Below are 57,671 nucleotides of genomic sequence, written 5' to 3' on the forward strand. Positions count from 1 at the left end.
AATAAAACAAGCACCTGAGTAGGTGCTTGTTTTATTATTTTATTCAACTTAATACTACTTCTGTAATCCATTAATAATGGTATCTGTATTCCACTTCATCATTTTCAAGTAAGTATCTCCATCTTCACCTGATTTACCAAGTGAATCTGTAAAGATTGTACCAGCAATCGGTACATTCGTTTCTTTTGAAACAGTTTCCATACTACGTCGATCTACACTTGTTTCTACAAATAAAGCTGGAACTTTATTCGTTTGAATTAAACTTACAACGTCTCGAATTTGATCTGGAGTACCTTGATTTTCTGAGTTAATTTCCCAAATGTATCCCGTCTTAATTCCATATGCTTTTCCAAAGTATTTAAAAGCACCTTCACTAGAGATTAGGAAACGTTTTTCTTCAGGGATTTGATGAATTCTATTTACTGTCTCATCATGTAATTTTTGAAGTTCTGCTACATATTTTTTCGCATTTTCAGTATAGAACTCTTTATTTTTAGGGTCTTCTTTAATTAATGCTTTTTTCACATTTTCAGCGTATAAAATACCATTTTTAATATTCATCCATGCATGTGGGTCTGGTTCTTTTTCTAATCCTTTTGTCTCTAAATAAATCGGCTCTACACCTTCACTTACCTTATAAACAGGTGCATCTTCTCCTGATTTATTTGCAGTTTTTAATAGTTTTTTAAACCATGCTCCACCTTCTTCTAAGTTTAAACCATTGTAAAACACTATATCTGCATCTGTCATTTTCATAACATCTTTTGGCAGCGGATCATATTCATGGGGATTAGCACCAATTGGAACAAGACTATGAATTTCAACTTTATCTCCACCAATTTGCTTCACCATATCATAAATAATGGAATATGTTGTTACAACTTTTAATTTCCCACTTTTTTCTTCTTTTCCATTTGTATTACTAGAACATGCTGTTAGTGCAAAAACAAAAATACAAAGTATCGAAAATAACACATTTTTTAATTTCATCTTTATCCTCCAATCAATTATGACAACTCTGCTCTATTTTTTCTAATTTTTATAGCTCTCCAAAATAAACCTTGTGACGGTGAGAAAAAGAATGCCAATCCGAACAAGCATGTTGCGACAAGAACAATTGTTGCACCTGAAGCAAGATTATAAGAGAAACTAAAATATAGTCCTACTACAGATGAAAGCGCACCAATACCTGCTGCTAAATAAATCATGACCCATAAACGGTTTGTTAATAGATACGCTGTAGCTGCTGGTGTGATAAGCATAGCGACAACTAGAATAATCCCTACAGTTTGAAGTGAAGCAACTGTAACCATTGTAAGAAGAATCATTAAGCCATAATGAATCAATTTGTTCGGCAATCCATAACTTTGTGCCATTGTTGGATCAAAAGTAGACACCAGTAATTCTTTGTAGAATAGAAATACAAGACCAATAATTACAATTCCTATAATAAGTGTCATCCACATATCAGAAGAACGAACCGATAAGACATTCCCAAATAAAATATGGTACAAATCAGAACTACTCTTCATAAAGGTAATTAAAATAATCCCTACAGCAAATACAGAGGTAAACATAATCCCAATCGCCATATCATGTTTAATACGACTGTTTTGACTTACAAATCCAATTCCTACTGCAGTAATAATCCCTGTTAAAACCGCACCAATAAAATAATTCATTCCAATCATATAAGAAAGCGCTACTCCTGGAAGAACGGCATGTGAAATAGCATCACCCATTAATGCCATGCCTCGTAAAATAATAAAACATCCAATTACACCACATATAATTCCTACCATAACGGAAGTTAATAACGCCTTCTGTAGAAAACCGTACTGCATTAATGCATCTATAAATTCTACAATCTTCATGATGAATGTACCTCCGCTGAATTATTAAAGAATATTCCCTGATTCACATACGCTTTTGACATAACAGTTGGTTCCAATACTTGTTGTACTTCTCCATATTGAATTAAGCTTTTATTCAATAATAGTAATTTATCAAAATAGGACTCTGCTTTACTTAAATCGTGATGTACAACAACAATCGTTTTTCCTTCTTTACGTAATTCTCTAAGAATTTTAATAATTGTCTCTTCACTTGTTACATCTATTCCAACAAATGGTTCATCTAAGAAGAAAATCTCTGCCTTTTGCGCTAAAGCTCTTGCTAAAAAGACACGTTGCTGTTGTCCGCCTGAAAGCTCACCAATTTGACGATTTTTAAACTCTTCCATTCCAACTTTTTTTAGACATTCGAATGCCCAATCCCTATGTTCTTTCTTTGGTCTTTTCATCACACCTAAAGATGGATATGTTCCGATTAGCACGACATCTAAAACTGTAATCGGGAAATCCCAATCTATATCACTTCTTTGTGGTACATACGCAATACGCTTTCTAGCACTTCGAATATCCTCTCCCAGAATTCGAACATATCCCTTATCATTTGGAATTAAATCTAAAACAGCTTTCATCAAAGTAGATTTTCCCGCTCCATTTGGACCAATAATTCCAACAAGTTTTCCTTTTTCAATATCAAAGGAAACGTTTTGAACCACTTGATTCCCTTGATATGATACAAACAAATCTTTGACAACTATAGCCTCAGCCATTTTTCATGCATTCCCCTTTCTTTTTTTCGTCAGTATAAGTATTTTGCACAAAGGCAACTTTAAGCCAAAAAAATATAAGATACATTATATTATACATATGATGTAGATCAAACCTTATGTTTCCTTAAGGAAACTTTTTTATATGAGTCAAATTATATAAGCCGAACTCAAATTTGTAAACTGTTTTTTTATTAGTTTATGAATACCCTTTCAAAATTCATCTAAAATATATTACTTTCACCTCAATACGTACACCTTTTATTATAAGCACCACTATTCCAGATACCCCCTCTAAAAAATGTAATCTAAATTTACCGTACGACATAATTTATACACTTGTTTTTTCAACAACATTATTTTGTATACTAACTTTATACGGAGTTCTTATACCTTTCATATTTTGAGATGGTATAAACATACCTTAACAAATCCCTATGGAATCACTAGTATTGGTAAATAAAGAATGAAAAAATGGCCAACTTTCCCTAAAAAGTTGGCCCCATCATTATAATTCAAATCAACCTACAAAACTTTCTGGACTTCTATTCTATTTCATGTTCTTTACCTTTTCGAGACCAAATCACAACAGGAATGAGTAATAAAGCTAAAGCTCCTCCAGCTAATGATAATGCTGCATAACTCGAATTCGCTACTACCATACCTGACATCGCTCCACCGGAAGCACCGGCTAATGCAATTAAAACGTCGATTTTCCCTTGTGTTTTTGCACGTGTTAAAGGTTCTGTTGCATCAACAATTTGAGCAGTACCACTGATTAATCCAAGGTTCCATCCTAATCCAAGTAAAACTAAAGCAACGACTAAGAGGATTAGAGAATCACTTGGTGCGATAGCAGCCACCACTCCCGCACTAAGTAATACTACCCCAGAAGCGATACTCATTGTCACCCGGCCAATCTTATCAACTAAAATTCCTGTAACGAGTGATGGTAAATACATTGCCCCTACATGGAAACCAATAACAAGGCCCACTTCATGCAATCCGTGACCATGGTGCTTCATATGTACAGGAGTCATTGTCATAATTGCAACCATTACGATTTGCGTAAGTATCATCACAACTGCACCAACTATAACACCTCTTTTATTTTCTATTGACGTCTTAGTCATCGAATTTCCTTTATTTGTTTGTTTCTGTCTATATGTTTCTATTACACTCGCTACTATTAATGGATCTGGGCGAAGCATAATGAAAAGTATAAGCCCTGCTAGTAAAAATGCAGCTGCTGATAATAAGAACGGTCCCGCAAGTTTCGGAATACCAATGGAAAGAGCGATATTCCCCATTATCCCCACTAGGTTCGGTCCAGCGACCGCTCCAAAAGTCGTCATAACCATTGTCGTACTGATCGCAGTTGCACGCTGCTTCTTATTCGCTAAGTCCGTACCAGCATAACGAGCCTGTAAGTTTGTGGCTGTTCCTGCTCCGTAAATGAGTAAAGAAGCTAGTAAAAGGATAATACTATTTGTTAAAGTTGCCATTACGACACCAATAGCACCAATTCCCCCTGCCATAAAGCCTGTCGCAAGCCCAATTCGGCGCCCATAACGTTGCGAAAGCCTCCCTACTATGAAAGCCGCTCCTGCTGATCCCATCGTAAACATCGCTGTTGGCAATCCCGCGAATGCATCTGTTCCAAGCATTTGCTGTGCAAGAAGTGCTCCGACTGTAATTCCAGCGGCTAAGCCCGCACCTCCAAACATTTGCGAAATGCTTACAATGATTAATGTTCGTTTATACAGCTTTTGTTGTTCTTCTGCTGTATACATATGCCCCCTTATTAGGCCATTTGCTTCATTAAGCAATTCCTCACCTTCTTTTTGAAAAATTCTCCCCTTGTTAAATGTACTATGGTTAACAATTCATATTCAATAACATTTTCATCCGTTCTTTTCGTTCTAAAAGAGACCAACAAAAAAACTGTCTAAATACTTTGATTTAGGACAGTTTTTCTTAGATATAAGCATCTTACTTTATAAAATTAGTTTCCCCCTTGAAAAATGGGTTTCGCAATTAAACTAACAACAGGACGTATTTTAAATACAACATACTGTGTAAATAGAGCTATCAATACTCCATGTACAATTCCTGCAATTACATCAAGTGGATAATGTACGCCTACCCATACTCTCGAAAAAGCTACACCAAGCGCTAACAAAAACCAAGTATATTTAAAACGATATGCAGATAGCAATAGTGTAGCTGCAATGACAATAGCTGATGTTGCATGATCACTTGGAAAAGAAGAATTAGTAGCATGATCTACGAGTTGTGTGATGTTATGGGAAACAAAGGGACGCTCTCTATAAGCCCATATCTCGATGATTCTATTTATAGAATACGCTAAAGTAAATGCAACCATCGATTGAAAAGCCATTACACGAAAATTAGGTTTATTTCTTATCCATAACAGGACGAGCAATAATGCGAAAGCATACTATACTCTGCAAATAGTATCATTACATGATCTATTAATGGATATTGCTGTACTTTATCATTTATAAAGTGGAACCATTCATAATCTAAATCTTTAAAATTCATTACATAATCTCCTTTAATTCTTTCGTTCACGTTACATGTTAATAAAATATACCTCTTGAAGTAATTTAGCAGCAAACTATATTTTCTGTTGCTTTCCAGCCAAAAAGCATAATCTATTCCATTTTAATAAGATTACTCACGATGTACTATCTTATTTCGTGACATAAACATTACATTTTTGTAAGGTTCCTTTCCATTTTGACAGTTCAACTTATCTAAAGTGTTTATATGAAACACTTTAAGGTAAATATAAATAGTACATTCCAGAAAAACAGAATAGTATGTTAACATTAAAACACTAACAAACGAAGTATGTAGTTGGTATGGATATCTTTTGTTTCAATACTTCGCTAGTCTATATCTCTATAATAGTTTGTAAAAAATATGGTAGGTAACGAAACAACCACCATTATACTAAAACTCAAAATACGTTTGGAGTGTTTACAAATGGTATACAAAGATATTATAAAAAAATTCATGATGCACCAACTGATTATGATTTTAGTACATTAACTGATTCCATTATTGAGGAAGAATCCATGCTTAACGGTGTACCCCAAGACTATATTTCCTTCTTAAAGGAAGTCGGCTATGGATCTGTTTCTAATTCCTATTTTATGTTTTACAGAGGACTTATTGAAGCAGATGAAATATATGATGTAGATGACAATCCAGAACTGAAAAATGTTTTACTATTTTGTGATAACTATGCCGGCGATGCTATAGGCTTTCATAAAACAAACAACTGGAAAATTGTTGAGATTTGGCATGAGGACTTATCAATCGTACCAAGGGAGGAAAAGAATTTTAAAGAAGTTGCTCAAAACATATTTTGGAAAAAGCTTTGAGATAGTAACCATTTTATATAAAATAGAAAAAACATTCCACTAATGCATCTGTGGAATGTTTTTCTCTCATTAAACTTACTTTCTAACCTTTACTTATTAAAACTTTTCTTCTCCTACCAACCTAGAACTCCCCTTCATAAAACACCAAGCTAACCAAACCACAAATCAAAATAATCGGTACACTCGCTTTATATAAATCTGTAAAGCGCATTGTCATCTTTTTCTCTGCATAGTGGCTAACATCATTTGAGAATGCAAGAATCTCTCCCCTTACTTTCTCTTCTTTAATTTTTACTAATAACATACATCATGAATTTTATTAGACAAGCATACAAGAAAAACAAACCAAATTTAATACATTAATACTAAGAGATATACCAAATCAAAGAAGAAAGAAGGAAAAACTCTATGGAAAACGATAAAAAACATAAAAGTGATAACCACTATGATAAAAATGAATCAAACGAAAATATCTATTTCGAACTCGATAAAAACAATATTTCAATTCATATTACCATATATAACATCTATAATCTCGCAGACCGAGGCAGTAATGCTGGTAACATTGAGCAAAGGGCAGAAGGCGGCGGACAAATTAATAAAGATGTTGGAACAAACGCAAATCAAGGTGGACAAAATGCTATAAATGGTAGCAAAAGCGTAAATAATAAATCACAGTTCGCAAATGGAAATGGGAGAAGCGGAGTTGCTGGAAAAGGAAACGACGAGCAAGGCGGACAGGAAGCAATAAAAATAAAAAATAAAAAATGTAAAAAAACATCCACAAACGATGAAAGATGAATATATTGTAAAATAACGGGGACAGCTATCAGGTTGTTCAAGAAAAAGCGTCCCCATTCTTTTTATATTTATAGCTAAAAGATGAACTTATATCTAAAAAACAAGAAGTAAATAGTTATATATAGTATATAAACTTAAAAAATGTAACATCACGTTTCTATAACTACTAAACCAAATATTTATGTATAACTTTTTTACCTTTAGAACATGCTAACAAAATCAAAATAATCAGCTATAGCAAATTGGAGAATGGTACATGAAAAGAAAAATATTATTCTTACTTACTTTCATCTGTTTTGCAGTTCCACTTCAAACAAGCGCCTTTACTTTTACAGAACTCCCTGTTACATCAAAATCTAAGCAGTGGCGTATTGAAGTTGATCAGGCTAAAGAGCCGCAAGCATTGCAATCAACAGAAGATATGTATCATACATATAGCTTACTTGTAAAGAATATCGGTAAGGACGTAAGTAACGTATCAATTGAAATTCGTCACAATAACCCAAAATCAAAAGCTGCTTTCAAACCTTTCAATCAGTCTGATATGAGTGTGTCATATAGTCAAACTAGTTTTTCAAAAATGAAATTCCCATTATATAAAGATGCCAATTCATTTGAAGTTATTATTAGCTGGGAAGACAGTCAATTTAGTTATAACGGTCATCCTGAAAAAGAAGCAAAGCAGTATTCACAAATATTTTTCTTTCACGAACAGTAAGCTCTGCCCTTTAGCAGAACTTACTGTTTTTTTGTAAATATACACTAATCAAACTGGCGAATACTCGGAACAAGCAGCGCGATTGCTACTACGACAATTGCCGCAATAGCTAAAATCATAATTGTCACAGTACCACCAATTACACTCGCTAACCACCCAACGACTATATATCCTAGCGGTAATAATGCAAACGACCCTAACATATCAAGACTTACCACTCTTCCAAATGCCTCTTCTGGCACCAGCTCTTGCAAGCTCGTTTCCCAAATTAAACCGAAAATCATGATTCCAAACCCTTCGAGTGCCATTAATCCTATTAATCCCGGAGCCCATGAAACAAAAGGCATGATTAAAAGTGCCACCCCGCTAATAAAGACACCTCCATAAGCAAGCAATCCCCTTCTATGCCACCTCTGTCTTCCGCCAAAATAAGAGCTGCCACAACAGCCCCTACCCCAGAACACGCCATTCCAAGTCCATACACAAACGGTTCAAACTGATGATATATATTAAATAGCCAAGGGATTAATACAACGATAATTCCTGCGTGACAAATATTAATAAATGAAAATGCTAAAATTGTAATCCATAGCCACGGGTGACTTTTTAAAACAACGATCCCTTCTATAAAATCTTTTTTGAAATTCATTTTTTGATTTGTCTGTTCCTGTACTTTTTTAGCTGTTACACCTTTTAAAAATAACAAACAAGTAAAAGATAGCAAGTAAGTCAATGCATCTAAGCCAAATCCGATCCCAGCCGATGTAACCGAAACAATAAGCCCCCCAAGTGCTGGACCTATTAAACGCACACCTTGACTACTCATTTGTGTTAATGCATTAGCTGCATTGCGAATTTCTGGTACAAACACCTTCGCTCGCACTGCTGCATATGCAGGTTGGAATAGCCCTTCCATTAGTCCATATAATGCTATTAATACATATAAAATATGGATTGTTAAAGTGTCTGTAAAAATCAGCGTCGCAATTGTTATCATCACTATGCATCGAACGATATCCGTAAATAACATTAATTTAACCCGATTCATCCGATCAACAATTAACCCAGAAAACGGTAAAATAAGAATATTCGGTAGCATATACATCGCCATCGTCGTTCCCATAACAACTGTTGATCCCGTCAACGTATATACGACTACTGGAAGAATTACCATTGTAATAGAGCTTCCTAGAACGGAAAGAAGTTGCCCGATCCATAAGAAAGTAAAATGACGTGATTTTGTAACAGGTAACAACAAATCACTTACATAACTACCTTTATTTTCCTTTTACACCTCTCCTTGCATATGTATCCCCTTCCCTTAAATATCTTCCTTCTTTTTCCTTTTATTATAACATTTATTTTTCTTTTTTTCTAACAATTAAATGTTTAGATATACTAAAAAGTAATCCAATGACCTCTCTCTTCCATCCGCTCAATCTCATACTCAATCTCTAAAAACCTCACACCAAATATCCACATTTGATGATGGGCTACCAAAGCCTTATTCGCCTTTTCTTTTATCGTAAACGTCTCAGATAATGGTAATCGAAGCGTAAAGAAACGAGTATGTAAGTAAATTCCTTCATCCCCTTTTGCATTTCCCCTTAACCTGCTAGTAATGATAAGATTCTTATTCTCATTACGTAATTTTAAAATGCCTGTCATATTCGAATATGGTAATGGCAAGGCAATATTCATATAAGTTTCTCCGTCATATGTATGCTGCGAGTAAAGGGCTACAAAAATTGTTTCACCTTGTTCGTTTTTTCTGATCCACGCTCTCACATCTTTCCTAACATCTTGTTCCTCTTCTATCGCAATGATATTACTAGACATAGCTTCCCATTTATTCCCCATCCCTAAATGAATTTGTTGCATATGTCTACTCATTTTCTCATAGAGAAAAGCAAAGGGACGAAACCATTGAGACCACATAATATTTGCTTTTAATTGATAATCTTTCGTATGCTCATAAAAATCAATGATAAGTGGAGATACTTCTCTTTCATCAAACTGCACAATATGAAAATCACTCATTTGATTTACAAGACCTGTATATATCTTCTCTTTTACAACATTCGTCCCTTCCACATTCATTTTCCCCCTCAGGTGACTCATCGTTTTTCCGTAATGAATGTACGCTGGCACACTCCTTTCAAGCATCCAAGCAATAAAGGCAGGCAACGCTACCCCAATTCCATTCACAACACCATGAATCCAAATCATTTGAGCAATAGTAAACGTCATAGCTTGTTTCAAATTCCCATATGAGTATACGAGTGAAAATAGAATTGTCATCATAAGTGTACTCGATGAAATGATCAGCAGAATTTTTGCAACTATCGAAGTGAATTTTGTTTTCCATACATAAATACCGTATGCATAAAGTGAGATGAGATAAATGAATACAGCAAAGAACTCGAATATTCTTGAATAAGTAATTCCAACTGCTACTGTCATCGGAGAAATGATAATAATCCATGTAACAATCTCAAATAATTTATTTTTCTTTTGTTGCTTTCTCCCGAGTAATCCTGCAGATAAGGGAAGTAAAAATGCAGAATAGTGAAAGTGAGCTGCTGTAAGTAAAACGATATCAGAACTAAATTGCATAATTGATAGATTTGCTACAGAGGCAAAGAACCAAAACCCACCTAAAAACAAATATATAAACCCACTATCAATTGCCGTCTCCTCTAAAGGTTTCCATCCTCTCTCAAACAATCTACTTACACCAAACAATGCAATCATGCCTGTATATATAAACCAAATCATTGCAAATAAAAAATAATTTGTTACAAACGCAAGCATCGCACTAATTGCAGCAACCGGATAAAACAACGATACTGTTTTATAAAATAAAACCTGTGATCCATCTCTTTTCTCCTTATCAACAATGCAAAATGACATTGGTATGAATAGAAGAATAGATAGTAATATAATTACTTCAACAGGATATAGTACTGGCCATTCCAATATAAGAAAAATCATATAACAAATAAGTCCAACAATTATATTTTTCATCTATTTTGATCCCTTTCTACAAATGTTCCCTTATATGAAAAAAGCGGGCCAAATAATGGATTTCGTACTTGAACATGAATTTTGTAACAGTTTACTGCATCATCATAGCTCTCTTTAATTTTCGCCTCTCCATATAAAAATTTCGGTAAGGGTATTTTCTGCCCAAGTATGTAAAACCATTGTTTCTTTGATGAGATATGCATCGCCCCCTCTTTATCAACATAAAATGTAAGTGTTGATACAAGCAAATGCGGTTCACCAAAGTAATCAATAATTTCATTCTGTTTCGTATCTAAGTACATAACAGCATTGAAGTAACGTTTTTTGTTACCAAACAGAAACATCCGATTCCACCTTACAAAGGTAATTCCTTTCGCATCCTTTTCAGCAGTATTATGTATCGTAAACGGTACTTCTTTTCCTCTTTCTGAAAAGAACATGCGAAATTTCGATGTAACTCTTAAAACCATTTTGACAAAGAATGACCCTTCAGTAATTTCATTCATTTTCCCTTCACCTATAAAACTATTGTTTTCCGTAATTGCATAACGTTTTTGCAATTTTGGATGTAGCTGCTGATAAGATTCTCCTAATAATCGTTCATAGATGCTAGCCACACATTTACCCCTTTCTTTTTCTCATACAATTTTTCGCTCTTGGTAAATCATCACTGTTCATATAACCAATAAATGATAATCCAATTAATATAAAATTTAAGGTAATGGGGTTAAATGGTTGGATAAAACTCAAAATATTTGTGAATCCTGCTGCAATGGTTAAACCAATTAAAATAATAATGTGTAACAGCAATAACTTCTGTTTTTGAAATGGCAACAACCATATGATCCCGAATCCTATTTCTAAAAAACCAATTATTTTAAGAGCAAGAATACAATTTTCGTTTGAACCACTAAGTACAGAAAGCATCCGTACCTCTTCTGGGTGATTAAATAATACTTTTGGCACAAGCCCTTGATATATCCATACAAAAGAGAGTATCAAACAAACAATCCAGTGAATAATGGATTTCTTTATTAGCAACCGAGGGTGAAACCCCTTTTCTAGCCATAACTTTAAAGCACCAAAACTCCACGCTGTAGCCCATCCTAATAACGGCCGAAATACATATGAATCTATAATTCTCCCTACACCGCCAAACCTCGTCTCATAATCATACTGCGTTTCAAAACTAATCTTTTTTTCATTCGGTGTATACTTCCAATATCCCCTTCCTACTTTTATTAACGAAAGCTTACTGTCTGTCCAAAATTTTAGCGAAGATATCCTTTCTCCTGTTTCCTTTTGTAATTCCCCTACCGATTCTCCTTCACCAGCTATTTCGAGCCCAAAACCGATTTTCGTTCTGTATAAAAAACGTTGTGGTTCATCTTCTTTTCTCTCTAAATATGATATTTCAGTAAATCGTACATCCCACTCTGTATGTAACATTGGATCTTGTGTATACTTCCATAGTTCCTCCATTGATGTTTCCATTTCTGCTCGAACATAAATCGATTTCGGCCTCTTCACACTCTCGCCCTCCCATTCCTCTATATTACTAATGTATATACAAAATCCAATTCTATCTATATTTTTCAAATAATTCTTTTTATTTATTAGAAAAGATTAAATTTTCTAAATATTAATAAAGTACTTGATTTCCTAAAATATTTTAATTATTATAAAACAAATGTTACCAAATAACTTCATAAACCAAACACTCTCGCCCAAAACGTGAGATAGAGGTTGCAACGCTTATCAGTATTCTAAAGGAGACACAGAGATGTCTATGAGTTTAGAAAAAAGGAAGTGTTGCCGAAATTGATAAATTTCTCTGCATTTATCAATTGGGGCTGTTTTCGAATAGAAACAGAACTGTCATATATACAGACGTGTATATGTGAAGAGCTATCTACAAAAAAGAGATATCATGTTCTATATGATATTCCTTTTTTGGCGGTTTTTTTATTAGCTCCTTTTTCTGTTTCCCTTTTCCTGTAACAGCACCATCCTCATCTATTTGAGATGGTGTTTTTTGTTTTTCTTTCCGATAACTACAGGAATACTTAGGGACTTGTATATCGCTCTTATATGTTTTTACACCTTTCCTAATTTACGAATAAAAAATGGATGAAAGAAGGAATTTGCAATGGAAACGATTGTTCAAAAATTCGGTGGTACTTCTGTCGGAAGTATCCAGCGCATTCAACATGTAGCAGATTTAATTATTGAAGAATATGAACGAGGGAACGGTGTTGTCACTGTTGTATCTGCAATGGGAAAAAGCACAGATGAGCTTGTTGCACTCGCTACCGCTATTAGTGAAAATCCGAGTAAACGTGAAATGGACATGCTCCTAACAACTGGCGAGCAAGTAACAATTTCCTTATTAACAATGGCATTGCAAGCAAAAGGATATCAAGCTATTTCACTAACGGGCTGGCAAGCTGGTATTACAACTGAATCTGTACACGGAAGCGCAAGAATCACTGATATTAACACAGAACGTATTCAATCCTATTTACAAGAAGGTACGATTGTAATCGTTGCTGGCTTCCAAGGATTAAGTGGAGAGAACGAGATTACTACACTTGGCCGCGGCGGTTCTGATACAACTGCTGTCGCATTAGCAGCTGCGCTGAAAGCGAAAAAATGTGATATTTATACAGACGTCACAGGCGTTTACACAACTGATCCACGCGTTGTAAAAGACGCATATAAATTAGATGAAATTTCTTATGATGAAATGTTAGAACTCGCAAATCTTGGAGCTGGTGTACTGCACCCACGCGCTGTTGAATTTGCAAAAAATTATAACGTCGTTTTAGAAGTTCGTTCAAGCATGGAACAAGAAAATGGAACAATTGTAAGGGGAGAATGTAACATGGAACAACAATCAGTGGTAAAAGGTATTGCATTTGAAGATAACATTACACGTGTAACAATGAAAGGGTTAGAACAAGGATCACTTTCAACTGTTTTCTCTACACTAGCTACAGCTCATATTAATGTTGATATTATTATTCAAAGTATTACAAATGAAGGTACTGTACATCTATCCTTCTCTATTCATTCGAATGATTTAAGAGAAACACTCGAAGTATTAGAACAAAATCAAGAAACGCTTCATTATGAATCTGTAGAATATGAAAATCACCTAGCTAAAGTATCTATCGTAGGGTCGGGCATGGTATCAAATCCTGGTGTTGCGGCTAGCATGTTTTCTACATTAAAAGAAGAAAATATTCATATTAAAATGGTAAGTACATCTGAAATTAAAGTATCTGTTGTCATTGATCGCCTCCATTTAGTAGTTGGTGTAGAAGCACTTCATCAATCATTTATGGCAAAAATTGAACCTATGGTACAAATGAATTAATTTGATGTTGAAAATAACAACAAAGAATCTTTCTTTGTTGTTATTTTTTTATCTAGCAAAATAGTATTATGTTACACTATTACATGTGAAATATTTTCCAAATATCTTTTAATAGATTCAAAAAACATGTAAAGGTGGATCCGTAGTGAGAACAGAAAAAATACTTTTAGTAGATGATGAACAAGGCATACTAGATATGTTAGTACTTACACTAAAAAAAGAAAACTTCTCTCATATAACAACCGCTACCAATGGAGCTGAGACATTAACTCTTATTAAAAATCATCCATTCGATATTATCTTACTCGATGTGATGCTACCGGATATTGATGGATTTGAACTATGCAGACAAATTCGAAACTATACAAATACTCCTATTTTATTTGTAACAGCGCGCTCAAGTGATTTAGATAAATTAACAGGACTAGGAATTGGCGGAGATGATTACATAACAAAACCATTTAACCCTTTAGAAGTTGCTGCCCGGATTAACGTCCAATTGCGTAGACAACATATGATACAAGAACTGCACAATGAAGAAAAATTAAACCTACATTTTAAATCCTTTTCTCTATATCCTAGCGAAGGATTGATAACAGTAAACGCTGAACCTATACATTGCACCGCTAAGGAACTAGAATTACTTACTTTCTTATGTACACACCCAAACCGAATTTTTACTGCTGAACAATTGTACGAACAAGTATGGGGATTCACCTCTATGGGTGATGATAAAACCGTCGTCATGCATATCTCTAAATTACGTAAAAAAATAGAAGAAAACCCTAAATCACCTACATACATTGTCAATTTAAGAGGGATTGGTTATAAATTTATCCCACATACGAAGGAGCAATAATATGAAAATTGGTTTCAGATTAGGCTTCCATTTTATTCGCAGTTTATGTATCGGTACTTTTTTTATGAGTATTTTTATGGCAATCTTTATGGAAGGCATACTCCCTCTTATAGGAATAGGAAAAGATGACAAGGATACAGAAGCTCTTATCGTTTTTTCCCTCTTTATATGTACGCTTCTTATCGGCGCCATTGTATATGGGTGGCATATTAGTAAGCCTCTATTCCGGATGATTTCTTGGATTAACCAACTAGCAGAAGGATCCTACGTGACGTCAGCAAACACAAAACAAATGTATAAGAAAAAAACAAGGAAATTAAAAGGGCCGTACCGCCTATATAAAGACGTCTTTCTAAATATAGAGCAATTAACAAATAGATTACGAGAAATAGAAACTGAACGTGAACAACTTGAGAAAATGAAACGGGAATGGATGGCAGGAATCTCTCATGATCTCAAAACACCACTTACCTATATTACAGGATACAGCGCGCTTATGTTATCACCAGATCATACTTGGAGTCACGAAGAAAAAGAAAAATTTTTGCAAGAAATTCAGCAAAAGGGAGATCATATGAAAGAGTTAATTGAAGACTTAAACCTTTCCTTTCGTCTTCAAGATTCACAAATCCCATTAAGAAAAGAAGAAATAAACATCGTTGAATTTACAAGAAGACTGATAGCTGATATAACAAACGATCCACGCTCTCAGCATTATCATTTTAGTTTTGAATCAATCAATACAAACATAATGATTCCAATTGATACAAAATTATTCCACCGTTCTTTACAAAACTTGTTTATGAACGCTATTTTACACAATCCTCCAGAAACAAAAATCCATACCTCTATTCTATTACAAGAAGATATACATATTATAATAGAAGATACTGGCGCTGGCATGGATGAATTAACCGTTCAAAACTTATTTAAGCAATACTATCGTGGGACAAATACAAATGCTTCAAATGAAGGAACAGGCCTTGGGATGACAATTGCTCATAAAATTATAACAGCACACGGCGGGACGATTCGTGTTACGAGTAAAATCGGTACAGGCTCAAAGATTCATATCATACTCTCAAATCGCTAGTCTTCTTCTGAGATTGTCTACATGAAATGAAACTTTCTTCTTTACATAAAAAAACCAATTTCTCCTTTTATAGAGGAGAAATTGGTTTTTTACTTTTTACAAAACTCTTGTATCAGCACCTTATTTTCAACTTCCGAAAAAGATACCTACTAGAGAATAGATAATAATTGTGGAAAATAAAATCGTCATATGAAACAGAGAAAAAATAAACAATGATTTTGCCCATTTCTCTGAATCCATTTTTCTATAACCATAAATACTTAAAGCAAGCCATAGTATGCTTAAAAGAAGTGATACTAACATAAGACCAATACTTAATGACCCTAAAAGAATACTGATAATAATTAAAATCATTAAATACACGTTCGTTTGTATATATGTTCTTTTAACCCCTTTTACTACTGGAAGCATCGGAACCTTTGCAGCTTTATACTCATCATGTTTACGAATGGCTATCGCATAGAAATGAGGCATTTGCCAAATAATCATGATAATAAAAAGACCGATAATAGCTGGATGCGTGATATCCGGATACATAGCAGCCCACCCGATGAGCGGCGGCATTGCTCCTGAAATACTTCCAATTTCCGTGTTATAAATTGTTCTTCTTTTGCTCCACATTGTATATGGTACGACATACAAAAATAAACCTAAAAATCCTAATAACGCTGCTAAATATGTCGTTAGCGCAAGAAATGCTAAACCAGAAATTGTCATGACTATCCCAAGCCATAATACGGCTTTAAAACTGATTTCTCCCGTTACAGTCGGTCTATTTTTTGTTCGTTCCATAATTGAATCAATATCACGATCATACAGATTGTTAAAAGCTCCTGCTGCTCCTATGATTAAAATCGAACCAATCATCGCAAATATAATTTCTGGAATTTTTTCAAATGGGCTAATTTTATATTTATATAAAGCCAATGTCAATCCAGCAAACATCGGGACCAAATTCGATTTAATAATTCCAGTCTTCACAGTTTGGGCTAAAATGTCCGATAACTGTCGTTTCGAATTTGTTAATTCTTTTTTTCTTCCCATGACACTCTGTACTCCTTTTCATCAGGCATTTCTACCATACATATAGTATTAACATACTCCTCGGTATATTAATACTATATGATATGCATGTCAAGAAAAAGAGAGTATATGTTGCGCCTTTGAAGGTTAATCTATGAGAATTTGAAAATACTTGTATAAATATTCCTAAAAAGGTATATTCAGCGAAAAAATATTCTAAACAAATCTGAAATCACCACTCAGAACATATCGTTTTTCATGCCTCCGTTATTTTTCATGCCTTAATTCAATCTTTCCTGTCATAGAATGCACGGTTAACTTTGTATCATTTTCTTTTCCAGTTCCTATATGACCTTTTACTTTATGATCGTTCCCTTTTTCACCAGTTGAAAGTGAAAATTCATTTTTGATTTTCCCCGCAGGTGTCGACAAATCAACCTCAAGACTTGTCGGCTCTTTTCTCAATTTTATATTTACATTAGATGATTCCGTTTTTATTTTACTTTCATTTTTTAGATTTGAAGCAGCGGATACATTCACTTCTCCTGTATTGTTTTGAATATCGAAGCTTCCCTCCACTCCTTGTAACGTAATCCCTCCTGATTCAGAAACCCCTTTTATACTGTTTCCTTTATAATCTTTTATTGTCATATCACTTGAATCGCTATACAAATTCAATTGCTTTGATGTTATATTCTCTCCTATTACTTCTCCTGATTCTGTTTTAATATCTATTTTTTCATATACTTTTTCGGGGAGGTATATATATATGTACTGTAGCTGTTTTCAAATTCACAATAGACGACGAATTCTCTGTAATAATCTCTAGTTTCTCCCCATCTTCTTTTACTTTTAGATCTTTCATCTCTCCTGTATCCACCTTAATATCTTTTCCTGTTGTAGAGTGAAGTTTAATATTTTGTCCTACTGTTTTTACATAAATCTCATTTATATTTTCTGCAGCGAACTTTTTGGAGACTGGTGCTTCATTCCCTTTCTCATCACAAGCTACTAAACTCAAAATCATTGTACTTATAAATGAAAACAAATATATTTTCTCTTTGATAGTTCTCATTCCGTCACTCCTTCTTGGCTATTTATTTAAATATTAGCCGTAACCTTCCCATTTGCTGCAATTGTCCAACCAATGCGACACATAGTAATAAAATAGATAGCGTAATATACATAATCACATATGATGTTGATATTCCTAAAAAATCTACATATGGAAGATGATTCACTGGCCCTAAATACCATAAAAGCATATACACCACTTCAAACAATTTACGTGTCCTACTCCATACTCCAAATGCTAAGGCTAGCGTTGGAATAAATACTATACCGCTAAGCCAAGAAAGCAAGAACGAAATATCTTCAATTAATATAAATTGAATGATAACACCACTAGAGATAATAAAACCCACTATAATACCTGAAATCCATGTTGCAAAAAACTTATAAAATGGAGAACAACTCGACATAATAATTTGATCCGTACCGTAGTATGTTTCTCTCGTCATCATCTGTGACCAAATTGCAATGGGCCAAATTAGAATGAGAGATATCCACTCTCTTGCTATATGTACTGGGCATATCAAGCCAAATGCTATAAACCCAGCTGCAAGAACGTACCACCAAACTGTAAAGCCTTTTAACATAATAGATAACTCCGCTTTGATTAATAGAAACATGTTTATTCCTCTTGTCTTCTTAATCGTAGTAAATATAAAATTGTTCAAATTTTTCTCATTCACAATGGCAGACTGATATTTCTTCTCAAACTCTTCTTCCTTTTCCTTCACTTTAGAGCATGTACGAAATCTATTAAAAATAAGAGAAGTGATCCAAATGAATAAAAGCGCCACCCCAAGCCAAGTCAAGCTTACGACAAATATTCCAGGATTCCAATCTACTCCATTCCAATCAAATGTTCGTATCGTTCCCTCAACAGGGTTATATCCAAATCCTCCCCCGCCATTTTCTTTTAAAAATCCATACTCGCTAACCGCATCATGTATCATATCTGAACGGATCATTCCTAAACCAAATACATCTAAATAACGATTTGGTACTTCAAAAGACAAAATCGCTAATAACACCCATAAGAAAAAGAATACGATATTACCGATTACACCATTCAAACCAGGAAATACATCAAAAAAGGTTGTTAACGCAGCAAGAAGCAGAAGTGAAGGAAACACAATATAAATAAGGGGGTACAAATAACCACCTAATTGAAATGAAAGATCTTCTCCACGTATAAATTGCATTGCGATAAAAGCAACAATTAATACCATCTCAATCACTACTAATACAATAAAATTAGAAATTGTTTTCCTAAAAATATATCGAAAATTGCTTATCGGTGAAGCAGCAATTAATTCCCCGACACCTAATCGCTGCTCGTCTGAAATTTGGCTCCTTAATACATAAAAGCCGAGTAACCAAATAAATAAAGCAGATGTCATCGCCCCCATACCACCAAGCCAATTTGAATTATAAATCCCCCTCACTCCGCCAAGATAAAATACTTCATATCCCGCTGAGGCTGCCGGTACACAGGCATATCCAAAAAGAATCGTTACACCGATTACAATTAAAAATGAATAACTTCTCATTTGTTTTCTAACATCATTTTTAATAACGTAAAATAGATTATATACATTGTTCAATTCGGGTTCCTCCCTTCGCAGAAACATAATACAAATAAGCATCTTCTAAAGAAGCTGGGATCATACGTGCCGCCTTACTAGGAGCATGAACCGAAATAATCCGAGCATGAATGCCATCAGTCCGATGAACAGCACCACTTACTATATATTTCTTTTGAACATGGTGTAGTTCTGAAGCTGGGATCACCTCTTCCCAAACTTTTCCCTCGACACGTTTTAATAATTGTTCAGGTTCCATATGAGCTAATACATTTCCTTTTGATAGTAAAGCAATATTCGTTGCACTAGATTCAATATCTGTTACAATATGCGTTGATAAAATAACAATTCTATCTGCAGAAAGAGTTGACAATAAATTTCGAAATCTAATTCTTTCTTCAGGATCCAATCCTACTGTTGGCTCATCTACAATTAATAGTTTGGGATCATTTAATAAAGCTTGTGCAATGCCAACTCTTTGTCGCATTCCTCCAGAGTAGTTACCTAATAGTCGTTTTCTATCATTCGTTAAATTCAGTGCTTCAAGTAGTTCATTAATTCGCTTTTTTAAAGAGTTCATGGCTAAACCTTTCATCGCTGCGATATACTCTAAAAACTCAACCGCATTCATATTTGGATATACCCCAAAATCTTGTGGTAAATAACCAAGCTGTGAACGTAACAACCTTGGTTTCTTTTGAATGTTTCCCCCATTCCATATCACACTACCATTCGTCGGTTGTTCAATTGTTGCTAATATACGCATAAGAGTAGATTTCCCTGCCCCATTTGGTCCTAAAAGCCCTAATACACCAGGCTTTACATGTAAACTACAATCATTCAACGCTACTTTCCCGCCGTACCGTTTCGTTACATGATCAATTATTAATTCCATTCCTGTTTCCCCCTCACCTTATGAAATAAGTGCAAGTTTTTTCACTTACGTTTTCTTATTTTCATTGTAGGTGGTGAAAGTAAAATCTAAGTAAAATCTAGAGAAAATCATCTTAAAATATACATTGAAACTTAAATCATTGGGAATATTCTTCATCCCCTACTAATTATCAGCCCGTACTAACCCGGACTTTATTGTCTGGTCACCTCTCACCTCATTTTTTTCACTGAATTACGAGGTAGGAGTTTTACTGTTAGTTTATATGAGATAAAACTTCTAAAACTCAATGTACGTTCTAAAAAAAGATTCCGAAACAGATTATTTTTGACTCTGTTTCGGAATCTTTTTTCACACCTTATTCCTTTCGACAATAATTCTTAAAACCTAAAATATAGAATGTAATAACAAAACTACTAACAACCAAAACATTCCTATTTTTCCCTCTACAAAACTCTTTTCAATTATAGAATAACATGCTGTGATGATACCTATTGAAATATATGCCAAATTAATGATTTAATCTGTTCCTACATACATATTTCCCTTATGTTTTTCATGGTATTTAATCACCTATATAATAAAGTAAATCTTTAATCAATAGGAATTTACCGCCCATTAATGTATAATAAAGTACAAACATCAAACAAATTTATATTTTCTCAAATACAAGCAAACATGTACTATTTGGCAATGCTATTTGTTCACCTTGCTCATCAAATAATGTAACTTTCGATGATAAATGTTCTATATAGCCTTCTAAAAGGTACTGCTTTGCTTCGATTACTTTTACATTCTCTGAACCTACAACATTCTCTACAAAGTCAATATACTCTTGAAGGGTAAATACACCAAATTGTTCCTGTACTTCATGTGGGTATGCTTCCTCCCCCCACGTATACGTATATAAGAATTCCATTGCATCGTTAACCGGCATCCTTACTTGATCCACGTCTAATGTATTAACTTGAATTTGTCTTCCTTTAAAATCACGTTGATAGTTTTTTAAGAAAGGCATTGCGGCTTCATCATGAAACTGCAATTCACACCATCCTTCACCTTCTGTTTTTACTCCATCACGAATAATCCAACGTCCCCCAGGAGTCAATATTTGAAATACACTCTTCACTAAACGTTCCATTGTTGCAATATTAAACTTCTTACCTTCTGTTTCTCCATAAGAAAAGATTTCATGATTCACTGAGCCACAATGAACTGTAGAAATACTTTCCGGATGAAATGTTTCTGCAAGATGTAAAGCATCGCCTAGTTTAACTTCCCAGTCGTAGCCTTTTTCGTATTTATCATTTGTTAACTTTTCAATTACATTTCGTGACAAATCTACACCAATAACCGATTTATCCGGATAAACTTCTTTAAATTTATTCATCATTGCGCCCCCACCGGGACCAATTTCTACTATTATATCTCCTACTACATATGGAAGAACCGCAACTTTATCATCTACACTCCCATTCATATGCGAAAGATATTCGTCCTCATTTTCCAACCGATCAAAAACATCCCGGCGTAAGCCAAATATTTCACATAACATCATGACTGCTTGTTCATAATGAGCATTATTTTCTTTTTTACAAGCTAAACAAAACTCGATGAGTGTTTTTCCAACTTCACTTGTTCCAAAACCAATTGTTAATACATTTTCAGTTTCCTTTAATTCAGGATACATTTCTGATTGAAGAGTTTGAGTCATATTTAACAATTCTACTATTGATACACTTCGCAATACTTTTTCAATTGCTCGTTTCGTATAAATATTTAAGTATTTTTCCCCCTCTCTCTCATAATACAATGCGTCCATAAGAGGCTGAAAACTGATATGATCTACATTCTTCTCAGTAATACGTTGGTAGGCTAATGCAAATACTTTCACGAACTCTTCAAAACTAAAATGAGTTAATGCTGCTTCTACATACCAAAGGTCATAATTAAATACAACTGTAAACATTTCTTCTAACCTATCATTCATAATTGAATCATATTCTTGAACAAAATATGTATGATTAGGTGAAGCATTCGTACGTAACCGCCGAATTCGTTCCTTTACACTATATTCAATCAGTTCTCCAGAAAGTATTTGTTCAATACGTTCATATACCTCTCCTTTTACTCTTGTCCATAACTTATCCGATACCCCAGTAATAATACATTCATTTAAAACACGAAGCACATCACGCAGTTCATCTTTTTGAATCACACCTTGCTTCCATAATCTTACCAATTCGTCATGAGAATTCATGGATACTTCTCCTCGTAATACTTGCCCTATTAATCCATGTGTACGAATAAGTGTAAACGTTACATCATCATATGGAAAATAGCGTCTATAAATATAAGCTGAATCTTCATTATGTGCTAAAAACGATACCCCCAAATCCTTCCACTTCTTGCGCTGCGTTACAGAACCACACTTTGATACTTCACTCCAGCACAATACAGTTTCTACACGAGCACGAATACCATATGAAACATTCATTTTTTCTAAATGCCTTAGCGTCCGTTCCACATACTCTAATACACTCCGGTAATTTCTTTCTATACTTACTGTCCCATATTCTTCTAATAAAAACCCTAACCATATATTTGCTTCTTTCGTATATATGTTTCCGTTTCTTGCTTCTTCTATTGCATGTAAACTATGTAGCATACTCTTCTCCCCTTTTGGTTACTCAATGCACATTCTGTCAGAGACATCTATAAAGCAAATGCGTAATCTGCACCCTAATAGACTCATGATTCCATACATGTTATTTCAAACTTCAGTCTAGCATACAATAGCTGTTATTTCTTTTGATCATGTACGGTATTCCAATTTACGAAACGTAAAAAAACATCCAAAAATATCATGTGTCTCTTTTCTTCTGCTTTATCTTCAACAGAAAAAGATAACCTTTGATATTTCGGATGCTTTTTTGAAGAACTTCACACTTCAAAACCATTAAAAAGGTAAAGCGAATTTAAATCATTCTTTTTGTAGACTTACAAATCGTCATGTTCAAAAAATAATTCAATTCATTTTTCATTAAAATAAATGAATGTTTTCCTTCTTACATGCCTCACGCATTTCATCAGGCCATACAGAAGATTGAACTTCACCGATATGCGCTTTACGTAAGAAGTACATGCACATTCTTGATTGCCCAATACCACCACCAATTGTAAGTGGAAGTATGTCTTCTAAAATACCTTTATGGAAATCGTAATCACGTTTGAAATCTTCACCTTTCTTTGTTAACTGCTCATCAAGTGATTTACTATCAACACGAATCCCCATTGATGATAATTCAAATGAAGATTGTAGTACTGGATGCCAGAATAAGATGTCCCCGTTTAATTTCCAATCATCGTAGTCAGATGCGCGTCCATCATGTTTTTCACCAGAGCGAAGTGCATCACCAATTCCGATAATAAAGACTGCACCGTGCTCCTTCGCAATGGCATGCTCACGATCTTTCGGTGTTAACTCTGGATATTTATCTTCTAATTCTTGAGACGTAACAAATACGATATCTTCTGGTAAATACTTTCCAAGGAACGGGTATTTTTCAAACAAATAATCTTCTAAATCTTTGAATATTCCATAAATTGTTCGTACTGTTTCTTGTAGGTAATCCACTGTACGCCATTCCTTTTGAATGATTTTTTCCCAATCCCATTGGTCAACATAAATCGAATGCGTTGCATCAAGTTCCTCATCACGGCGAATCGCGTTCATGTTTGTATATAACCCTTCACCAACTTCGTAACCATATTCATGCAGTGCAAGTCGTTTCCATTTCGATAGTGAATGAACAATTTCTAATTCTTCTCCCGAATGAAGCATATCAAATTCAATTGGACGTTCTACACCGTTTAGGTGATCGTTTAGACCTGATTCTTTCGTTACGAATAGTGGTGCAGATACGCGGAATAGTCCAAGACGTTTTGCTAATTGATCCTCAAAAAATGTTTTAACTTCCTTAATTGCGATTTGTGTCTCTCTTACTGTCATTAATGATTGATACATGTTAGTTTCCTCCTAAAATGTTTGGATGTAGTGAAAAGAAGCCAACAAAAAAAGCCCTTCTTTCCCAAAAAAACTGGGACGAAAGACTTTGGTTCCGCGGTACCACCCAAATTAGCAACAGAGGTTGCTCACTTATTCAGTACGGAGATTAGAGAAATCTCGATACTGTTCTTCTTGTAACGGCGAAGTTCCCGGCTAAGTCTACTTTCCCCTAAAGGATTTCGGTTAGCGACTCCAGGAGGTTCTTCATAACAGGCTTCGTATCAGGCTCACACCACCCCTGACTCGCTTTGACTACGTCCTACTACTACTCGTCCTTTCACAGTCGTTTTGTTGTCACATCTCTGAAACATTTTATTAATGAATATTCTATACAAAAAAATAAGAAAGTCAACAAAAATTTAAAAATATTTTTCAATTCTTTATTTTATTTCTTTATCGATTCTTTAAAACCTTATGAGAGTTATCGCTTCTTTTGTGGCTTCGCTCCGAAAAACACTTTACCTAAAGTAGCCATCATATACTATGACAAGAAGGGTAAGCGTTCGAAAAATAGAATCCATTGTATTTCTCATCATTTTCAGTTCCTTTGTACTTCTTTTCATATGTATAACGTTCTACAATTTGAATAGATCTATGCAAATTTCGATAATGATTTCATAATACATCAAATTACTGCCGATTTTATGATATACTATATCATTCAGTTGTTTGTTCTGATTCATAACGAATAGGAACAAACATAGTCATAGCTCGAGATTATGTTTCAAAGACATTGACTGCTATCAAAGTAGATTTTTTATAGAATAGTAACGGAGTGATAATATGAGTAAAACAAAAGCAAAGGCTAAGAAAGGTACCGGTCAAGGAACAGGAAGTAAAGGCTGGAACCGTTGGCAATCTAGTGCTAAGAAAAAGAAAAATGCGAAACCTTATAAAAGTAAAGGTACAAAAAAATAACTAAAAACCCTCGTGAAAAGTAAGTGTAAATCATATTTCTGAAATACAGCCTGGGTTTAACTCTACGTATAATTTAATTACAAAAAAGACCATTACTTTAAAATAAAGTTTTTTCAAAAGTACCTATAAATCATATTTATGCAAAAAGCTGCTTCGTATTTAACAAGCAGCTTTTTGCATTTCATCCTTCTTTTTCTGTAACTGGTTTCATATATTTGACGTTCCACATTGAAATCGCTTACGTAATCGTTTTCATCCTATACAATAAAGCTATCAAATCTTAAAGAGGTGGCAAAAATGAGTGCAAAAAAAGCATACGATTTTCTAGCATGTTGTATGGTGGTTAAATCAAACGTCGATAGACGATTATGGAATAGAATTGAAACAAAGAGAGAGGGCGGGATAGTATGAAAAAATCACCTACTAATCCATGGCTTATTGTCCTCGGTACAGTCATTGTACAAATGGGACTTGGAACGATATATACATGGAGCTTATTCAATCAGCCTTTAGTGAGTAAATACGGATGGAGTCTTAACGCTGTTGCTATAACCTTCTCAATCACTAGCCTTTCTTTAGCATTTTCAACCTTATTTGCGAGTAAATTACAAGAAAAATGGGGACTTCGCAAACTCATTATGATATCTGGATTAGCACTAGGAATTGGATTAATACTTAGTTCACAAGCTTCCTCATTACTAATGCTTTATGTACTAGCAGGAGTTGTTGTAGGTTATGCAGATGGTACAGCTTATATTACTTCACTATCCAATTTAATAAAATGGTTTCCAGGGCGTAAAGGTTTAATTGCTGGTATATCTGTCTCTGCATATGGTACGGGTAGCCTAATATTTAAATACATTAACGCAAAGTTGATTGATTCAGTTGGTGTATCGCAAGCGTTTATATACTGGGGTTTAATTGTTACAGCTATGATAGTAATTGGTGCTTGTTTGATCCATCAAGCAGCTGAACAAAATACGGCTCATGAAACAAATAGTCAAGACTATACAAAAAAAGAAATGCTGCGCACAAAAGAAGTGTATCTGTTATTTATTATGCTATTTACATCATGTATGAGTGGCTTATACTTAATTGGCATGGTAAAAGACATCGGTGTTCAACTTGTAGGGCTTAGCGCAACAACAGCTGCCAATGCTGTCGCTATGGTTGCAATCTTTAATACAGCTGGTCGAATCATTCTGGGACCGTTATCAGATAAAATCGGTCGTTTAAAAATTGTTACCGCAACATTTATCGTGATGGCTACATCTGTCTTCGTTCTCAGCTTTGTAGATTTAAATTATGGCATTTATTTCGTCTGTGTAGCAAGTGTTGCGTTTTGCTTCGGTGGAAATATCACTATTTTCCCAGCTATTGTTGGTGATTTCTTCGGTATGAAACACCATAGCAAAAACTACGGAATCGTGTATCAAGGCTTTGGTTTTGGAGCACTCGCAGGTTCCTTTATCGGTGCACTTTTAGGTGGATTCAAACCTACCTTCATGGTAATTGGCGTATTGTGTGTCGTTTCACTTATTATCGCTATTTTCATTCAACCACCTAATCAGCAAAAAGAAACACAAGAAAATTATCGTAGTGCGGCGTAAGCATTCCGAATTTTCATTTCATGATACTTACGTTCATAATAAAAAAGCGATTCTTTCATCAATAAGAAAGAATCGCTTTTTTTACTATGTTAAACCCTAAGAATTCCCCTAATCTCTTCTTCTGTAATAGAGGAGAATTTTTCTTGTCCTGGCTCAATCACTTCTGCAATTAAATGCTTCTTACTCTCTTGTAGCTCATTCATTTTTTCTTCAATTGTACCATGTGCTACTAATTTGATTACTTGTACAGTATTCTTTTGTCCCATTCGATAAGCACGATCTGCCGCTTGCTGTTCGACTGCAGGATTCCACCATAAATCGTATAATATAACAGTATCAGCCCCAGTTAAATTCAGCCCTGTACCGCCTGCCTTTAAAGAGATAAGAAATAAATCGCCTTCCCCCTCATTAAATCGATTGCATAGTTCTACACGCTCAGCTGACGGCGTATTCCCATCTAAATAGAAATATGGTATAGCTTGACGATTCAATTCACGTCCAATAATGGAAAGCATCTTCGTAAATTGCGAAAAGATAAGAATTCTTTTCCCAGTACTTCTGCACTCCTCTACAATTTCGAGTAGTTGTTCAAACTTAGCTGAACTTCCTTTGTAATCGTCTACAAACAAACCTGGGTGACAACAAATTTGTCGAAGTCTCGTCAAACCAGCTAAGATTCTAATTTTATTTTTACGCAATGTATCTTTATCTAAATGCTTTAACGTTTCTTCTCTCAATTTCGCTAAATAAGCTGCATATAATCGTTTCTGTTCTGGAAGTAATTCTGAAGACTGCAAGTGCTCAATTTTCTCTGGCAACTCTTTTAATACATCTTCTTTCAAGCGACGCAATACGAACGGCTTCACCCGCTTTGCGATGCTCTCGCGCCTTAAATCTCCAAACTCTTTTCTTCCTGGAAGCAATTCCGGGAATACTACATTGAAAATAGACCAAAGTTCCTCTAAAGAATTCTCGATAGGCGTTCCGGTCAGTGCAAAACGATACTCTGCTTGAATCGTTTTCACTGCCTTTGCGGTTTGCGTCATATGATTTTTAAACGCTTGTGCCTCATCAAGAAATAACGTATGAAACGGCTGGGCATATAGCCTTACATCCCTTCGTAATAAAGGATATGACGTAATAATGACGTCATACTTTATAGAATCTTTTAAAATCTTTCGGCGCTCCGCCTGATTCCCATCTACAATAACAGCTCGTATATTTGGAGTGAATTTTTTCAACTCACTCAACCAGTTATAAACTAAAGAAGATGGTGATACAACTAGTACAGGTAGTTTCTTCTCTCGAATTTCAGGTAAAACCGAAGCGATAAAAGCAATACTTTGCAGCGTTTTTCCGAGGCCCATATCATCTCCTAAAATACCACCAAAACGGTAATGTGCCAGTGTTTTCATCCACTCGAATCCCTCTTTTTGATACTCTCTAAGCACTGAAACTAAAATGTCTGGTGCAGCGAATTTCATATTTTTAGGGTTTCGAATGTTTTCCATTAATTCTTGAACGGATTGATCTAAATTGAGAACATTTCCTTCTTGAAGTGAGCTCATCCATTTCACACTGCGCACAAGAGGTACTTTCACTTCTTCTCCTTTTAGAAATTCCTTGCGAATACCCGATTCCTTTATAAACTGATTCACTTCATTAAATTCTTTGCTCTCAAGCGATAGTAAAGAACCGTTTGCTAACCGATAATATTTCCGTTTCTCCTCAAGCGCTGCCAATACACTTTTAATTTCAGCTTCTGGAATCCCCTTTATATCAAAACGAAATGCTAACCAATCAATTCGTTCTTTCCGCCTCACTCTTATAAGAGGTCCACTGTTCCCTCGATGAATACGCAATTTAATAGCCGTCGTTGCATAAATATCAAGTAAACTCTTTAACGTTGGGACAACATGGTATAAGAAATGATATTCCGCTTCTTCATTGTGCATAAAATAACCGCCTTCAGTCTTCGCAAAGGCGCTAGCATTCATAATCTCTAAAATTTCTCGTTCTTTTTTCTCATCCCGATTGAAGACAGAAGGTTGTCCATCCTCTTCTAACGGATTGATAACCACATTTCCATATTGAAATTCTAGTCCTGCTAATAAGCGATTTTTAACTCGGTCTAAAAATAGTTTCGCTTTCAAAGGAGGTGTTTCCACACGCTCCGATATAACCTCGTCAACTCGAACATTTCCTAGCTTCATTAAACCTGGTACTACCTTCGCTACAAAATGCTCCATTTTCTCAGCAGAAATATGAAATTGATTACTACGAGAACGATTCATCATTCTTTTTAATTCAATGAGTCGCTTACAATCTTCCATGTTTAAATGATATAGCTTCCCTTCAAAAAGAGCATAACCATATGTATCCATTACTTCAACTTGTTGTAATCCATCAATCTGAAGTGTATACCCTTCATTTGTCCCTTTATTGAACTCAAAATCTAAGGGTAGTAACCCTTTTGAGACATGTACACCATGAAATGATTTCCCATCATAGTGTAGCCTTACAAATGAAGTACTAGAAAGCAGAGAAAGCATTTCCTTCCAAGAAGCTGGTGGAATTAAAATCATACTTTCATTTTGTTCAGAGCTCATTTGCAACGATTCTACATACATTTTTTCATTCCGATAAATTTGAATCAGCAGTTGAATAACAGCATCCGTTTCTTGTTGAAAGCTGTAGACCTCTGGTATATACGTAAAATCATTTGAACATATAAAAGGCTCTCTTTGTTCCACTCTATTAAGAAACTCTCTAATTTTATAAACAGGATATAATTTCTCTAACTTTACCTGAATCCCAAACAACGTTCCCCCACTTTTTGAAGCAACTGGAGTACAAACGAATTCCACATCTAGTATTTTTCGTGTATCAAATCGATGCTGCTTACTTTTTGGTCGTAGCGGCTTTTCATCAAATAAATCCAACATGCCATTCGCTAGTTGAGTATCTCGAGCGTTCGTGGAATTCTTTTTTGAATTAGCTTCTAATGACCCACCACCTTGTTGAAAATTATTTATATATAGTAATGCAGCTGCAATATGTTGACAGTATGTATGAAAAGAAGCTAGTGAAGGGCAAGTGCATTCCCCAACAACATCACCATTACCACCAGTTTCTATCTTGACATAGAAATCTTCGTTTCCTTTCACTATTGCCTCGCAAATATTTCTCTCAGCATTATAATTTGTAATATCAACCTTGTTCGTCTTATAATAGGCCTCACCTTTTTTATATGAGGTTTCTCCACATAACTGTTTAACTATTGTTTTATTTAATGTAAAGCTCATTATTTTGACCCTTCCCTAAATATAAAAATTTATCTTTCTTAACGTTATATAAAAAAAACATTAGAATACAAGCATTTCTAATGTTTTTTATCTACTCTTATACAACATTTTACATGCATACACAGTAATATCAAACAGCAATTCCTTAAAACAATCAGTTTAAACTTCAATTATTATAGGAAGAATCATTGGTTTTCTTTTTGTATGTGAGTATACAAACTTTCCAAGTACTTCTTTTATTTCTTTTTTAAGAACATTCCACCTACTAACGTTTTCTTTTTGTAAGTTATTAATGGTTGTTACAACTAATTGGTTAATGCTCTGCAAAAATTCTTCCGAATCACGAACATATACAAATCCACGAGAAATCGTATCCGGACCAGAAATAATTTTTCCTTCTGTTTTACTAAGAGTAATCACTATCACAAGCATACCATCTTCAGAAAGCTGCTTACGATCGCGTAAAATAGCGTTTCCAACATCACCAATGCCCAATCCATCTACATATACATTCCCTGCAGGTATTCGTCTAGAGTTCCAAGCGACTTGCTTCTTTATGTCAACAACATCACCATTACTAATAACAAAAATATTCTCTTTCTTAACGCCAACGGACTCTGCTAATAGGCTATGATGATGTAACATTCTAAATTCACCATGAATAGGAATGAAATATTTAGGCTTCATTAAAGTAAGCATTAATTTTAATTCTTCTTGATAGGCATGTCCAGAAACATGCATTCCCGTTGAACTCCCCGACCCATAAATCACATTGGCTCCCAATAAAAATAAATTATCTATAATACGTGAAACATTACGTTCATTTCCTGGGATAGGAGTTGCAGATAAAATGACAGTATCTTCTGGCAGAATATCTACCTGTCGATAGTTTCCACTGGCTAAACGGGATAAAGCAGCCATAGGTTCACCTTGACTTCCAGTACAAAGAATAGCCACCCTTTCTGGATCCATTTGATTGATCTCATTTGCATCTATTAACATTCCCTCAGGAATATTCAAATAACCTTGTTCTAGAGCAACAGACACTACATTTACCATGCTTCTCCCAAGCAAAGCAAGCTTTCTATTCGTCTTTATAGCTGCATCTACCACTTGCTGTACACGATTAACATTAGAAGCAAAGGTAGAAATAATGACTTTTCTACGAGCTTTGATGAACACTTCTTCAATGCGCTCACCAACAGATCGTTCTGATGGAGTAAATCCAGAACGTTCTGCATTCGTACTTTCAGAGAGTAAAGCTAAAACGCCATCACTTCCGATTTTAGCCATTTTATGAATATCTGGATATTGATTATTTACAGGAGTCAAATCAAATTTGAAGTCGCCTGTATGTACTACAGTACCTTCTGGTGTATGAAAAGCAATACCAAGGCAGTCAGGAATACTATGATTCGTTTTAAAAAATGTCAAACTAATTGAACCAAACTCAATAACCGATTCAGAATCAATAACAAATAGTTGGGTCGAATTTTGAAGCCCATGTTCTTTTAATTTAATACCAATTAAACCGATTGTTAATTTTGTTGCATAGATTGGTACATTCAATTGTTTTAATAGATACGGGATACCTCCAATATGATCTTCGTGTCCATGAGTAACAACTAAACCTCGAATTTTATCCTTGTTTTCTTGCAAGTATGTAATATCCGGGATAATCAGATCAATTCCTAATAAACTTTCATCTGGAAACTTAGAACCGCAATCAATTACCACAATATCGTTTGAATATTGTACGGCATACATATTTTTCCCTATTTCATTTACTCCGCCTAAAGCAAAAATGGATAGTGTATGTTCTACTGTGCTCAAAATTAACCCCCCTATAGGAAAACATTCAAATATATTCGAATAAATATGGAATTCTTTTTTATGATTAACCCATTTAACTAAAGATTATTCTGATTTATAGCCGAATGAATATTTTTTCATAGGAGTATTACATCAATTTTATGTTTATCATTTCCTGTATTTTTTTTTAAGTATCAACACAACCTAATATAGAGCATGTTGATAAATATTTTATCCTTACTTACAAAGTAAAAAATGGAGGGACACTAATGAAACATATTGTGGCCTTATTAATTAAATATACTGCAGTTAGTGCTGTACTACTTATGATATTAGCGATTTTTCAAGATATCTCAATCCCTAGGGTATTGTTTATTTCTTTAGCAATTACAGGCGCAGCCTATTTAATAGGAGATCTGTTTATTTTACCTCAGTATGGAAATACGGTTGCTACAATTGTAGATTTTGGATTGAGTTTTTTAGGAATCTGGGTATTGATTTATCTTCTTACAAATATAGATCTAACTCGTAATATTACAGCATCCTCCTTTTGGGCGGCTCTTCTCATTGGTATAGTGGAAATATTTTTTCATATTTATATGAAAAGAATGGTTTTGCATGAAGGTGGAGATTTACGCACGTCATCTAACATACATCATCGTGATAAGTATGCTATGGAATTTTCAGATGAATATGTGGATCATTCTAAAATACCAAAAGTGCATTCACCTGAAAAAATGGAAGATAAAAATGCTAAACTAAAATAAAAAAAGGTCTTTTTCCATTCCAAAAAGACCTAATCCAATTATATTTTTTAAAAGGATAGCTAAAAACATAATTATTTCCTACCCTGGCTATCCTCTTCTTATTCTTTACATAATGTGCAACATTTTTATCCCGCATTAACGGGCAGTAATACTCCCACCTCAAAATTCGGCAGGAGCACAGAAGTTAGGTGGGAGATAAACTACCCGTAAAAGCCCGATTGGTGAGGGCTAATAATCAGTGAGGGATGAAGAAAACCCCCACTGATTAAAGTTTCACTTTATAAATGCTCTCTTTTATCAAGTGATTTATAAAATTTAATATAACCTCACAACGCAACCCTCTCTTATATGAGATCCTCAATTTCTTTAATTGCTTCATATCCAAAATACATCCCAACCAAAACTAAAACAACTCCAGCAAAAATAGAAATCCATTTCATTATACGGTTATTTACAAACCTTCTTCTAAAACACATTTACATTCAATTATACCCTTTTACCACCGCAAAACAACGAAAATTCAGGATTTTACCCACAAAAAGAAGATGCTCATTTAGAAGCATCCTCTATTCTATCTCCATTAATCTCTTTGCCTCAAAATACAGCACTTGAATAAACTTTTTCGTATTAATTCTTATATGCCCTGATGTTGTTAGCTCTTCTTTCGTCATTTCTGTCATACGCTTACGAACAATGGTAAAATCAAAAAACTTCGGCGCATAGCCTTCAAACTTCGGATTTGAAAAATCTGTTAAACCAAGGGAAGCTAGATGGTTCAAAGATTGATAAATCGCTCGACGCACTCTTTGTTCTGAAGCCTTTCTTTCTTTATCAATTTCTGCTTCTGAGGCCGTCCCTCCTAATTTTTTGACCGTAATATAATGAAAAATGTCTTTCAGTGCTGGAAAACCATATTCAAATGTTTTTTCTTTTTCTTGGCCTAATAAATATTCCAGCATACTCAGTAAATCTTTACCTCCATTCTCTCCAGCGATTCCGAGTTCCGATAATAAATAACGACCTGAGTCCGCTATTTTTTTCTCTTCTTTCACGGGTTCATTTCGAACTTGTGGTTGTTCCCATTGGAAGACGTTATTCAATGATTTTTGAATATCCTGGATTGATCGTTCTAACCGAATACGTTCCATCACCTTTCGTACAACAGATACAACCTCAATTTTATTCAATGGTTTTGTAATATAATATTCAACTCCAAAAGAATAAGCTTCTCCAATTAATTGTTTCGATTCAACTTGAGAAATCATAATCACTTTTCCTGTAAACGCCGGTAGAATATGACGTACTGTTTCAATTCCATCCCGAATTGGCATTAATAAATCAATAAATAAAATATCTACCTTCTTAAAATTTAGCTGATCCGCTTCAACAAAAGCACCATCTTCCGCTTCTCCTACCACTTCTCCAAGATCCTCATCTTCAATAATTTGTGATAGCATAGAGCGGAAGACTTCATCATCATCTGCGATGTAATAAAACATCCCATCATCCTCCCCTGGTTAAACTAGACACAGGTAAACGTACGACAAACTTACATCCTCTTTCATTTTCTCCGTCTTCAAGGCTCACTTCTCCTCCTAGTTCTGTAACCATCTCTTTTATATAGGACAAACCTATTCCCGTTGACGGTGTCCCTGTTTGATCATACTTCGAAGTAAATCCCGGCTTAAATACTAATTCTTTATATTTTTGTGCAATACCAGGACCATTATCTATTACTTCGAATATTACATTTTCTTCTTGTTTTTTGGCGTGTATTATAATTGCACCAACATCCTCTATTGCCTCTACAGCATTTGCAACTAGATTATTTAAAATTGACAATATAGTGTACACATGATACTCATTATACTCGCCTTCTATACTTTTAGAAAAGGTTATCTCTTTCCCTAATAGCTGAGCATACTTTTCATTTATCCTAACAATCATTTCCGTCAATTCATGACCTTCTATGTATTCAGAAAGATTTTTATCTAATAGAAGCTTTGATAATCCCGCAAAAATTCTTTGATTATCTTTTTTAATTTCGTGTACTTCCCCAGCAATTTTTAATACTTTTTTACTGTGCATTTCTATATCAGTTGTATCATTACTAGCTTGTAAATTTCGATATAATTGATATGCTTCTTGTGTAATTAATTCTGCATTTTGAAGTGTCTTTTTTAAATGAACAGATTCCACGTATAAATTGGAAAGATGCATCAACATCTTTTCATTTTCCTTCCGAACTTGCGCTTCTTTTAATTTCGTCTCATATAAACTCATCATATTTAAGAAACCAAGGGCAAAGAAGCTTCGAAAAACCGCGATAATAATTAATTTATTTATTTCGGAAATCGTAATCGTTGTACCAAGTACTAAAACATGATAAAAAGCTAGTTCTGACATACTGGCTATAATCTCAATTGTAATCCCAAGACATCCAATTACAATTGGTTTTTGATGGAATTTATTTACCCTACATAACGAAAAAAGACTTCCATAAACAAAATAATAAAAAAAGACTGGATAACGCAAATAAAAAGAATCCGTTACATGAAAAGAACCTTGCAACATCCAATCAAGACAAACCCGAAATCCTACTACAGATACTCCAACAAGTAGACCGACTACAGCAGCCGGTATTTTACGTAAAAACAATAGTAAAAAGAAAAAAATTGGTGTTCCAAAACTCACACGAAATGTATCATTAAACGGGTGAAAATTCAGCTCACCAGCAATAGGAACAACAACCATTAAAATAATTAAAATGGACATATCTTTTTTCCATAATTGACTCCAGCTCAAAGATGTCACTTCCCATTTCTGAAATATAGTTTTTCAAAAATTGAAAAAGGAAAGCCCGCTTATGATATAAACGGGCTTTATTTCTATATTGTTACCTTTTCTACTGCTTTTACTTGACGATATTCAGGCTGCCACATTGCTTCTTTCACAGCTTTTCTGATATCGTTATCACTGAGCTCCTCACGAGCAACTCCTTCAGCAACTGCTGCTTTTGCTACTTCAATCGCTACTATCTCTGAGATGTTACGCAGTTCTTCTACTTCTGGAAGAATAGGTGCTCCTGGCTGACTTGTATCTACCATACTTGCCACTGCTTCTGCTGCCGCCGCAAACATACCATCTGTCATTACACTTGCACGAACAACTATTGTTCCAAGCCCAAGACCTGGGAAAATAAGCGCATTATTGGATTGTCCGATCACATACGTTACACCATTATATGTAACTGGTTCAAACGGACTTCCTGTTGCCACTAATGCTCTTCCTTCTGTCCAATGAATTAAATCTACTGGTTTTGCTTCTGCAAGTGGCGTTGGATTAGACATTGGTAAAATAATTGGTCTTTCTACATGAGAAGCCATTTCCTTTACAATTTCCTCTGTAAAGGCACCAGCAACTGTTGATGTACCAATTAAAATTGTTGGTCTTACATGTTTCACAACTTCTGCAAGCCCAATCATGTCCCCTTGCTTCCATTCGTTTACTTCAGGTTCCTTACGTGCGTATGGCACCTGGAAATCAAGAAGATCCTTCATGCTATCTGTAAGTAAACCATTGCGGTCAATACACCAAAATCGCTCGTTTGCTTCTTTCTCTGACAAGCCCGCACGAACCATCGCATCTCGCACCTGATCTGCAATTCCAATTCCGGCTGTTCCAGCACCAAATACAACAACGCGGTGCTCACATAAAGGAACATTAGAAGCTTTCACTGCTGATAATACAGCAGCAAGTGAAACGGCACCCGTTCCTTGAATGTCATCATTAAATGTACATACATCATTACGATATTTATCTAAAATTCTACGTGCATTACGTGAACTAAAGTCTTCCCAATGTAATAGTGCTTTCGGAAACTTATTACACACTGCTTTTACGAATGTATCAATAAACGTATCATAGGCTTCACCTGTTATACGTGGATGGCGATTTCCGATATAAAACGGGTTATTTAATAAATCCTCTCGGTTTGTTCCTACATCTAAAATTACAGGTAATACACGACTAGGATCGATTCCAACTGCTGCCGTATAAACAGCTAACTTTCCAATAGCGATATTAATACCACCAACGCCCCAGTCACCAATTCCTAATATTCCTTCACCATCTGTTACAACGACTAAATCTACATTGTCAGCCGTTGCACCAATGTTAGAAAACGCTTCTTCTATACCAGAAGGATCATTAATGGATAAATAAACTCCACGCGGTTTACGATACTCATGACTATACCTTTGAATCGCTACACCAACAGTTGGCGTATACACAATTGGAAGCATTTCTCGTAAATGATCTGTAAGCAAACGATAAAATAACACTTCGTTACGATCATGTAGCGCTGTTAAGTATACATTCTTTAATAAATCATCCGGCTGCGAACAAAATTGTTCGTATGCACGGCGTGCTTGTTCATCTAATGTTAATACCGCTGGCGGTAATAACCCTTTCAGTCCTAACTCTTCTCTTTCTTCTTTCGTGAAAGCGACACCTTTATTTAAAAGTGGCGTTGCTAATACTTCTACTCCTCTTAATGTTGTTTCTAACGCACCATTAGAAGAAACTGTAAATTTACTCATACCATCCCTACCTTTATTCATATATACCATTTCTATATTGTAAACAAAAAAGAGGGGAATGTCCCCTCTTCTTTTAATTTTTCTTTAGAAGAGTTGCTCCCGCAATCCCCGGATGTGTCATTTCATATGGATCTAAAATTAAATCTAATTCTTCTTGTGATAATACACCATTTTTCACACAAAGTTCTCTAACAGATTGTCCAGTTGCAATTGCTTCTTTTGCAACGCGAGCTGCTGCTTCATAACCAATATGAGGATTCACAGCTGTAATAATTCCTACACTTTTCTCAACATATTCTTTCAAGTGTCCTTCATTCGCTTCAATTCCTTTTAGACAATTATCTGTAAAGGCACGGAAACCGTTATTCATAATGCTAATGGATTGAAGTAAGTTAAAGACAAGTACCGGCTCCATAACATTTAGTTCTAATTGACCAGCTTCTGAAGCAAGACAAATCGTATGATCATTTCCGATTACTTGGAACGCAATCTGGTTAATCACTTCTGGCATAACAGGGTTTACTTTCCCTGGCATAATAGATGAACCTGGTTGACGAGCTGGAAGCATAATTTCTGCTAATCCAACACGCGGACCTGACGCCATTAAACGAAGGTCATTTGCAATTTTAGACATGTTCATCATACATACTTTCAGCGCTGCTGATACTTCCGTATACGCATCCGTATTTTGCGTTGCATCTACTAAATCTTCCGCTCCAACAAGAGGTAACTCACTAATTGAAGCTAAATGTTTCACTACTGCTTCAATGTACTCTGGATCTGCATTTAATCCTGTACCAACTGCTGTCGCCCCCATGTTCACTTCATATAAATGTTGACGAGATTGCTTAATTCGTTTTATATCGCGTTCAAGTACACGAGCGTACGCTTTAAATTCTTGCCCAAGACGAATTGGCACAGCGTCTTGTAAATGTGTACGTCCCATTTTAATCACATGATCAAATTGCTCTGCTTTTAATTCAAATACATCTTGCATATAGCCCATTGTTTGCAATAATACTTCTAGTGCATTTAATGTCGCAATGTGAATTGCTGTTGGAAATGCATCATTTGTTGATTGCGCCATATTTACGTGGCTATTTGGACTAATATAGTGATAGTCTCCCTTTTCCATCTCTAATAATTCAAGAGCACGATTGGCAATGACTTCATTTGCATTCATATTCATAGAAGTTCCTGCGCCGCCTTGAATTGGATCAACGATGAAGTGATCATGCCATTTCCCTTCAAGAATTTCTTGTGCAGCTTCGGCAATAGCACCGCCTTTTTTTAGTTCCAATCTTCCTACATCTACGTTCGCAAGTGCCGCTGCTTTTTTCACAATCGCAAACGCTTTAATTAGACCATCATGAATTTTATAGCCTGTAATTGGGAAGTTTTCTACAGCACGCATTGTTTGAACCCCATAATAAGCATGCATTGGTACTTCTTTTTCACCTAAAAAATCTTTTTCAATTCGTACATTTTTGGTAGTTTCAGTTAATGTTGCCAACATTACCACTCCTTATCTATTTTCTTATGCCGCTTCTGTTTGCTTGACAGTTTCTACATATTGTTTTGCTTTATCATGATCAAATTCGCCTTCCCATTTCGACATAACAATGGCTGCTAATGCATTTCCCAGCACATTAACAGACGAACGAATCATATCTAAAATGCGGTCAATACCAGCTATTAACGCTATACCTTCTAATGGCAATCCCATTGAACCTAATGTTGCTAATACTACAACAAATGAGGCACCGGGAACCCCTGCCATACCTTTTGACGTTAACATTAAAACGAATAATAATGTTACTTGCTCCGTTAACGACATGTGTACACCATACATTTGCGCGACGAATAATGCTGCTAACGCCTGATAAATAGCCGATCCTGTTAAGTTAAACGTATAGCCCGTTGGAATAACGAAAGATGCAACTGCCTTCGGACAACCAAACTCTTCCATTTTTCTCATTATATTAGGTAAAACAGCTTCTGAACTTGCTGTTGTAAACGAAAGGATAAGTTCTTCTTTTAAAATTTTCATTAAGGTGAAAATATTTACACCTACCATACGTGCATTAATCCCTAATACAACAATAACAAATAGTATAACAGTTACATACACAGCTAGCACTAACTTTCCTAAAGGAAGTAGTGTTGCCACACCAAATTTTGCAACCGTGACAGCGATTAGTGCAAATACGCCAAACGGAGCAAATTTCATAACTTGGTTTGTGACCCAAAACATTGCTTCGAGTACACCTTCAAAGAAATTAAAAACTGGCTTTCCTTTCTCACCAATTGCTGCAACTCCTAAACCAAATAACACCGAGAAGAAAATGATTGGTAATAAATCACCTTGTGCCAGTGATTCAAATACGTTTGTCGGTACAATATGAACAATGGTTTCCGCAAAGCCTTTTTTCTCTGTTGCATCAGCTGTTTCCTTATATGATGAAATGTCACTTTGCTGTAAGCTATTCATGTCAACACCTGTTCCCGGTTGGAACAAGTTCGCCGCGATTAATCCCATTAAAATCGCAATTGTCGTGATAATTTCAAAGTAAAGAATTGTTTTACCACCTAGTTTTCCTAGCTTCTTCATATCCCCTACACCAGCTACCGCAACAACCAATGCTGAAATAACAATCGGCACAACAATCATTTTAATTAAATGAATAAATATATCCCCAATTGGTGTGATATAAGAAATCGCTGTTTTATTGCCATAAAAGATTGCCCCTACCACAATCCCTAACACGAGTGCGACAAATATTTGTGTCGCCAATCCGAATTTTTTCATATGTTTTTCATCCCCTTCATGCGAACGCTTTCAATTTATAATAATAAAAGCTCATTCACATGATATAAGCAAACCTACAAAATCAGACGAAAACCTACAACTTCGTCACAAAAAATTCGAATTTTTTTCTTTAATTATTCATTGACATCCTTTGGCGATAAAAAAGTGAAAATAACATCGATAAAATATCTGACTTCTTCGTATAATCTAAAAGATAAGTTTATTCGAACATAAATAAGATGAAAAGGAGTGAATGTTATGAAGAAACTTAAGAAAGATTTCATTATAACTCTTCCTTTTCTATTTCACTTTCTCGTAAAGGAGCAAAGGCATTCGCCTCTGCTCCTTTTTTATTGAACTTAATATGCTACTAGCATGTAGAAATTTTTTACATGAGCAAAGCAATTAGATCAGGAATAAACTGCCTATAAGAACCCTATATGATGAAGACTAATTCTCAGTGATAGTTACGGACTCCACTGAAAAATGCTTTGCTTTAAATAAGGAGTGATGATAATGAGGCCATACAATCGCGTTTTAATTAAACTCAGCGGCGGCGCTCTCGCTGATCAAGATGGAAATAGTTTCGGTTCCAAACGTTTAGAACATATCGCAACTGAGATTTTATCAATTGTCGATTTAGGTATTGAAGTTTCTCTTGTCGTTGGCGGGGGTAACATATTCAGAGGCAATTTAGCTGAGGAATGGGGAATTGACCGCGTAGAAGCAGACAATATAGGCACATTAGGTACAATTATGAATAGCTTAATGCTACGCGGCGTACTCACAAGCAAGACAGATAAAGAAGTGCGCGTTATGACATCTATTCCGTTTACAGCGGTGGCAGAGCCCTATATTCGTTTACGGGCCGTTCACCATTTAGAAAAAGGATATATCGTCATCTTTGGCGGCGGTAACGGGCAACCGTTCGTTACTACGGATTACCCGAGCGTCCAGCGCGCAATTGAAATGAATAGCGATGCGATTTTAGTCGCAAAACAAGGTGTAGATGGCGTCTTCACAAGTGACCCAAAACGAAATAAGTCAGCAAAGATGTATCGTCATTTAAATTATAACGATGTTGTTCGGAACAACATTAAAGTGATGGACCAATCAGCCTTATTACTTGCTCGTGACTATCATTTACCAGCACATGTTTTTAACTTCGATGAACCAGGAGTTATGAAAAAAATATGTTTAGGTGAGCATATTGGCACGTTAATTAATCATGAGTTAACAGAACTCGTAGAAGAAAAGTAATTTTTTCAAGAATAACTCGAATGCAATACTGTGTTATAGGTGTGATATTTCAGCACACCTATACACTTTCTAAAAAGTAGTATCATAACGAATAACGCCCCCATTATCCACAATTCATGAAATACTCTTATGTTAACTACTACCAATACTATTGCTAAAATCACAAATTCTGAAATACAACCCTTGGAGCTTCAATATCATTATTCAGAAAAACTACATCTGCACATTGCTTTGGCGCGTGTTCTTCCCTATACATATGACAAGCCGCATGATATCTTTGTAAAAACATTTCCTCTGCCTTCTCCTTATTCCCAAAGGCTCTCGCTTCTCGACTCGAACCACGTTCTCTCGCGATTTCAAAATCTGTTTCTACAAATATTTTATAATCGAATAAATGTTGAAGCTCTTTTTTTAATAAAAAAGTACCATCTATTATAAATATCATATCTTTTGAAGCGAGCATGGGCTCTGTTTTCATATACATATCCGTTTCTAAATCATGTGATTTCATCACGTACCGCATATCTCCATCAGGCCCTAACGGAATCAATAATCGCTCAGTAAATGATTTATAATCATGAGCATCTTCATAATATCCTTTAGCTGATTCTTTTCCTTGTGAATATCTAATTGTCCTTGGATTGTGAAAATGATCTATACTCGCCCGAACGACTTTTCTTCCTTGCAAATGAATTTCTTTTTGTAACTCATTTGCAAATGTTGTTTTCCCAGATGCTGTTATACCGCTAACACCGACTCTTAATGGATGATCTAGTTTAAACATGAGTATGCGCTCTACAATCTCACGAATAGCAATTTGACGATTCAAATGCCAATCCTCCTTCAAACATCTATATTTATCCTTCAAAGAATATTTTAATGGAAAAATACGGTTCCGAGTGTGAAATATTATAGAATTTATTTTCGCTTTTTAAATGTTATATGGTTTGAACAGTTACAATAAAACTCGAACTAGCATTACTTTCCATAAGCTAATAATAGATATTATATGCCTAAATCGGAGGTTAGATCGAATTATTATTTTTGAATATCAGAAAATAAAAACAGAATATTAAAAACTTTTCGTTAGAATAAATATATTGAGATGATGATGCTTATTCAAAGGAGAAATTTGTTTCAAATTCATCATTTCACAAAAATTGCAGGAGGAGAAAAGGCATGGATTTACATATTACAAAAGAATTAAATACCACTAATAAAAAAAACATTAATAATAAACTTTATGAATATAATGTAAAGCATTTCCCAACAGATTTAAGGGGTAGATATCAGGAGATTCAGTTATTCCTTAAGGATGAAGACGCAAGGTTCGCGGGGGAATATTAGGTGAAATTTGCTGGAATTGGTTAGAGATTCATACTTTTATACTTGATGAAGACATACGCAAACTAGGTTATGGAACTAAACTTTTATTAGAAATCGAGCAAATAGCTTTAGAAAAGAATTGTGATTTCATAAAAGTAGATACTTTAAGTTTTCAAGCATTAGATTTTTATAAAAAGCACGGTTATCAAGTGTTTGGTGTCCTTGATCATGTCGGTAGAGACTTTCAGCATTACTATTTAAAAAAAGACTTATAGATGGTCATTTGAATTGGAAATAAAACGCTCTGAGTTTATTCTCTGAGCGTTTTTGAATGCTAATTCCTTCGTTATTTCTACTAAGAATTACGGTATTATTTCATTTACTATTTTGAATTTCATACTAACAATAAAAAATTTACACATTAATTCCCCATCCATTTTTATTATAAATAGTAATTAAACAGCCCTGCTATTTTTTCTTTACACTTCTCTAAAAATGATAACTTTTCAAAAAAGGATGAAGTGATTTCTTTCGAATCTTGAAAATCCTGCTCTAACGCATGATTCACTTGTTGAACCATTGGACCACCATATATATAGAAATCCATTTCATCATTAATATGAAAACTACGTGAAGTAAAATTCGTTGTTCCTATAACTATTGTTTCATTATCAATAAACATTAATTTCCCATGAAACATTCCTTTTTTATAACCATGTACAACCATCCCATTCTGCAATGACTGACGAATATATGGATACGCTGCTTCTTTTATAAGCGGGATATCCGGTTTATAAGACCAAAGTACCTTTACCGAGACACCACGTTTTCTTGCCTGAATTAAAGCATTCATAAGTTCTTTATCTCTCGGTATAAAATAAGATGTAGCAATTATGATAGAATCCTTCGCTTGTTTTATTAATTCCATATACTTCGCAACAACTTTATGTCCATTATAACTAGACATCGTATGTAGCGTTTTTCCTTTGATGTTAGGTGGAGCTGTTCTCGTAATTTCTTCTGAAGTATCTCGTTTCCAATCTAACGCAAACTGCTTTTCTAAATCATTCACTCCTTCTCCTTCCAAGCGCACATGATAATCTCGCCAATAGCCAAAGCGCTTGTCCTTCCCTAGGTATTCATTACCAATGTTAAATCCACCACTATATCCTATTTTCCCATCTATCGTTGTAATACGGCGGTGATTGCGATGGTGTAGTGAATAGAAAAAGAATGGAAAATCCGGCTTTCTACTATATGTAAAATGGATACCACTCGCTTTCAATTCCTTCGTAAGCTTTCTTTGGAATGATAAATCATTAATCCAATCGACCGATAAATATACCTCAACTCCTTCCTCTGCTTTTTCTTTCAACAAGTTTAAAAATGAATGACTGCTTTCATCATCAGAAATAATATAGAAAAATGTAAAAATAGAATGTTTCGCCTCTTTTATATCAGAAAACAGCTGCTTATATAACGGTTTTCCATCTACATACAACTGAAAATCACTATAATGAGGAGCATACTCTTTCGGTTGATTTTTCTCAGCCTCTATTTTTCTCCCCAGAGTTACATCAATATGCATCCAAGTACAGAGAAAAATTACTATGCTCACGATAATAAAAATAATACGTAATATCTTTTTCACCATTTCGTTTTCCTTCCGCACAAAATAATTGTCTTCAGATAGTATTTCAATAGAAATTATATTTTATGAACAATTACAAAAAAGGATGCAGCATTATACCGCACCCCTTTTATTAAATAAAATTCCTCGCATTATTATTTCTTCCAAACTTATAAATCGCAATTAAGAAGAATGCTATCGCAAAAGAGAATAAAATTAAAATGTTTAAATACAAATCAGAAAACGGTGTCCCTTGCTGCAATTTTGATATCGTATCTAATAACCATCGCTGCGGGAGGAAATCAGCTACTTTTTGTACTGCTTTCGGCATGATGTCATATGGAAAATAGCATCCAGCGAGCAAGCATGTTGGTACTATAACTATATTTTGCATCGCATTTGCAGCAGTTGAACTTTTCGAAAAAGACACAATGACTAATGACAAACCAATTGCGATTAAAGCAAATATCATAAGTACACCAATCATAACTATGAAAGGCATATTTATATTCGTATGAAAAACATTCATCATAAATAATATTGTAATTACAATTTGCATCGTTAATATCATCATATTCACTGAGACATTAGATAATATAAATTTCTTCCCATCTATCGGTGTTGATAGTAATCTAAAATACGTTCTATTCTCTTTTTCTTTCAAAATAAGTTCTGATAAATTTACTGCTGAAAATAACATAAACACAATAAGGAAACCAACTGTTTGATTCGTCATATCTTTATTTTTCGAAGTATCTTGAAGTGTCTCAGCTTTTAGCTTAAATGAACTTTTTTGATAGCCTGCATACAGGTTATCAAACATACTTTGATCATTCTGTGCTACTTTACTAATTGCAGTAATATTATCAATATAATTATACAAATACGATTTCATAAACCCCGTTACTTGATCACCTTTAATTGATGAAATCTCTATATGGCTCGGTTTACCCTTTCGAACACTTTCCGAAAAACCAGACTCTAGTGTAATAACACCATCAAGTTTTTTTGAAGTGAGTTTATCTTCCACTTCAGACTCCTTAATTTTACTTATCTTTACATGATTTAAACCTTCTAAAAATTTTACCGTATCATTTGCTATAGATTGATTTTCTTTATTTATAACCCCGATATTTAATGTACCTTGCCCTACATTTCCATATATCGAAAAGGAGATTAGCGTTCCTATTATCGGCAAACTAATAATAATAAGTAGTCCTTTTTTATTTTTCAAAAGCACAGATAATGTTTTTTGTATGAGCCATAAAATATCTTTCATACTATAGCCCCTCCCGTCTACGTAATGCAATGACCGCAATTAATAAAAAGAGTGCTGACATTCCAAAATTTAAAGAGATTACTGGCAGTGCGGCTCCTATGTCATTCGCATAAATAATTTTCATAATCGCTGTGTTCGCCCATGTTAATGGTGATAAATTGGTAACGACATTTTCTTCAACTACAAAATATGCCCCGCCAAAAATAGAAGCTAATTGCACAACAACCATAATAATCGCTTTAGATGCTTCACCTGTTTTTGTAATATACCCGATTCCTAAACCGAAGCTAATTGCTAGAAAGACCTCTGTTAGTAAAATAAGAAATACGATTCCAAGATGGTCACCCCAATTTGCTTGAAAAACAAATTTACTAAATAAAACAACGAGTAATAGACAAAGCGCATTCGCTACAAGACTACCGAGTATTTTTCCAATGAAAATTTCAGCTTTACTTATAGGTGCCGCAATTAAACGATCTCCTGTTTTACGTAACCGTTCCCCTCTTATTAAATAACTTGCACCCATTGCAGCGTACAGTGCTATCATGGTCGTCATTACAACCGCATAGTAATCCATAGAACCTGGTTTTTTAGCAGCTTGTAAAGACGTTTCTTTAATATAATCATTATGATTTCCGTTTGAAATAACTGCGCTAACCTTACTAGGGTCTACTTTCGCAACTTCAACTGCTACATTATACTTATCAACAAACGTAGTCAGCATTCCTTCAATAATACTTCCCTCGACACTACTTCTGTCACTTCCGTAAAATTTCGCACCATCTTTATTTAATTCCACATAAGCAGCATATTTATTTTGCTTCACTTCTGCTTTTCCATCTATACCTTCGGAAGCTTTCTTAAAGTGAATACCCGATTTACTTACTTCTTTCGCAAACGCTTCAAATGATTGAGAAAATGTACTACTCGCTTCATCTTTGTATAGCACCTGTATATCTTTAATAGAATGAATATCGCTATTAAATGCATTACTTAACGCTGTACCTAACACAAGCATAAGCACAATTGGAAATGCTAACATAATAACTAAAGTTCTTACGTCCCTGAAATCTCTTTTAATGTGCATAATTGCAATATTGAAGATATTCAATCGATGAACCTCCCTTTTCTCTTCTTCATATGACTTTATTTATCTCGTAAATTTCTCCCGGTCAATGTAAGGAACACCGTTTCTAAGTTAGGTGCCTGCTCCTCTAACGAGCGAATTTCAATGTCATGATTAATAAGGTGTTGAATAATTTTATTTAAATTATTCAATCCTGCATCAGAATTTACTTTAATTACGTTCTCCTCAATTTGAACAACTTTCACACCATTTATCTCTTTTAATTTTTCTACGTCTAGATTTTCTACTGACTTCACTTCAATCCAAATATTTTTCGTATCAGTAATAATTGCTTTTAACTGTTCTTTCGTACCTTCTGCAATCACTTTACCGTGATCTACAATCGCAATTTTTGTACAAATCTCCTCTACTTCTTCCATATAGTGACTCGTATAAATAATCGTACTTCCCATCTCATTTAATTTTCGGACAGACTGAAGAATGTAGTTTCTTGACTGCGGATCAATCCCAACTGTCGGCTCATCCATAATAATTAACTTCGGTCTATGCGCAATTGCACAAGCGATATTCAGCCTTCTTTTCATCCCGCCAGAAAAGTTTTTCGGATAACTTTTATATTTATCACTAAGCCCTACAAATTGAAGTGCTTCCTCTACTCTCGCTTTTAGTTCAGCACCTCTTAGTCCGTACAATCCAGCAAAAAATTTCACATTTTCATAGGCAGTTAGCTCCTCGTATATTGCTATATCTTGCGGAACAATGCCGATGTTCATTTTCGCAAATCGATTATGTTTCTTTATATTTTTTCCTAGTATGCTAATTTCACCTTCATTACTTCTTAACAAGCCAGCAATCATATTAATTGTTGTACTCTTACCAGCACCATTCGATCCTAAGAATCCAAATATTTCTCCTTCTTTAATTGATAAAGACATATTATCTACTGCGATGAAGTCACCAAATTTTTTCGTTAAATTTTTAACTTCCAATGTATTCATCATTTCACCCCTATTTCGATTTCTCTGCTGTTATTATAAACAAAAAAAATGAACCTGCTCAGTGCAGAAGTTCATTCTTTTCACATGAGAATATTCACTTTTTTCATATGAGATCATTCATTACAATCTTCATTTAGGAAATTGGTAATAGCGTCGTTACCGAGAAACCACTTGTTCCATCTACTATAACCGTTCCATTCACGGATGCAGTCCTTTCCTCCATCCCAATAATCCCAAGTCCTTTCTTCACACGAGGTGCCCCTTTTCCATTATCCTTCACTTGTACTTTCACCATCTTGTTAAGCACATGAATATCTATTGAAATAACGGTTGCCTCTGCATATTTCATTGCATTTGTTAATGCTTCCGTTACATTTTCTCCAATGACCTTCCATTGAATTGGAGAAATTGTATCTAAATTCCCTTTATACACAAACGGAATTTGTATTTCATGCTTACTCGCAAATTCATCTATGAATAATTTCATACGATGAATTCCAATTTGTTCAGTTGGTGGTTTCATATTTTTAAGGGTAATTCTGATACTTTCAATCCCATCTTTAGAAATATGAATCGCATTTTGCAATAACTCCGCAGCTTTCACTTTATCAATTTCCATTAACCTCTTTGCGGCTTCCATTTGAATCAGTGCGCCTGTCATCGAGTGACCAATTTTATCATGAATTTCTTGTGATAACCTGTTTCTCTCTTCTAACTTAAATGTGTATTCTGATTGCCTTATGTACTCTTTATTTTCATTTAAACTTTTTGTGAGCCGTTGCATATCTTTTCGCATCTTATCATTTTGCATTTCCAATTTAAGTAAGCGACCTATATAACGATCTGCTATCGTTAAAGCGAGAAAACAAAATGCGCTAATGAGCCCATATGTCATTTGAATATCATCACCTATAAAAATGATGGGAAGGATCATTATGAAAAAGATTGGCCACTTCTTTTCTATGTAATAACTTACGACTTCGTATAAGTTCAAAGGTAAAAACAAAATATAAGATGGATGAACCTTCCATGTAAATAGTATGACTACACCTATTGACGCACAGATTAATGCTTTTTTATACGGATCTTCCTTTAATATAGCAATCGTCACGTTTACAGAAAGATATAAAAGTAACGTAAATATAACCCACGGTAAGTTCGTAACATTTGAGTGAATGTAACTAAACACAATATATAAAAAGACAATGAATTTACTTACAGTTAACCAAAATTCCATAATATTAATCTACTTTTCCTGTTAAATAATAAATCGCAATTTGCGTGCGATGTTCAAGTCCAGTTTTCCCTAAAATAGAGGTAATATAATTTGCAATCGTTCCTTCTGATATGAAAAGTTGCTTCGAAATTTCTTTATTAGAGAACCCTTTTGCTATTAATGCGATAATACTAAGTTCCCTTTCTGTAAAAAGGCTCTTATCTATTTTAGACTCTTCTTCTTTACTTTCCATTAAATTACTCTTAATTTTATCAAGAACTACATCTTGCATAACAGTTTGTCCGTTATATACCCCTTTTATTGCATCACGAATACGCTCCGGATCGCTATTTTTTAATAAATAACCTTTCGCTCCGTTTTTTACTGCCTCTAAAATATATTCATCATCATCAAACGTCGTTAAAATAAGCGGTTTCGTTTTCGTCTCTTCACAAATTAACTTCGTCGCCTCTACCCCATTCATGTTCGGCATACGAACATCTAAAAGCGCAATATCAACTTCATATTTTTCACAATACGCTACAGCTTCTTTTCCATCATTTACAGTATCTAATACTTCGAACTCTTCATATGTATTTAAAATAATTTTCATGCCTTCTCTAATAAACGAGTTATCATCGGCTATCAATATTTTTATTTTCATATTTGTTAGTAGATACCTTCCCCTCTACTAACATTCACATCCTTTCTCTATGTAACATTTCTCTATTGCTTATTATATACTGCTCTAAGTTATTTTTTTACATTTTTGAAATGGTTTGTTCACACAAAATATATTATTCTTTTTTTTAATAGGTGCAGGGTAACTAAGTATCCTATACGTCTATTTAATAGAATACGCAAAAAGGAGGGAGAGAACGATTGAAGAAAAACAATTAATAAAAAAGCACAACAAGGAAATGAACAAGCAAACGACATTCCAGATATACAACACAGTATCCCCGATTCCATAAAAAAACTTGTTATTGATACGAATAATACTCCTCTTACAATCGAAAGTAGTAACATAGACAAGGTGCATTTATTCGACACTTACCATATAACAATAAATAAAAACGAAAAACACAAATTAAAACAAGAAGATTTTCTTTCTATGAAAACAGTCGGTGAAACAATGTACATTACGCTAAAACAGCTACCTGTTAATCAGAAATTCTTTGCATCACAATCAAGTATGATAGCAACGCTCGTTCTTCCGTAGAAATTCGAAAATCAGAGAGAGAACCCTCTCTTTATCCAGGACAATTACAAAGCAATTGGTCTGTACAAGAAGGTCAAAACATATCTGTCTACCTTGCGAAAAATAGCGATATAACACTATCAGCATTCACCAGCCAACAAGAATCTGAAGGCACTATAGGATGGGACAGCATAGAAGAATTAACAAAAAAAGAGAATCATTCTTCAGAAGAACATCCTGATACAAACAAGCAAGGACAATGGTATAAAAATACATTAAAGATTGGGAACGGTGCTCATCATTTATATATCAAAAAAGCTTATAATTTAAATGTTAATGTTCTTGAAAATTAAAAATCTATAATCAAAAACCTTTCACATTTGTTATATCATGTAAAAGGTTTTTGATTTGTTTTTTATAATTAATATAACCTATCTTCAGCTTATATCACAGCCTTCAATCCTTCTAACGCCAACCCAATCATAAATCCACAAACAGCACCGTTCACTCGAATCCACTGCAAATCTTTGCCGACGTTATTTTCAATCATTTCGATTAATGTTTGATCATCTAACTTATCAAGATTTTCTTGGACAAGCTTTCCAATCTTAGAATGATTATTTTCAACAAGATTAACAATTTGCTTTTGCAACCAGTCCTCTATTTTTTGAACTGTTACTGGATCTTCTTTCACTTTGTTCATTTGTTTCGTTAAAAATGGGAGAAGATATTGATCTGCAAATTCTTCTTTTTTAATAAAAGCAACTGCCTTTTCTTGTGCTTGTCCTAACAATTCTTTTATTTTTTCAGCAGCATTCCAATCTGTGATCCAGTTTTCTTTCCACTTTTCTAGTTCTCGTAATACTGCTTCATTTTCCTTAACATTCATAAGTTCTTGACGAATTTTCATTAATATAAGCTGTCTTGTACTATTATCAGTATCCTGCAAACTACTTATGTTACTAATAACAAACCTCTGTAAAATCCTCCCAATTTTGTCTTCATCCACAATATTCATGAACGATTTAAGAGTAAACTGCAAAAATCCATCTACCTTTATATTTTCCATCGCTTTCATTCCCAAGCTCCCAAGCTGATAACGCGCCTCCTCTTGGGCTGTCCACTCTTTCGCCTTGACTAACATATAATCAAGTGTTTTTTCATCATATTCTTGTACAACTAATTGATCAATTAGGACTTGCAGTATGTTTCCTGTATTAATCGTATGTAAATACGTTTTCAATTCTTTTTCAATTACAGTAGCTAACTTTTCAGTATTCATTTGAAGAATTGCTTTTTCAGCAATTGTCACAATCCCTTTTTTTACAGTATCCGATTGCATCTCTCTTTCAGCGATTTGTAACACCATTTGCACCAACTGCATTTCTTTCACTTTACCTGTTATGCTTTCTTTCGTCAGCCACTCATTTTCCAGTGTAGAAATAAGCCCTTTTGTAACACGTTTCCGATTTTTAGGAAGCAGTGCTGTATGCGGAATTGGAATACCTATGGGATGGCGAAATAACGCTGTAACTGCAAACCAATCAGCCAGTCCACCTACTAATCCCGCTTCAAATCCACCCTGTACAATTGCTCCTATCATTGAACCTTGGAATGGTATAGTCGCCGCAAACCCTACTCCCATCACCCCAAGTGAAATACCCGCTAAATATTTTGACTGTAATGACATTGTATATACACATCCTCTTATTATGTAAAATGAAGCTTCTTCATTATATTCAATCCATATTCGTAACTCTTTTTATTTTATAAAAGTTTATATCTATACTATAATGAACCTAGTTAAAAATAACAAAGAATTTTAGTATTTATTAGAATGACTCATTAGATATACAGTAAATTGAACTGATTTTCATATAATCTTAGAGGTAATTTTATTTAAATAAAAAAGATGAGGCCATCCAAGCCTCATCTTTTTTTACTTCTTTTCCTCTAACGTTAAATCCGAACCCTTTTGATAATATTGCATCATCACTTCTTCAGGAACCATGCTACCACCAGTTCCCCAAACGATGTGTGTACCTTTTCTTGCTTTTTCTGTTAAATGATGCTTTTGCAAATACTCTTTTTCTTCTTTACATAATTTAACCGGTCCAATCATCCCTGCTAGTGCAGAAGGCTCTAAGTAGATTTTTTCTGTATCAGCAAGCTCTTTTAACAACTTATATAACTCTTCATCGCTAACTGTGTAACTCCCACTTAAAAATGGTTCCATCGTTTTGCCAACAAATCCAGATGGTCTTCCTACCGCAAGACCATCCGCATCTGTTACATTATCGATACCAATATCTTGAACCGCAATTTTATCATGAAGCCCAGTCATTAAACCAAGTAACATACATGGTGAATGAGCAGGCTCTGCAAAGAAACAATGAACATTGTCTTTATACAATAACTTTAAGCCAAATGCTACTCCTCCAGGTCCACCACCTACCCCGCACGGAAGGTAAACGAATAAAGGATGTTCTTCATCTACTACAATTTCTAACTCTTCTAACTGTTTTTGCAATCGAGATGCTGCCACCGCGTACCCTAAAAATAAATCATGCGAATTTTCATCATCAACAAAATAGCAATGAGGGTCTGCCTCTGCTTGCAATCTCCCCTCTTCTACCGCTTTACTATAATCCGCTTCATATTCAATAACCGTTACATTTTTACTTCTTAGTAAATCTTTTTTCCATTGTTTCGCATCAGCTGACATGTGAACAGTTACATTAAAGCCTAACTTAGCACTCATAATGCCGATACTAAGCCCTAAATTCCCAGTTGATCCTACCGCAATAGAATACTCTGCGAAAAAGTCTCTAAATCTATCACTATCTAAAATTGAATAATCATCTTGCTCCGTTAACATTTCGTGCTGAAAAGCTAATTCTTCTGCATGTTTCAACACTTCATAAATGCCACCTCTAGCCTTGATTGAGCCTGATATCGGAAGGTGACTATCACATTTTAATACTATTTCTCCCAATAGAGGTTGCCCGTAATTTTTCTCCAAAGAATGTTTCATAGAAGGTATTCTCACTAAAGGAGATTCTATAATCCCATTCGTTCCTTTCGTTTCTGGGAATACTTTTGCAATATATGGTGCGAAACGCTTTAATCTCTCTTCAGCACCTTTTACATCATCCTCCGCAAGCGGAGAGGCTTGTATCGCTGTTTGGAAATTTCCAACGTTCGGATTCACCCAAAATATTTCTTCTAATGAAATTAGATTGTTTAATAGTGGATATTGTTCTTTCAATTCCTCTATTCCCTTCATTTCTCTTCCTCCTCATGTCCTTGTAGCCAGCTGTATAATAAATTATAATTAAATTAATTTTAATACAGTTTAACATAAAATCGTATTTTCGTTAATTAAAATTTAATTTTTTTAAATATAATTAAATACCCAGTAAGGAGAATTTATCATGGAAAATATAGATATCGGTAAAAAGATCGAAAAACAACGAAAAGCCAAAGGTTTGAGTAGTAAAGAACTAGCAAATATGGCTGAAATTACGCCGTCTATGCTAAGTCAAATTGAACGTGGTTCCGCTAATCCTTCCATTCAAACATTGAAAGTATTAGCTAAAGCTCTTGATGTTCCAACATTTAGTTTTTTACTTGAAGAAACAAATACAGACGATCTAATCGTACGTTCCAATAAACGTAAAAAAATGATTATTGATAATTTATCCTATGAATTGTTATCACCAGATTTCACAGGAAATTTAGCAACAGCAATTATGACTGTGCCTCCGAACACTTCTTCCTCGGAAAATCTTCTAGAGCATAAAGGAGAAGAATTAGCATTTGTTTTAGACGGGAAAATTACGGTGTATTTAGGTGAAGAAGAGTATATATTAGAAACTGGTGATAGTGTCAAAATACCAGCGTATTTAAAACATAAATGGATAAATAATTTTAATCAAAATGCAGTTGTCTTATTTTCAGTTACCCCACCTATCTTCTAATACATTCAGCTCAAAACATAGTAAAAGGGCAATACATAAATAATATGTATTGCCCTTCTTTTTTGAAGCAACGTACTTATGATATAGTCAGAGATTCGACAATCGGTCCAAGCACACGCACTGGCAAAAATGTTAGTACATTGATTATAAATAAGAAAATGCCGGTTCATACAATCCATAAAAACAGCAATAACAAAGAAATTAGGCGGAAGACGGTCGCTCGCAAAAGTCCGATTGGTGAGGGCTAATAATCAGTGGGGAGGATGAAGCCCCCTACTGATTAAAGTTTCACTTTATTTTTTGGAAGTAACACAATCCCTGCACTAATCACAACAAAAATAAGTAACTGCTGCATAGACAGACCAAATAATAACGGAACTTGCTCACTTATAAGCGAAATAAAAATATGGGCAGTTCCTTCTACAATTAGAAAATAACTTATGTACTTTCTAGTTCCTAGCCTCTCTTTTTGTACCCACAACCATCCCGTGATACAGATTGCTATAATGATTTCATACATGTATATAGGATGATAAGAAAACTTTGAATCATAAAGTTTCATTCCCCACGGCATTGTTGTCTGCAAACCAACCTTTTGATGGAATAAAAAATAGAAAATGATGATGCTTCCTATTCCAAATGGAAGTATGTCTAATAAAATAGAAAGCGAGTAATCAACCTTTTTACTGCGCCATACAATATATCCGCTTGCAATGAAACAACCAATTATAATGTGCTGAGTACTCCCTACAGCTAATAACGCTTGCCATGGCGATTGAAAAGCCCACCCTGGATTCAAAATTACTGGTGCGAATTTCCATGTTAAAATAATGATTAAAAATCCATTTGTTATGGCATCCATCATTCTTTCATATAAAAGACCTTGACTTTTCATTTTTAATTTCATGAACATGAGTCCAAACAAACTTCCCACTATGGGAGAAATCGGCTGTATTTTTATCATCCAGTCCATCATCCTGTGAACTCCTTTTACTGCTCAATCAATTGTTTAAATTTCTTTTCCAATTGATCCGGGGGTAATACTCCGCGTGCTTGGTCTACAATAATTCCATCTTTATCAACAAAAAACGTTGTTGGTAATGAAAAAACTTTATAATCAAGCCCAGCCACTCCATCCATGTCTAGTAAAACAGGAAACTTAAATCCGAAACGATCCGCAAACGCCTTTGCCTCTTGTACTGGATCACTAACCGTTGCATTCACCGCAAAAATTTCGATTTCTCCTTTATATTTATCATAAAGATGTACTAAGTCCGGTGCTTCCATTTCACATGGCCCACACCACGATGCCCAAAAGTTAATAATATACGGTTTCCCTTTTGCATCATTTAATGAATACAGCTTTCCATCTAGTCCTTTCAGTGTAATTTTCGGTGCCTTAAATCCTACTTGAGGCAATACTTCTTTCTCTTGCAGTGCCGATTGTTTCGCTTTCCTTTCTTTTTCTTTTTGTTTAGAATTATAAAAGTTAACTCCAGCCCAAATAAATGCTCCAGCCAGTATAATTGCAATTAGTTTTTTCACGTTCTTTCCCCCTATTTTTAAAATCCTGTAAATCCATCAAATAATCTGATAAAGAATGCTGTTATTTTCGTCATTTGGTTCGTATAAAGTAAAATACCTGTCAAAACCATCATGCTACCGCCAATTTTCATCATGACACCCGCATATGTAACGATCCATTTGACCTTACCTATAAAAAATGCCATGACAAAGAACGGAACCGCAAATCCAAGTGTATAAGCTGTAATATAAAGAAGCGCCTCATCTGGGTTAGTTGCACCAAGCATTAATACTGCAGAGAATATTGGTCCCACGCATGGTGTCCATCCAGCTGCATATGTCATGCCAACAAAAATAGAACGAATATATCCAGTTGATTTACTTTTATAATGAAATTTCTTTTCAGACATAAGCCATTTCGGTTGAATGAGCCCTGTCATAAATAAACCCATGATGATAATAAAGATTCCACCGATTTGTTGAATGAGTCTTTGATTGGATGAAAATGTTACACCAATCCAACTTACAGATAAACCTAATGCATAAAATATAACGGAAAAACCTATTATAAAGAACAATGTGTGCATCAGTGCTGTTTTTTGCATCATACCGCGTTTTTCTTTTAAATCTTGAATAGAAACACCTGTAATATACGATAAATAAGATGGATATAGTGGCAGCGAACAGGGTGATACAAACGAAAGAATCCCTGCGCCTACTACAAGCCATATCGTTAAGTCTGCTGCGTTCATTTTACTCCTCCAAAAAAACACTACATAAAGTAGTGTTCAATATAAAAAAAAGAGGCTATATGCACTCTCCGATAATAAGTACAAACGAAATGAGAAATAGCCCCATTGTCACATAAACAGAATTTGTATATAACGGCATCTTGAGCTTTATAGATGACTGGCTAATGATTTGCTCTACACGTAAATTGATTGCTGTCTTCGCAAAAGAAGCTGTTATAAACGGATTAGATGCTGTTTTTATTTTCATTAATTTCAATAACGCGCTACCTAACTCAAACGATGATTTCATTTGATCCATCGCATATTTGTCCGCCAATAGCTCCTGATACGTATGATAGCGCTGTAACATACCTTTCAATACTGGAATATACATCATTCCTTCAGCTAACACCGTAAAAAGAAACAATTTTAACGGATCACGATTTTTTTGGTGATATTCTTCATGCAAAACAATCGCATCAATTTCTTCGTCTGTAAATGATTGAAACACACCTTCCGAAAGAACAATCTGCGGTTGAATCAATCCAATTGTAAATGCCGTAACTTCTAATGACGGCAGCAAGTACATTTGTTTCCCTTTACGAGTAATCTCAACTAAATTTCGCTTTAATTTTTTGCTATAGAAAAACTGCCTCCATACTCTTTTACACACAACAAATAAGGTGAATACTAGCAAACCTCCCATTACAATGCGAATAATTGATAACTCCCTCATATGTTTTTGCAATTCAAAGAGACAAAACTGTGATAGAAAAAATACCTTATTTCCGAAGAAAAATGGATATGTAACGTAGTACACTAACATACCGAAAAAGAGAATACTAATGATGCTTGCAAACAATACTAATTTTCGTATTTGCCACTTCATCACACTAGTCCTCTTTTTTCAGTTGATTGAGTTTTGCTTCTAACTTCTTTATTAAAACTGGATCAGCTTGGTCTAGTTCATCTAACATGTGATTCACAACGAGATCACCAAATTCCCCCATCAGTTCCTGTGTCATTTTCTTTGTTTGATTTGATAAAAAAGACTCTTTTGTTTGTGCAGCACGAT

The 57,671-nt window shown here is 34.7% G+C and carries 44 protein-coding genes, 5 pseudogenes, 1 riboswitch and 1 other annotated feature (1 of these 51 running past the window's edge); of the genes and pseudogenes, 12 read left to right on the plus strand and 37 right to left on the minus strand.

Annotated elements, in window-relative coordinates:
- Positions 1-54 precede the first annotated feature (54 nt).
- The 5 genes and pseudogenes from mntA to HRG09_RS17885 all read right to left on the minus strand — a co-directional run bounded on the left by mntA (position 55) and on the right by HRG09_RS17885 (position 5,182).
- Positions 55-990 (minus strand): manganese ABC transporter substrate-binding protein/adhesin MntA, encoded by a 936-nt coding sequence (gene mntA / locus HRG09_RS17865; protein WP_174102237.1) that lies wholly within the window; start codon positions 988-990, stop codon positions 55-57.
- A 17-nt stretch (positions 991-1,007) separates the two neighbouring features.
- The gene (locus HRG09_RS17870; RefSeq protein ID WP_174102238.1) at positions 1,008-1,874 is read right to left on the minus strand and encodes a metal ABC transporter permease; all 867 of its coding nucleotides are present in this window, start codon (positions 1,872-1,874) and stop codon (positions 1,008-1,010) included.
- The gene (locus HRG09_RS17875; protein WP_174102239.1) at positions 1,871-2,620 is read right to left on the minus strand and encodes a metal ABC transporter ATP-binding protein; all 750 of its coding nucleotides are present in this window, start codon (positions 2,618-2,620) and stop codon (positions 1,871-1,873) included. Before HRG09_RS17875 ends, HRG09_RS17870 begins: the two co-directional genes overlap by 4 nt.
- 542 nt (positions 2,621-3,162) lie before the next feature.
- Entirely contained in the window at positions 3,163-4,446 is a 1,284-nt protein-coding gene (locus tag HRG09_RS17880) for an MFS transporter (protein WP_174102240.1), read from the minus strand.
- A gap of 176 nt (positions 4,447-4,622) precedes the next feature.
- Positions 4,623-5,182, minus strand: a pseudogene (locus tag HRG09_RS17885) (undecaprenyl-diphosphatase).
- A gap of 437 nt (positions 5,183-5,619) precedes the next feature.
- Between HRG09_RS17885 and HRG09_RS17890 the strand changes: the two are divergent.
- The gene (locus tag HRG09_RS17890) at positions 5,620-6,030 is read left to right on the plus strand and encodes an SMI1/KNR4 family protein (protein WP_254610118.1); all 411 of its coding nucleotides are present in this window, start codon (positions 5,620-5,622) and stop codon (positions 6,028-6,030) included.
- 121 nt (positions 6,031-6,151) lie between these two features.
- Here the strand turns inward: HRG09_RS17890 and HRG09_RS17895 are convergent.
- Positions 6,152-6,325, minus strand: a pseudogene (locus tag HRG09_RS17895) (MFS transporter); the annotation flags it as partial.
- 113 nt (positions 6,326-6,438) lie between these two features.
- Here HRG09_RS17895 and HRG09_RS17900 point away from each other — a divergent pair.
- Complete coding sequence (locus tag HRG09_RS17900) at positions 6,439-6,831, plus strand: hypothetical protein (protein ID WP_174102241.1); 393 nt, start codon at positions 6,439-6,441, stop codon at positions 6,829-6,831.
- A 256-nt stretch (positions 6,832-7,087) separates the two neighbouring features.
- Entirely contained in the window at positions 7,088-7,549 is a 462-nt protein-coding gene (locus HRG09_RS17905; RefSeq protein WP_174102242.1) for a hypothetical protein, read from the plus strand.
- A 44-nt stretch (positions 7,550-7,593) separates the two neighbouring features.
- Here the strand turns inward: HRG09_RS17905 and HRG09_RS17910 are convergent.
- The 4 genes and pseudogenes from HRG09_RS17910 to HRG09_RS17925 form a co-directional block, all read right to left on the minus strand.
- A pseudogene (locus HRG09_RS17910) lies at positions 7,594-8,807 on the minus strand (MFS transporter).
- Positions 8,808-8,947: 140 nt separating this feature from the next.
- Entirely contained in the window at positions 8,948-10,576 is a 1,629-nt protein-coding gene (locus tag HRG09_RS17915; RefSeq protein WP_174102243.1) for a YndJ family protein, read from the minus strand.
- The gene (locus tag HRG09_RS17920; RefSeq protein ID WP_174102244.1) at positions 10,573-11,193 is read right to left on the minus strand and encodes a DUF4166 domain-containing protein; all 621 of its coding nucleotides are present in this window, start codon (positions 11,191-11,193) and stop codon (positions 10,573-10,575) included. The genes HRG09_RS17915 and HRG09_RS17920 overlap by 4 nt, the downstream gene beginning before the upstream one ends.
- A gap of 4 nt (positions 11,194-11,197) precedes the next feature.
- The gene (locus HRG09_RS17925; RefSeq protein ID WP_174102245.1) at positions 11,198-12,106 is read right to left on the minus strand and encodes a DoxX-like family protein; all 909 of its coding nucleotides are present in this window, start codon (positions 12,104-12,106) and stop codon (positions 11,198-11,200) included.
- Positions 12,107-12,308: 202 nt separating this feature from the next.
- Positions 12,309-12,495, plus strand: a riboswitch (Lysine riboswitch).
- Between the two features lie 230 nt (positions 12,496-12,725).
- Here HRG09_RS17925 and HRG09_RS17930 point away from each other — a divergent pair.
- The 3 genes from HRG09_RS17930 to HRG09_RS17940 all read left to right on the plus strand — a co-directional run bounded on the left by HRG09_RS17930 (position 12,726) and on the right by HRG09_RS17940 (position 15,907).
- Complete coding sequence (locus HRG09_RS17930) at positions 12,726-13,955, plus strand: aspartate kinase (RefSeq protein ID WP_174102246.1); 1,230 nt, start codon at positions 12,726-12,728, stop codon at positions 13,953-13,955.
- Positions 13,956-14,100: 145 nt separating this feature from the next.
- Positions 14,101-14,814 (plus strand): response regulator transcription factor, encoded by a 714-nt coding sequence (locus HRG09_RS17935; protein ID WP_174102247.1) that lies wholly within the window; start codon positions 14,101-14,103, stop codon positions 14,812-14,814.
- A gap of 1 nt (position 14,815) precedes the next feature.
- Entirely contained in the window at positions 14,816-15,907 is a 1,092-nt protein-coding gene (locus tag HRG09_RS17940; RefSeq protein WP_174102248.1) for a sensor histidine kinase, read from the plus strand.
- Between the two features lie 126 nt (positions 15,908-16,033).
- Here the strand turns inward: HRG09_RS17940 and cyoE are convergent, their stop codons facing one another.
- From cyoE to asnA, 6 genes and pseudogenes are all read right to left on the minus strand, one after another.
- On the minus strand, positions 16,034-16,951 hold the full coding sequence (gene cyoE / locus HRG09_RS17945; RefSeq protein WP_174102249.1) for a heme o synthase: 918 nt from the start codon (positions 16,949-16,951) through the stop codon (positions 16,034-16,036).
- Positions 16,952-17,197: 246 nt separating this feature from the next.
- Positions 17,198-18,005, minus strand: a pseudogene (locus HRG09_RS29530) (DUF4097 family beta strand repeat-containing protein).
- 22 nt (positions 18,006-18,027) lie between these two features.
- Positions 18,028-19,548, minus strand: a complete 1,521-nt coding sequence (locus HRG09_RS17955) for a hypothetical protein (RefSeq protein ID WP_174102292.1) — start codon at positions 19,546-19,548, stop codon at positions 18,028-18,030.
- A 37-nt stretch (positions 19,549-19,585) separates the two neighbouring features.
- A complete protein-coding gene (locus HRG09_RS17960; RefSeq protein ID WP_174102250.1) occupies positions 19,586-20,476 on the minus strand; it encodes an ABC transporter ATP-binding protein in 891 nt (296 codons plus the stop codon).
- Positions 20,477-21,125: 649 nt separating this feature from the next.
- The gene (locus HRG09_RS17965) at positions 21,126-23,141 is read right to left on the minus strand and encodes a class I SAM-dependent methyltransferase (RefSeq protein WP_174102251.1); all 2,016 of its coding nucleotides are present in this window, start codon (positions 23,139-23,141) and stop codon (positions 21,126-21,128) included.
- Positions 23,142-23,516: 375 nt separating this feature from the next.
- Positions 23,517-24,500 carry an aspartate--ammonia ligase gene (gene asnA, locus HRG09_RS17970; protein ID WP_174102252.1) on the minus strand — a complete coding sequence of 328 codons (984 nt, stop codon included), beginning with the start codon at positions 24,498-24,500 and terminating at the stop codon, positions 23,517-23,519.
- A gap of 71 nt (positions 24,501-24,571) precedes the next feature.
- Positions 24,572-24,832, minus strand: a binding site (T-box leader).
- Positions 24,833-25,325: 493 nt separating this feature from the next.
- Between asnA and HRG09_RS17975 the strand changes: the two genes are divergently transcribed.
- Positions 25,326-25,460: a DUF3934 family protein gene (locus HRG09_RS17975; RefSeq protein ID WP_017152329.1), complete on the plus strand. Its 135-nt coding sequence runs from the start codon at positions 25,326-25,328 to the stop codon at positions 25,458-25,460.
- A gap of 407 nt (positions 25,461-25,867) precedes the next feature.
- A complete protein-coding gene (locus tag HRG09_RS17980; protein WP_174102253.1) occupies positions 25,868-27,070 on the plus strand; it encodes an L-lactate MFS transporter in 1,203 nt (400 codons plus the stop codon).
- Between the two features lie 89 nt (positions 27,071-27,159).
- Here HRG09_RS17980 and HRG09_RS17985 read toward each other — a convergent pair whose 3' ends face one another.
- Together HRG09_RS17985 and HRG09_RS17990 are read right to left on the minus strand one after the other, a co-directional pair.
- Positions 27,160-30,375: a DEAD/DEAH box helicase gene (locus HRG09_RS17985; protein ID WP_174102254.1), complete on the minus strand. Its 3,216-nt coding sequence runs from the start codon at positions 30,373-30,375 to the stop codon at positions 27,160-27,162.
- 159 nt (positions 30,376-30,534) lie between these two features.
- On the minus strand, positions 30,535-32,208 hold the full coding sequence (locus HRG09_RS17990) for a ribonuclease J (RefSeq protein ID WP_174102255.1): 1,674 nt from the start codon (positions 32,206-32,208) through the stop codon (positions 30,535-30,537).
- Between the two features lie 248 nt (positions 32,209-32,456).
- Here HRG09_RS17990 and HRG09_RS17995 point away from each other — a divergent pair, with 248 nt between their 5' ends.
- The gene (locus tag HRG09_RS17995) at positions 32,457-32,954 is read left to right on the plus strand and encodes a YndM family protein (RefSeq protein ID WP_174102256.1); all 498 of its coding nucleotides are present in this window, start codon (positions 32,457-32,459) and stop codon (positions 32,952-32,954) included.
- A gap of 566 nt (positions 32,955-33,520) precedes the next feature.
- On the opposite strand, the gene HRG09_RS18000 is transcribed toward HRG09_RS17995, so the two are convergent.
- From HRG09_RS18000 to HRG09_RS18020, 5 genes are all read right to left on the minus strand, one after another.
- A complete protein-coding gene (locus HRG09_RS18000; protein ID WP_174102257.1) occupies positions 33,521-34,453 on the minus strand; it encodes a response regulator in 933 nt (310 codons plus the stop codon).
- Between the two features lie 4 nt (positions 34,454-34,457).
- Positions 34,458-35,729, minus strand: coding sequence for an ATP-binding protein (locus HRG09_RS18005; protein ID WP_217448092.1), 1,272 nt, complete (start codon positions 35,727-35,729; stop codon positions 34,458-34,460).
- A gap of 113 nt (positions 35,730-35,842) precedes the next feature.
- The gene (gene malS / locus HRG09_RS18010) at positions 35,843-37,576 is read right to left on the minus strand and encodes an oxaloacetate-decarboxylating malate dehydrogenase (protein ID WP_174102259.1); all 1,734 of its coding nucleotides are present in this window, start codon (positions 37,574-37,576) and stop codon (positions 35,843-35,845) included.
- A 52-nt stretch (positions 37,577-37,628) separates the two neighbouring features.
- Positions 37,629-39,071, minus strand: a complete 1,443-nt coding sequence (gene aspA, locus HRG09_RS18015) for an aspartate ammonia-lyase (RefSeq protein WP_174102260.1) — start codon at positions 39,069-39,071, stop codon at positions 37,629-37,631.
- A gap of 21 nt (positions 39,072-39,092) precedes the next feature.
- Positions 39,093-40,364, minus strand: coding sequence for a cation:dicarboxylate symporter family transporter (locus HRG09_RS18020; RefSeq protein WP_174102261.1), 1,272 nt, complete (start codon positions 40,362-40,364; stop codon positions 39,093-39,095).
- A gap of 516 nt (positions 40,365-40,880) precedes the next feature.
- On the opposite strand from HRG09_RS18020, the gene pyrH reads away from it, so the two are divergent.
- Positions 40,881-41,624: a UMP kinase gene (pyrH, locus tag HRG09_RS18025; protein WP_174102262.1), complete on the plus strand. Its 744-nt coding sequence runs from the start codon at positions 40,881-40,883 to the stop codon at positions 41,622-41,624.
- A gap of 160 nt (positions 41,625-41,784) precedes the next feature.
- Here pyrH and HRG09_RS18030 read toward each other — a convergent pair whose 3' ends face one another.
- Positions 41,785-42,453 carry a nucleoside/nucleotide kinase family protein gene (locus HRG09_RS18030; RefSeq protein ID WP_174102263.1) on the minus strand — a complete coding sequence of 223 codons (669 nt, stop codon included), beginning with the start codon at positions 42,451-42,453 and terminating at the stop codon, positions 41,785-41,787.
- Between the two features lie 350 nt (positions 42,454-42,803).
- On the opposite strand from HRG09_RS18030, the pseudogene HRG09_RS18035 reads away from it, so the two are divergent.
- A pseudogene (locus HRG09_RS18035) lies at positions 42,804-43,225 on the plus strand (GNAT family N-acetyltransferase).
- A gap of 167 nt (positions 43,226-43,392) precedes the next feature.
- On the opposite strand, the gene HRG09_RS18040 reads toward HRG09_RS18035, so the two are convergent.
- The 8 genes from HRG09_RS18040 to HRG09_RS18080 form a co-directional block, all read right to left on the minus strand.
- Complete coding sequence (locus HRG09_RS18040) at positions 43,393-44,604, minus strand: phospholipase D-like domain-containing protein (protein ID WP_174102264.1); 1,212 nt, start codon at positions 44,602-44,604, stop codon at positions 43,393-43,395.
- Between the two features lie 109 nt (positions 44,605-44,713).
- The gene (locus HRG09_RS18045; RefSeq protein WP_174102265.1) at positions 44,714-45,859 is read right to left on the minus strand and encodes an ABC transporter permease; all 1,146 of its coding nucleotides are present in this window, start codon (positions 45,857-45,859) and stop codon (positions 44,714-44,716) included.
- 1 nt (position 45,860) lies between these two features.
- A complete protein-coding gene (locus HRG09_RS18050; protein ID WP_174102266.1) occupies positions 45,861-46,970 on the minus strand; it encodes an ABC transporter permease in 1,110 nt (369 codons plus the stop codon).
- Between the two features lie 35 nt (positions 46,971-47,005).
- Positions 47,006-47,944 carry an ABC transporter ATP-binding protein gene (locus tag HRG09_RS18055; protein WP_174102267.1) on the minus strand — a complete coding sequence of 313 codons (939 nt, stop codon included), beginning with the start codon at positions 47,942-47,944 and terminating at the stop codon, positions 47,006-47,008.
- A gap of 133 nt (positions 47,945-48,077) precedes the next feature.
- Complete coding sequence (locus HRG09_RS18060) at positions 48,078-49,181, minus strand: sensor histidine kinase (protein WP_174102268.1); 1,104 nt, start codon at positions 49,179-49,181, stop codon at positions 48,078-48,080.
- Positions 49,182-49,185: 4 nt separating this feature from the next.
- Positions 49,186-49,824 (minus strand): response regulator transcription factor, encoded by a 639-nt coding sequence (locus HRG09_RS18065; protein ID WP_174102269.1) that lies wholly within the window; start codon positions 49,822-49,824, stop codon positions 49,186-49,188.
- Between the two features lie 979 nt (positions 49,825-50,803).
- Positions 50,804-52,051: a DUF445 domain-containing protein gene (locus HRG09_RS18075; protein ID WP_174102270.1), complete on the minus strand. Its 1,248-nt coding sequence runs from the start codon at positions 52,049-52,051 to the stop codon at positions 50,804-50,806.
- Between the two features lie 249 nt (positions 52,052-52,300).
- Positions 52,301-53,647 (minus strand): D-serine ammonia-lyase, encoded by a 1,347-nt coding sequence (locus HRG09_RS18080; protein ID WP_174102271.1) that lies wholly within the window; start codon positions 53,645-53,647, stop codon positions 52,301-52,303.
- A 148-nt stretch (positions 53,648-53,795) separates the two neighbouring features.
- Here HRG09_RS18080 and HRG09_RS18085 point away from each other — a divergent pair, with 148 nt between their 5' ends.
- Positions 53,796-54,341, plus strand: coding sequence for a helix-turn-helix domain-containing protein (locus tag HRG09_RS18085; RefSeq protein WP_174102272.1), 546 nt, complete (start codon positions 53,796-53,798; stop codon positions 54,339-54,341).
- 280 nt (positions 54,342-54,621) lie between these two features.
- On the opposite strand, the gene HRG09_RS18090 is transcribed toward HRG09_RS18085, so the two are convergent.
- The 5 genes in view from HRG09_RS18090 to HRG09_RS18110 are tightly spaced (at most 55 nt apart) and all read right to left on the minus strand, a layout consistent with a single transcriptional unit that may run on beyond the window.
- Positions 54,622-55,317 (minus strand): prolipoprotein diacylglyceryl transferase family protein, encoded by a 696-nt coding sequence (locus tag HRG09_RS18090; RefSeq protein WP_174102273.1) that lies wholly within the window; start codon positions 55,315-55,317, stop codon positions 54,622-54,624.
- Between the two features lie 14 nt (positions 55,318-55,331).
- A complete protein-coding gene (locus HRG09_RS18095; RefSeq protein ID WP_174102274.1) occupies positions 55,332-55,886 on the minus strand; it encodes a TlpA family protein disulfide reductase in 555 nt (184 codons plus the stop codon).
- Between the two features lie 17 nt (positions 55,887-55,903).
- Complete coding sequence (locus HRG09_RS18100; protein WP_174102275.1) at positions 55,904-56,617, minus strand: cytochrome c biogenesis CcdA family protein; 714 nt, start codon at positions 56,615-56,617, stop codon at positions 55,904-55,906.
- Positions 56,618-56,672: 55 nt separating this feature from the next.
- Positions 56,673-57,485, minus strand: coding sequence for a M56 family metallopeptidase (locus HRG09_RS18105; protein WP_174102276.1), 813 nt, complete (start codon positions 57,483-57,485; stop codon positions 56,673-56,675).
- Between the two features lie 4 nt (positions 57,486-57,489).
- Positions 57,490-57,671, minus strand: the end of a protein-coding gene (locus HRG09_RS18110) for a BlaI/MecI/CopY family transcriptional regulator (protein WP_174102277.1). 232 nt of this gene lie beyond the right edge of the window; the window shows 182 of its 414 coding nt (coding positions 233-414); its start codon lies beyond the right edge, outside the window; it ends in the stop codon at positions 57,490-57,492.

Source organism: Bacillus sp. Xin1, assembly GCF_013314535.1.
Lineage (GTDB): Bacteria > Bacillota > Bacilli > Bacillales > Bacillaceae_G > Bacillus_A.

Excerpts from the sequence above, each read along its gene's own strand:
- cyoE (WP_174102249.1), bottom strand. The coding sequence starts at position 16,951 with ATGGGAAGAAAAAAAGAATTAACAAATTCGAAACGACAGTTATCGGAC.
- HRG09_RS17995 (WP_174102256.1), top strand. The coding sequence starts at position 32,457 with ATGAAACATATTGTGGCCTTATTAATTAAATATACTGCAGTTAGTGCT.
- pyrH (WP_174102262.1), top strand. The coding sequence starts at position 40,881 with ATGAGGCCATACAATCGCGTTTTAATTAAACTCAGCGGCGGCGCTCTC.
- HRG09_RS18105 (WP_174102276.1), bottom strand. The coding sequence starts at position 57,485 with ATGAAGTGGCAAATACGAAAATTAGTATTGTTTGCAAGCATCATTAGT.
- HRG09_RS18090 (WP_174102273.1), bottom strand. The coding sequence starts at position 55,317 with ATGATGGACTGGATGATAAAAATACAGCCGATTTCTCCCATAGTGGGA.
- HRG09_RS18020 (WP_174102261.1), bottom strand. The coding sequence starts at position 40,364 with ATGAAAAAATTCGGATTGGCGACACAAATATTTGTCGCACTCGTGTTA.
- HRG09_RS18055 (WP_174102267.1), bottom strand. The coding sequence starts at position 47,944 with ATGAATACATTGGAAGTTAAAAATTTAACGAAAAAATTTGGTGACTTC.
- HRG09_RS17955 (WP_174102292.1), bottom strand. The coding sequence starts at position 19,548 with ATGAGAAGTTATTCATTTTTAATTGTAATCGGTGTAACGATTCTTTTT.
- HRG09_RS17980 (WP_174102253.1), top strand. The coding sequence starts at position 25,868 with ATGAAAAAATCACCTACTAATCCATGGCTTATTGTCCTCGGTACAGTC.
- HRG09_RS18040 (WP_174102264.1), bottom strand. The coding sequence starts at position 44,604 with ATGGTGAAAAAGATATTACGTATTATTTTTATTATCGTGAGCATAGTA.
- HRG09_RS18065 (WP_174102269.1), bottom strand. The coding sequence starts at position 49,824 with ATGAAAATAAAAATATTGATAGCCGATGATAACTCGTTTATTAGAGAA.
- HRG09_RS17930 (WP_174102246.1), top strand. The coding sequence starts at position 12,726 with ATGGAAACGATTGTTCAAAAATTCGGTGGTACTTCTGTCGGAAGTATC.
- HRG09_RS17975 (WP_017152329.1), top strand. The coding sequence starts at position 25,326 with ATGAGTAAAACAAAAGCAAAGGCTAAGAAAGGTACCGGTCAAGGAACA.
- asnA (WP_174102252.1), bottom strand. The coding sequence starts at position 24,500 with ATGTATCAATCATTAATGACAGTAAGAGAGACACAAATCGCAATTAAG.
- HRG09_RS18060 (WP_174102268.1), bottom strand. The coding sequence starts at position 49,181 with ATGGAATTTTGGTTAACTGTAAGTAAATTCATTGTCTTTTTATATATT.
- HRG09_RS17900 (WP_174102241.1), top strand. The coding sequence starts at position 6,439 with ATGGAAAACGATAAAAAACATAAAAGTGATAACCACTATGATAAAAAT.
- HRG09_RS17875 (WP_174102239.1), bottom strand. The coding sequence starts at position 2,620 with ATGGCTGAGGCTATAGTTGTCAAAGATTTGTTTGTATCATATCAAGGG.
- HRG09_RS18005 (WP_217448092.1), bottom strand. The coding sequence starts at position 35,729 with ATGTCCATTTTAATTATTTTAATGGTTGTTGTTCCTATTGCTGGTGAG.
- HRG09_RS17985 (WP_174102254.1), bottom strand. The coding sequence starts at position 30,375 with ATGAGCTTTACATTAAATAAAACAATAGTTAAACAGTTATGTGGAGAA.
- HRG09_RS18100 (WP_174102275.1), bottom strand. The coding sequence starts at position 56,617 with ATGAACGCAGCAGACTTAACGATATGGCTTGTAGTAGGCGCAGGGATT.
- HRG09_RS17870 (WP_174102238.1), bottom strand. The coding sequence starts at position 1,874 with ATGAAGATTGTAGAATTTATAGATGCATTAATGCAGTACGGTTTTCTA.
- HRG09_RS18000 (WP_174102257.1), bottom strand. The coding sequence starts at position 34,453 with ATGTTTTATTACATCGCAGATGATGATGAAGTCTTCCGCTCTATGCTA.
- HRG09_RS17940 (WP_174102248.1), top strand. The coding sequence starts at position 14,816 with ATGAAAATTGGTTTCAGATTAGGCTTCCATTTTATTCGCAGTTTATGT.
- HRG09_RS18080 (WP_174102271.1), bottom strand. The coding sequence starts at position 53,647 with ATGAAGGGAATAGAGGAATTGAAAGAACAATATCCACTATTAAACAAT.
- malS (WP_174102259.1), bottom strand. The coding sequence starts at position 37,576 with ATGAATAAAGGTAGGGATGGTATGAGTAAATTTACAGTTTCTTCTAAT.
- mntA (WP_174102237.1), bottom strand. The coding sequence starts at position 990 with ATGAAATTAAAAAATGTGTTATTTTCGATACTTTGTATTTTTGTTTTT.
- HRG09_RS17905 (WP_174102242.1), top strand. The coding sequence starts at position 7,088 with ATGAAAAGAAAAATATTATTCTTACTTACTTTCATCTGTTTTGCAGTT.
- HRG09_RS18085 (WP_174102272.1), top strand. The coding sequence starts at position 53,796 with ATGGAAAATATAGATATCGGTAAAAAGATCGAAAAACAACGAAAAGCC.
- HRG09_RS18075 (WP_174102270.1), bottom strand. The coding sequence starts at position 52,051 with ATGTCATTACAGTCAAAATATTTAGCGGGTATTTCACTTGGGGTGATG.
- HRG09_RS17960 (WP_174102250.1), bottom strand. The coding sequence starts at position 20,476 with ATGGAATTAATAATTGATCATGTAACGAAACGGTACGGCGGGAAAGTA.
- HRG09_RS17915 (WP_174102243.1), bottom strand. The coding sequence starts at position 10,576 with ATGAAAAATATAATTGTTGGACTTATTTGTTATATGATTTTTCTTATA.
- aspA (WP_174102260.1), bottom strand. The coding sequence starts at position 39,071 with ATGTTGGCAACATTAACTGAAACTACCAAAAATGTACGAATTGAAAAA.
- HRG09_RS18045 (WP_174102265.1), bottom strand. The coding sequence starts at position 45,859 with ATGAAAGATATTTTATGGCTCATACAAAAAACATTATCTGTGCTTTTG.
- HRG09_RS17965 (WP_174102251.1), bottom strand. The coding sequence starts at position 23,141 with ATGCTACATAGTTTACATGCAATAGAAGAAGCAAGAAACGGAAACATA.